Here is a 56,847-nt window from a genome sequence, read left to right as displayed (position 1 = left end):
GTCGAGTTCCTTGACCTTCTTGTAGGTTTCCTCGGGCGTCATGCGGTCACTGATCTTGTTGTAGGTGATAAGCGACGTGCCGGTATATTCCCAGTAGACATCGACCTGACCGTTTTCCTGCGCCTGACGCAGCACGGCGCTGCCCATGCCGTCTTTCTTCGTCACGGTGAAGCCTTTCGCTTCGAGATAACGCGCCGTCATCTCGGCCATCAACTGCTGCTCGGTGAAGTTCTTGCCGCCGACGACCACCGACGCCGCACTCGCCGAAACGCTGGCGAACATCGAAATAAGGATGCCGAACGATACTGCGAATAACTTTCTCATGGTCTCTCTCAAGGTGGAGTGTTCAAGTTTGCGGATTCACGCCGCGCGACACGAGCAGGCGCTGCATTTGGCCGACGAAGGCATCGGTCAGGATCGCGAGCAATGCGGTGGGAACGGCGCCCGCGAGCAGCATGCCGAAATCGTTCAGGTCGATGCCCGTGAAGATCAGCTCGCCGAGCCCGCCGCCGCCGATCAGGAACGCGAGCGGCGCCGTGCCGACCGTGATCGCCAGTGCCGTGCGGATGCCCGCGAAGATCACGTAGAGCGCGTTGGGAAGCTCGACGCGCCAGAGAATCTGCCACGGCGTCATGCCCATGCCCGTCGCGGCTTCGATCAACGCGGGGGGCACCGCGCGCAGCCCTTCATACGTGTTCAGCGCGATGGGCAGCAATGTCGCGACCCACAAGCCGAAGATCGCAGGCACCGCGCCGATGCCCATCACGCTCATCGCGAGGGCGAGCAGCGCAAGCTTCGGCACGGCTTGCCCCGCATTGAGCGATTGCATCACGATGGCCGCGCCGCGTTTTTGCGACGGACGGCTCAGATAGACGCCCGCCGGAATCGCGACGATGATCGCGAGCACGCCCGCCACCGCGACCATCATCATCATGTGCATGCCTTGATAGACGATGTCGCTGCGATACTGGACGATGCTTTCCCACCAGCTATCCGCATGCGCCTGCGTGCTCAGCGCAGCGAAGAGCGCGAAGAACAGACCGCGTTTCATGCGTGCTCTCCCGCGGGCAGCTTCAACATGTCGACGATGCGCGCCTGGCTCACATAGCCGACGAAGCGGCCGTCGTCATCGACAGCGGGCATCCACGATGCGCCGCTTGCGAACATCGTCGAGACGACGGTGCGAAGGTCGTCTTTCTGGCTCGCGGTGGCCTGCACCGGCAGTGCGTGCGCCGCCGTGACCGGGCCTTCGACCTTCAGCAGGCGATCGATCGTGAGATAGCCGTGCGGCTTGTCCGCGGCATCGACGAGCACGATCTGTTCGACGCCGTGTCGCTCCATCATCGCCCGGGCGCGCGTGCTGTCTTCTCCGACGCGCACGAGGCAATCGCAAGCGGAAAGCGCATCGCGGGCGCGCAGCAGGCGCAGCCGCTTCAACGCGCGATCCGTGCCGACGAAGCCCGCGATGAAAGGCGTGGCGGGGCGCGCGAGAATGTTGTCGGGCGAATCGAACTGTTCGAGATGACCGTTTCGGAAGATGGCGATCTTGTCGGCCATCTTCACTGCTTCGTCGATGTCGTGGCTCACGAACATGATCGTCTTCTTGACCTGCTTCTGAATGCGCAGAAACTCGTCCTGGATCAGTTCGCGGTTGATCGGATCGATTGCACCGAAGGGCTCGTCCATCAGCATGACGGGCGGATCGGTGGCGAGCGCGCGCGCCACGCCGACACGCTGCGCCTGGCCGCCGGAAAGATCCTTCGGATAGCGCGTGAGATACGTGGCGGGATCGAGCGCGACGATTTCGAGCAGTTCGGCTGCGCGCCGGCGCGCCTTCGTCTTGTCCCAGCCGAGCAGCGTCGGCACTACGCAGATGTTCTCCTCGACCGTCATGTTCGGAAAGAGCCCGATCTGTTGAATGACATAGCCGATGCGGCGGCGCAGTTCGACGACTTCGAACTCGTCGGTATCGCGTCCTTCGAGAAAGATCTTGCCGGACGTGGGGCGCACGAGACGGTTGATCATCTTGAGCGTCGTGGTCTTGCCGCATCCCGACGGTCCGAGCAGCACGCAGATCTCGCCCGCGCCCACTTCCATGTTGATGCCGTCGACGACCGGGCTCGCCGCGCCGTCATATCGCTTGGTAAGGTTGGAAAGCTCGATCATGATTTATTGCGCGTGTCCGGTTTGTTTGCGAAAGCCCGTCATGGCGGAGAGGCGCAGCGCGAGGCTGGCCGCGCGGGAAGGTGTGCGAAGACCCTTGGGCGTGAGGAAGCGTTGAACCCATGAAAGACCGATGTCGGCGGCAATCGCGAGCACGGAGACAAGGATCGCGCCCGCGATCAACTGACGCGGATCCGACTGCGAAATGCCGCGGCTGATCAGCTTGCCGAGCCCGCCCGCGCCGATATACGCCGCGATCGCCGCGATGCCGACGTTGATCACCACCGCCATGCGCACGCCGGCCATGATGATCGGCAGCGCAATCGGAATCTCGACCTTGCGCAGGCGCTCGCCGGTGGTCATGCCCATGCCGCGCGCCGCTTCGCGCAATGCGGGATCGATGTTGGTGATCGCCGTGTACGTGTTGCGCACGATCGGCAACTGCGAATAGAGAAAGAGCGCGATGACCGTCGGCAGAAAGCCGATGCCCTGACCGATGACCGAGAGAATGGGGATCATCAGCCCGAAGAGCGCGACCGATGGAATCGTCATGATGATCGCCGCGACATACAGCACGATCTTCGCGAAGCGTTCGTTGATGGTGATCGCGATGCCGAGCGGCACGCCCGTGACGATCGCCAGTCCGACGCCGACTCCGACGATCTCGATGTGCTCGCCGGTCATCCTGGCGATGCTCGCCAGGTTGTCCCAGATGAAGGCAAGGGTTTCCACTATGTCTCCTGAGCTCTTCGTGGAGAGCCGTGTTTGTGTTTGAACTGCTATGGGCTCAACGATAAAGCGGAGCGGGGATAGAGGGCTACCATCGAGCCGACATTGTTTGTCACAAAAACGGCATGGCGTGTGGTGGATGGGGGATTTGTGTTTTAAATCAAGGGCTTGATGTCTGGTGGGGAATGTACTGACTGGTCAGCGGGATGGTGCGGTGCGGTAGCGAGAATGCTGCGCTTGCGAGCATGAGCGTGGCGGCAATCGCGCTATCACGCGCTTGCGGTCAAAGCTGTCGGTGAGTTGAGCGGGCGGCCATTGCCGCGATTAATGCGATGCAGCGCAAAGCCGCGCAGCAGGCTCGCGATGGACGACACGAGAGGCCGGGGTGGGTTTTGGGCAACCGTATGCAGCGTACGGAATCGCCGGCATTTGAGGGATGCTCGAATTTTGACAAATCTCACAGTCGAAATTCTAACAATCGATTCATACTATTCGGACATAATCTGCATAGCTAAAAATTAATTTAACGAAGTAAAAAAGCACTAATCCCCGCACGGCCTCGACCGTGACTTCAATCAAAATAACCAGGGAGCCGTACCCGATGTTCAATCCGCTGCAAGATCGCACGCTCAAGGTCGTGTGCAAGGCGCTGCCCTTGTGGGGTGGTGAGGACGTGCTGATCCCTGAACGCTTGAGCGGTACCGAAGCGCTGGGCGAACTGTTTAAATATCAGGTCGAATTCGCCACGCTCGATATTCCGAGTTTCCGCGTCTATCAGGCGCGTGAAGCGATCAAACCGGATGACCTCATCGGTAGGTTAATCGAAATTTCGGTCGAATTCGAAGGTAAAGGAACCTTCGTTCCGGGGCTCCCTGGCGATCTGGGCGCGGGCAATATCGGCGCGGGCGTGCGCATCATCAACGGCATCATCACCGAAGTCGAGCAGACGGGCAGCGATGAGCGGCGCGCGTATTACCGCTTCACGGTGCGGCCATGGCTCTGGATGACGACGCAGAGCATCGACAATCGCGTGTTCCAGAATTTAAATGTTATTGAGATAACCGAAGCGGTCTTCAAGAGCCGCAATTTCAAATTCCCGTGGAACTGGCGCGTGGCCGCCGTGGCGCTCAAGAACAACGTGTTTCCGAAGCGCGACTATGTTCGACAGTTCTGGCAGACGGATTATGACTTCTTATGCCAGATCTGGAGCGAGTGGGGCATTTACTACCACTTCGACGGCATGACGCTGGTGCTATGCGATTCGCCGGGTTCGCACAAGAAGCACGGCAATACATACGACACGATCCGCTATCACGCGCCCGAGGACAAGCGCATCGACGAGGAGCACATCCACGCGCTCACCGTATCGCGCCAGATCACGCCGGGCGATGTGACGCTTGAGTCGCCAGCTAAGTGGTACAAGGCGGAGAACGTTCGGATAGCGCACTACGACACAAACAAGACGGCGGGCGCCTGGTTGATCTTTCTGCCTGACGACCGGGTGCGTTTGATGGTCGTGGATGGAAAGGAGGGCGGCAATGACCCAGACAAACGTCCGCCCGACGACGATCCGCTGATCGTGAAAGGCGTGGTGGACACGGAGTGGAACGAACGGTTTCCGAATGGCGTAGTGCGAGGACTACAACGATGAGCATCAAGTGGGCTGGATTGATTCCGGGAGGCGGCCGCCTTTCGGAAAGCAAAAGCGCGTCTCAACTCGGCAGGTTACTGGCATCCGATTTAAAGACACTGTGATTGGCGTTCGCACTGCGCTAACTCAAAGAAGAAAAACCGTATGAGATATTTACTCAAATTGTTTCACCGCTTTGCTGTGATGGCGCTGTTTGCGTCGCTTGCGGCGTGCAATGGCGCCAGGTCATGGTCCGACAAGGACTCTAGGGCGATGAATAGCGGCGACGTGAAGATGCTGAACTACACGCCGTGGTACATCCATACCGCCGAAATCCAGGGGCCTGAAGGTTCGGGCGTACATGGTGGCGGGCCTAACGTGATGCCAATTCAAGAAGACGGACATCCATCAGGTGGAGGCAAAGCAACCTGTTGCCTGACCTATCCCGCCGTGTGGCGGCCCGATCTCAGGTTGACGGTGCGCTGGCTGGCCGACAAGAAGCAGGACGGCAAGACACCCGGTTACTGGTACAAAGCCGAGAACGTTCGGATAGCACACTACGACACAAACAAGACGGCGGGCGCCTGGTTGATCTTTCTGCCTGACGATCGGGTGCGTTTGATGGTGGTGGATGGAAATCATGACGGCGGCAACAACCCGAACAATCGTCCGGCCGACGACGATCCGCTGATTGTTAAAGGCTCGTTGGATGAAGAATGGAATCGGTTATACCGCAAGGGAGAAAATGCACGATGAGCATAAAGTGGCCTGATGTAATGCCGGAAGGCGGCCGCCTTTCGGAAAGTCAAAGCGCGTCCCAACTCGGCAGGTTGCTGGTGGTCGATCCGAAGATGTCTTGCCCGCAGACGCTGCACGTCACATTGTTTTTTGACGGCACGAACAACAACGATGCGAAGGAGAATGACGTTTGGCGAGATTCGAAAGCGCAGACCCATACCAACGTGGCGCGGTTGTTCAATGCAGCAATCGATTCCCCGGAAAACGGAATGTTCGTATGGTACATCCCCGGCGTCGGTACGCCGTTCCCTAAAATCGGCGAAGATTTCTATTCCCAAGATGGCAAGGCGGTGGCGGCCGGGTTCGATAACCGCTGTGTATGGGCCTACACGCGCCTGCTGAATTCAGTGTATTTTGCGATTGCTTCCGATAAGACCTCGCAATTGATCGATGACGATTCGGCCAGAAAGCTATGCGACGCGCACACCACGGTGATAGAAAGCTTCAAGTCCTGTCTCCATCGCCTGAACGTGGCGCACACTCACGCAGTGGATGACGGGCGCTATCCGCAAACGGTCAGGCAGGTCTGGGTCAATGTCATCGGTTTTTCACGAGGCGCCGCCGAGGCCCGCGCGTTCGTGCACAAACTCATCAAGGAATGGGCACCGGGCGGCAAACTCGGAGAGGGCGAAGGCAAGTATGCGCTGCCCTACAAGGTCAACTTCATGGGGCTGTTCGATACCGTGGCGGCGGTTGGTTTGCCCGACTCGGTGCGCAGCATGTTCAATTTTGCCTCCTTTGCTGGCCATTCGTCGCTTTCGTGGGCGTTCAAACACGGGGGCATGGCGTTTGCCGATAATGGAGCCATGAATGTTCCGGAAGAGGTCCAGTATTGCCATCATGCGTTTTCCATCCATGAACAACGCATGAGTTTTGCACTCGATTCGATTCGTATGGGAGCGCACTACTCAGATGATGACCGTCGCGTAGAGGTGGCCTATCCCGGCGTGCATTCCGATGTGGGCGGGGGCTACGGCCCGGGTGAACAGGGCAAGGGCTGCGGTAGAAACGGAAAGGGACTGGATTCATGCAAGCTCAGTCAGATACCGTTGCATGACATGTATATTGCGGCGCTCAAACGTGGGGTGCCGCTAATGACCGGGGATGCACTCCTCAAGAACACTGACCTAGCCGCCGACTTCGAAATCGATCCCGCCACGATCGAGAAGTTCAACGCATGGCGCGCGGCCACTCCTCCGATCAGTACGCTGGAAGACGCGATGCGTTTCGGCATGAGTCAACTGCTCGCGTGGCGCACGCTGCGTGCGCAGATCGGAACGGGTTACTACGTCACCGAGCGGGACTTCTATCAGCGCGCGCAAGAGGATCCCAAGTCGCCGGTGCAGGTTAGCAACGCGGTCGATCAAGCCTGCAAGACCGATCCTCAATACCAGGATTTGACCCGGCAGCTTAGCGAGGCCAAGAACAAAAACCAGTCCAGTAGCGGCGTTAACGGTACCTATTCGCTCTCCGAGATGCGCGAGTTGCGCGACGAGATCAAAGACCTCGAAGCGAAGCAGCAGCAGCGGATTCGAGAACTGGCGGGTGAGATTGCACATCCCAACGCGCCATCCGGCCTGCGACCCAACACGAGTCGGCCCGGTGAATCGCCGGCGGACATTGCCACGAACGACAAACGTGATCTTCTCTACGGCGCAGAGGAAATGCGGTTGTTGCTGGGCTATCTCAACCCCGAACAACGCCCGCGTTGGGAAATCGATCGAAGCTTGCCGGTGGATTCTCCGCGCGTGAAACACGCGGCGCCTTCCGATTCGCCAGAGGTGTCGATGGTTCAGCGGGGCATGCTCAGCCGCGTCAACAGTGGGCATACGCTGATGATCGGATTCAGTCCCACCGATGACTTCGTTCTCCAGCCGCTTCAGGAGGTTCTGCCGTTCATGCGGGAAAGCACCTCGGACACTGCTGTCGCCAAACTTCTGTCGCAACATGACGTGGTTGCTCTGTACGACGATTTCATCCACGACAGCCGATGCTGGTTCAAGGTGCCCTGGTTCCGTGAGTATGCGCCGGGCGGCTATTTCTGGCCGCGCGTTGTGTTCATTGGCAACGACGAGCGCTGCCAGTGGCTGGGTTTCGATCCGGTGAAGGTCGCGCTGGATCTGAACCTTCACCGTGGCGTCGACGCCGATGTCGATGCCAACCGCGTGGAGATTGCGTGATGAGCGAAGTGTTAACCGCCAGCCGGAATCGGCCATCGGATGCCCGTCTGTTCGGTCTCGTGGATGCGGCCGCTCGGCCGGAACGGATTCATGGGTTGCTAAAAGACTCGGGTGCTGCGTTTCGCTCCCTATATGCCGGACTTCCTGAAGAGGAAGCCGGCCCTGCTTCGCTATACATCGTTCGGATCAAGGACAGGAAGGCGGATTGGGCGGAGGCACTCAGTCAGGTCGATCTGCACACGCCCTGCCTGTCGCTGATCTGGAGCCGCGTCGATCTGGATTCGTTGGTCACGCATCTGCAAGCCTTTTTGTTTGCCGACATTGGCGACAACATGACGGCCATGGTGCGCTACTTCGATCCGCGCAATATCGAAGCGGTGCTTGGCGCATGGGGGAAGGAGGTAAGCGGCATGTTCATGTCGCCGATCGAGCAATGGCTCTATCGCGGGCGATATCCGGACTGGCAACGCATCCGCAACGAGTCGCACGCTGATTCGCGCATCTGTCGTTCGATCGTGACTCGTCTTGAAGAGACGGAGATAGATGCGTTGATGGCGCATACCGAACCAGACGAGCTTCTGGCGACACTGGTCGAATCCGGTGTGGTTGACTGTGAGCGTCCTTATGTCGAGCGGTTTGCGGATTTTATTCCCAGGTATCGTCAGGCGGTGCAGTGGGGGATCAGTGAACCGGCTGATCGCCTGATTTTCTGCCAATACAGCTATTTGTACGGGGAAGCGTTCGACCAGCACTTTTTTATCAACGACCTGCTGGTGCTGGCGAAGCATACGGGCGAGTCGTTCAGAGAGGCAGTGTTACGCGTTCCCGCGGGAGCCTGGGCGCAGATTGAACATGCTCGCAAACATCAGTTGGCGGTTTCTTGATTATCAAACACCCTCCGGGAGCTTCGAATGGCATTACAGATTATCGTGGTGGGTGACACCACATCGCACGGCGGCAAGGTCATCACTGGATCGGAGACGCATTCCATCGGCGACAAGGCAATCGCTCGTTTGGGCGATCTGGTTGACTGCCCTCAGACCTATCCGGATGGCCGCCCTCATGGCATCAACAAAATTGTCGAAGCCCATCCGAGCTTTACGATCGGGGACGAACGGGTCGCTTTGCACGGACATCACACTGAGTGCGGATGCACGCTGATCGGTAGCACGAGCGCGAGCATCGGCGATTAGGCCTGAAGTGCCACTCATCATCGGACGACGCAATTCGACGGGAACTCAACGACCCCATCCCGGTGTATATTGATCCGATGCCCGCGCGGAATTGCTCCGCAGCGGGACAGCCCGGCTCACGACCATGCCCCCGAGCGCAAAAGAACGCCACGTGCTCGCCTTAATCGCCACCGACGCCGCCGCCCTGCACGTCGCGCCGCCACGCGTGCGCTTCGTGGAATCCTGCGGCGGCCCGTGCTACGAAGCGCTCTTCAACCGCATCGAAATCGATCGCGAAACGCTGGCGCTGCCCGAATCGCTACTGCGCATCGTCGTGGCGCACGAAGTCGGTCACGCCACGCAACGCGCAACGATGCTCTTCGATTTCGCATGCACGCTCATGGCGACAACAGCGCTTCTGACGATACCGTGCATCGCGTTCGCAACCGCGGCGGACGTCGATCTCTGGCACGTCGGCGTGCCCGGCCTCGGGTTCATGGCCGCGTTCATCGCATGCTCGAAGATCTGGCGCGCGCATGGCGCCAAGCGCTCGGCCGCCCTCGAACTCGATGCCGATGCCAAAGCCGCGGCGATCTGCGGCGCCGCACCGGCCTTGGCCGCGCTGGAAGCCATGGCGACGCGCGCGCCCATCAGCGCGGCGCGGCTGCATGCCATGCGCGCTCGCAACGAGGCGCATCGACGCAACCCGGCGCCGCGCGTGTCAAGGCGCTAAAAAAGCACGCGCGTCCTGCGTGCGAATGAAGCCTGAATGAAGCCCGAATGAGGCCTTATTGCGGCTGCGACTGAGACTGCGAAGCAGGCGGGGGCGTCGTCGTCGACTTCTTGCTCTTGTGCTTATGTCCCTTCTTGTACGCGGGGCGCGCCTTGTTATCCGGATAATCCGCAGCCGCAAACGACAGTGTCGGCGCCGCAAATGCCGCGAGCACGAAAAGCACGAGGGTTTTCTTCAGGGACGTTTTCATCGGAGACTCGCTTGAAGGAGATGGCCTTACGGAAAACCGGCACGAGGGCGCCGATACGCCTCAAAGCCGGGCCGCCTAAGGCAACAGTATATTGCACAAAAAACGGCAATTCGTCAGTGGCGGCGCATAAGGCATTGAAGCAACGGGATTTTGTCGTTTCGCAGTGCTTCGATCGGCACATCCGGCTTGCCGGCCGTCAGCGACAGATGTCACACACTGCGTCTACTATCTTGCCTGTCCCAACGTCAGGAGCGATGCAGTGAAAGAAGACGACATCCGCCGGCATGCGTTCGCCATGCCCGTTCACAATCCCGCTTATCCGCGTCCGCCGTTCCGCTTCCTCAATCGCGAGTACTTCATCATCACCTATGAGACCGACCCCGACGCACTGCGCGCCGTGGTGCCTGAGCCGCTCAAGGTGGATAGCAATCTCGTCCATTATGAATTCATTCGCATGCCCGATTCCTCCGGCTTCGGCGACTACACCGAAAGCGGCCAGGTCATTTCCGTGATCGATCCGGACGGCAACAAGGGCAGCTACACGCACGCGATGTATCTCGACGACGAAGGCCCGATCGCGGGCGGCCGCGAGATCTGGGGCTTCCCGAAGAAGCTCGCGCGCCCGCATCTCGCCGTCGATGGCAAGGACACGCTGCTCGGCTCGCTCGATTACGGCTCGCAGCGCATCGCCACAGGCACGATGGGCTACAAGTATCGTCCGCTCGATCTCGAAGCGGAGCGCAGGAAGCTCGCCGAAACGCCGAATTATCTGCTGAAGGTGCTGCCGCACGTCGATGGCACCGCGCGCGTGTGCGAACTCGTGCGCTTCTTCCTGCGCGACGTGACCGTGACCGGCGCGTGGGAAGGCCCGGCCGCCTTGGAACTGCACGCGCACGCGCTCGCGCCCGTCGCGGATCTGCCCGTGCGCAAGGTGATCGGCGCGCGGCACGTGGTTGCGAATCTCACGCTCGATATCGGCGAAGTCGCCTACGACTATCTCGCCTCCGGCGACGGGCTCAGGCTCGCCGTCAATCAATGACTCCAACAAGGGAAACACACATGGCATTGCAAGGAAAAGTCGCGCTCGTGACGGGCGCAGCAAGCGGCATCGGCGAACAGACGGCGCGCAAGCTCGCAGCCGATGGCGCGGCGGTCGTCATCGCCGATCTGAACATCGCGAATGCGCAGAAAGTGGCGGACAGCATCGTCGAAGCGGGCGGCAAGGCGATCGCCGTGGCGATGGACGTCACCAGCGAAGACGCGGTGAACGCCGGCATCGAAGACGCGGTCGCGAAGCTGGGCGGCATCGACGTGCTGGTGTCGAACGCGGGCATTCAGATCGTCGCGCCGATCGAAGAGTACGCGTACGCGGACTGGAAGAAGATGCTCGCGATCCATCTCGACGGCGCGTTCCTCACGACGAAAGCCGCGATCAAGCACATGTCCGCATCGGGCAAGGGCGGCTCGATCATCTATATGGGATCGGTGCACTCGCATGAAGCCTCGAAGCTGAAGTCGGCGTACGTGACCGCGAAGCACGGCCTGCTCGGACTCGCGCGCGTCGTCGCGAAGGAAGGCGGCCCGCGCGGCGTGCGCGCCAACGTGGTGTGCCCCGGTTTCGTGCGCACGCCGCTCGTCGAGAAGCAGATTCCCGAACAGGCGCAGGCGCTCGGCATCTCCGAAGCCGACGTCGTGAAGAACGTGATGCTGAAGGAAACCGTGGACGGCGAATTCACGACCGTCGCCGATGTGGCGAACACGGTCGCGTTTCTCGCGGGCTTCGAATCGAATGCGCTGACCGGCCAGTCGATCGTCGTGAGCCACGGCTGGTTCATGCAATAAACGATAAGGAGAATCCATGCGCCGCAGTCGACGCAACACACTCACGCAGGCGAATCACGTCGCGCTCCCGGACTACGACGAGGTCTGCCTCGTGCTGCAAGGCGGCGGCGCGCTGGGTTCGTATCAGGCCGGCGTGTTCGAAGGGCTCGCCGAAAGCGGCGTCGAGCCCACCTGGACATCGGGCATTTCGATCGGCGCGCTGAATACCGCGATCATCGCGGGCAATGCGCCGGAAGACCGCGTGGCCGCGCTGCACGGTTTCTGGAGCACGGTCTGCCAGCCCGCGGATCTGATCGGCAACGTGGGCGCGTTCGTGCCCGCGGCCTTCGGCTTTGCGAATCTCGGCCGCAAGTTCTCGAGCATGTGGGCGGCGGCACGCGCGCTGACCGAAGGGCAGAAGGGCTTCTACTCGCCGCGCGTGGAGCTGCCGAATTTCGGGGGGCGCCCGCACAGGAAGCGTCCGAACGAGGTGAGCTATTACGACACGTCCGCCTTGCGATCGACACTGCTGCAATACGCCGACTTCGACCGCATCAATCATGGCGATATGCGCGTGTCGGTGGGCGCGGTGAACGTGCGCAACGGCAATCTCGTCTACTTCGACAACCGGAACATACGTCTCGCGCCCGAGCATTTCATGGCGTCGGGCGCGTTGCCGCCGGGCTTTCCGGCGGTCGAGATCGATGGCGAGTTCTACTGGGACGGCGGGCTCGTGTCGAACACGCCGTTGACGGAGATCGTCCGCGACTGTCAGCGCAAGGACACGCTCGTGTTTCAGGTGGATCTATGGAGCGCGCGCGGCACGCTGCCGGGCGATTTTCTGGACGTGAGCGAGCGCACGAAGGACATTCAATTTTCGAGCAGGACGCGCGCGATCACCGATTTCGTGTCGCATAACCGCAAGCACTCGCGGCTTATCAAGGAACTGCTCGAACATATTCCGGAGAAAGCACGGCGCGCGCATCCGCTCTTGCGCGAAGCACAGAAAATCGCCGATGGCGGCGCGATGAACGTCGTGCATCTCATCTACAAGAACAAGTTCTTCGAGGGGCATTACAAGGACTACGAGTTCAGCATCGACACGATGGACGAGCACTGGGCGAGCGGGCTGGAAGATATCCGGCGGTCGTTCGCGCATCCGGAGTGGTTCGAGGTGCCGAGTCACGATCTCGGTTTCGTCACGCACGACGTGCACCGGTACGAACCCGCGCCGGAGCCCGCGCCCGAGATGCCGAAAGCCGCGTCGAACACGCTCGACGATGAGAATGTCGTGGAAGGGGTTTGATGCTGTCGCGGCAATGATTTACGCTGGCTGATCCTGTTTTCACGATTCGGAGATGTCATGAGCGAATGGAAGCCCGCGAACTATCCCTCCGTCAGCCCTTATCTCGTCTGCGAAGACGCCGACGCGATCATCGCGTTTCTCGAGCGCGTTTTCGATGCCGCTTTGGTGCGCCGCTTCGATCGTCCCGATGGCTCGCTGATGCATGCCGAAGTGCGCATCGACGACAGCATCGTGATGATCGGTGGCGGTGCGACCGATCATCATTCGTCGGGGCCGCATATCCATGTGTATGTGCGCGATGCGCAGGCCGTCTACGATCGCGCGCTCGCGAACGGCGCGCACAGCGTGCAGGCGCCCGCCCGCAAACGCGACGACGACGACTTCCGCGGCGGCTTTCGCGATGCCGCCGGCACGACGTGGTGGGTCGCCACGCAGTGACGCGCTAGCGTTGCTTCTTGCGGGCGCGCGTGCCGGGCTTGCCGAGACTGTCGCGCAGCGCATTCGACAGCGACTTCAGGAACTGATCGACGGCGGGCGGCAGGCGGCGTTCGCGCATCACCGTGACCTGCAATAGACGCTCGTTGAGCAAAGGCTCGTCGATAGGCGTGGCGACGAGCGTCGGCGGGCCGGGATCGCCTTCGAGCGCGACGGCGCTGCCGAGCGTGATCGCGCCGGTGAGCGCCGCGAAGTGATGCATTGCGCTGGAGTTGTTGCTCGTCAGCACCGGCTCTAGATGCACGCCGCGCGCCGAACAGCACCAGTCGATGAGCTGACGCACCGTGGTGCCGCGATCGAGCACGGCGGTGGGGTACTGCAAGATGTCGTCGAGCGTGAGGCTCGCCTTGCCCGCGAGCGGATGCGTCGGCGGCAGCAGCGCGCAGACCGGCGCTTTCACGCTGTATTCGACGCTCAATGCCGTCGAAGTCGACGTCGAGAACGCGAGGCCCACATCGACTTCGCCGCTCGCGACCCAATGCTCGACCTGTCCCGGCGTACCGGAACGCATCACGAAGCGCGTGCGCGGATACGCGCGGTAATGCGCCGCCATCACGCTTGGCAGAAAGCAGCGCGTGAAACCCTCCGTGCAGCCAATGCGCACGATGCCGCGCCCGAGCGCGTGCATCTCCGAGATTTCATCGAGCACGGCGTCGCCGTCCATCAACGCGCGGCGCGCGTGCTGCACGAGCAGTTCGCCCGCTTCGGTCAGGATCATGCCGCGCGGCATGCGCTCGAAAAGCGGCGTGCCCGCCTGTTCCTCCAGCTTCGCGATCTGCCGGCTGATGGCCGACACCGCGACGTGCAGGTGTTCCGACGCCGCCGCGAGGGAGCCCGAGCGCGCGACCTCCACGAAGTATTTGAGTGCGATGCCGTGCAGCACGATGCCTTTCCGAGCGTTGCCTTTTTGGCAATGCTATCCGCAAAATTTGAAATTGTCGCGAATTTTTGATGTTTCTAGACTGGCCGCAATCGTCAAGACAAACCAGCCGGAGACGTCGTGAAAGAACCCCAGAACACTCGCGAAACCGCTATCGCCATCGCGTGCAAGGCCTTCGATTCGGGCGCGTTTTTCGCGGATTTGCAGCGCCGCGTCGCGTTTCGCACGGAAAGCCAGAACGGCGCGAATCCCGCGTTGCACGCCTATCTGACCGACGAAGTCAGCGACACGCTCGCGCGACTCGGCTTTACCGCGCGCATCGTGGAGAACCCTGTCGCGGGCGGGCCGCCGTTTCTGATCGCCGCGCGTCACGAGTCCGATGACGTGCCGACCGTGCTCACCTATGGTCACGGCGATGTCGTGCGCGGCTACGACGAGCAATGGCGCGCGGGCCTGAAGCCGTGGGACATCGTCGTCGATGAAGACCGCTGGTACGGACGCGGCACCGCCGACAACAAGGGGCAGCATTCGGTCAACATCGCCGCGCTCGCGGCGGCGCTGGAGGCGCGCCAGGGGCGGCTCGGCTACAACGTGAAGGTGATCTTCGAGACCGGCGAGGAGATTGGCTCGCCGGGTCTGAATGAGGTGTGCGCCGCGCACAAGGATGCACTCGCGGCGGACGTGTTCATCGCCTCCGACGGACCGCGCGTCTCCGCCGAGCGCCCGACGCTCTTTCTCGGCTCTCGCGGCGGCGTGCCGTTCGAACTGACCGTGAACCTGCGCGAAGGCGGACATCACTCGGGCAACTGGGGCGGCGTGCTGCGCAATCCGGCGGTCGTGCTGTCGCATGCGCTCGCGAGTCTCGTCGACCGGAACGGACGCATCGCGGTGGAAGGATTGCGCCCGCCGCCGATCTCACAGGCCGTGCGCGAGGCACTCGCCGATATCGAACTCGGCCGCGACGACAGCTCGCCCGAAATCGATCCATCGTGGGGCGAGCCGGGTCTCACGCCGACCGAACGCGTGATCGGATGGAACGCGCTCGAAGTGCTCGCGATGAAATCCGGCAACGCCGATGCGCCCGTCAACGCCATTCCGCCTTTCGCGAAAGCGGTGTGCCAGTTGCGCTTCGTGGTCGGCACGGACTGGGAGAACCTCCAGACGCATCTGGAACGTCACTTCGCTGAACATGGCTTCGCTGAAGTGAAGGTCGAGGCGACGCGCGGCACGCCCGCCACGCGTCTCGATCTCGGCGATCCGTGGGTGCGCTGGGCGCTCGATTCGATGCGCGCGACGACCGGCAAGAAGCCCGCGCTGCTGCCGAATCTGGGCGGAACCGTGCCCAACGATGTCTTCGCGAAAACGCTCGGCCTGCCGACGCTTTGGCTGCCGCATTCGTATCCCGCGTGCAATCAGCACGCGCCGAACGAACACGTGCTGGGTTCCGTGATGCGCGAATCCCTCGGCGTGATGGCGGGCCTCTGGTGGGATCTCGGCGACACGGGCGCCGCGATCGCCGCCACGCGCAACGCGTATTGATCAACCGTCACTCATGACACGCTGACATCATGAACAAAAAGCCTCTGAGCCTGACGCAAATCGTGCTCGCGACTTCGGTCGGCAACGCGCTCGAATGGTTCGATATCGCGATTTATGCGTTTTTCGCGGTGTATATCGCGAAGAACTTCTTTCCGGCCGCGAACGAGACGGCCTCGATGCTGCTCACGTTCGGCTCGTTCGGCGCGTCCTATCTCGTGCGCCCGATCGGCGGCATGGTGCTCGGCGCGTATGCGGACAAGCGCGGGCGCAAGGCGGCGCTGATGATGTCGGTGGGCCTGATGATGATCGGCACGGCGATCATCGCGGTGATTCCGCCTTATGCGTCGATCGGGCTGCTCGCGCCGGCGGGCGTGTTCATCGCGCGCCTGATCCAGGGTTTCTCCGCGGGCGGCGAATTCGGCCCTTCGACGGCGATGCTGATCGAGCACGCACCCGAGCGCCGCGGCTTGCTCGCGAGCTGGCAGTTCGCGACGCAAGGGCTTGCGACCTTGCTCGCGTCGCTTTTCGGCTTCGCCCTCGCCAAGCTGATGCCCGCCGCGGAGCTTGCCGCATGGGGCTGGCGCATTCCGTTCTTCTTCGGCTTGCTGATCGGGCCGGCGGGTCTGTTGCTGCGCCGCTATCTCGAAGACGCGGCCGATTACACCGAAGCCGAGCACACGGACACGCCGGTGCGCGACGTCTTCGCGCGGCAAAAGACCTTGCTGCTGATTTCGATCGGCGCGCTGACGGTCTCGACGGCGGTGAACTATCTGCTGCAGTACGTGCCGACCTTCGCGATCCGCGAGCTGCATCTCGATGCGTCGACCGGTTTCGCGGCGAGCACCGTCGCCGGGATCATGCTGACCTTCGTCACGCCGTTCGCGGGCCATCTCTCCGACAAGATCGGCCGCGTGAAGCAGATGTCGACGGCGGCGCTGCTGCTGTTCGTGACGGGCTATCCGGCGTTCTCGTATGTCGTGTCGCATGTGTCGGTGGCGGCGCTGTTCGGACTCGTCGCGTGGCTCGCGCTGTTGAAGGCGATCTACTTCGGCGCGCTGCCGGCGCTGATGTCGGAGATCTTTCCGGTATCGACACGCGCGACGGGCATGTCGATTGGCTACAACATCGGCGTGACGGTGTTCGGCGGCTTCACGCCCGCGATCATCATCTGGCTCCTGAGCGCGACCGGCAGCAAGGCGGCGCCGAGCTTCTACATGATGTTCACCGCGGTGATCAGCCTCACGGCGCTCGCGGCGGTGAGCCGGGGGAAGACGGCCGGGCGGGTTGTGCAGGTGGCGGCGTGATGCGCGGCTAGATCGTTGCCTCCTACGGGCGGGGCCGCGTGCCGGTCATGCGCCGGCACGTAGAGAAAGCAAAGGGCGCCGCAGCGCCCTTTGTTTTGTGATCGCGATGAAATTCAGATATGCGCGCGCTCGACCTTGGGTGCCCCTTTGGATCGTGCTTGCCACAGATCGTACGCCGCTTGCCGGGCCAGCCAGAGGTCCGCACGTCCACCATTCTCCACGCCGAGCCAGCCTTCGATCCGAAGCGCCATTTCCGGCGAAATGCCGGCGCGCTCGTTCAGTACGCGCGACAGGGCGACGCGCGTCACGCCGAGCTGTTGGGCCGCTTGCGTCACCGTCAAGCCGAGTTCCGGAAGAACGTCTTCCCGAAGGCTTTCCCCCGGGTGAGGGGGATTGAACATTTGAGACATGTGTTGAACCTCAGTGATAGTCCTGGTAGTCCACCAGGACAGCATCAATGCCTTCGAATCTGAACGTCATCCGCCAGTTTCCATTCACGCTTACAGCGTAATGGCCGTGAAGCGAGCCTTCCAATGCGTGAAGTCGCCAGCCTGGAATGTTCATATCCTGCGGCGACTGTGCAGCGTCGAGTTGGGCCAGCTGACGCCTCAGTCTGGAAGCGTGGTCGGGCCTGATGCCAGCCTTACTTCCCCTGACGAAGAATTCCTCTAGACCCTTGTGTCGCCATGACTTGATCATGGTCCTCCCGGTACGTGAAACGATTAGCCATTGGGGTGCTCCGGTGGGTAGGTTGGCGAAGTCGTACCATTGCAGGCCGACAAGTTTCGCATTGTGTATAGCTACACTATACATTTTTCGCTACTTACCGGTCAACGTGCCGCAGCTGCGGACGGTCTTCCATGCTGTGAGGTTTTCGCCCGGCTATCGCGGCAGGGGCCATAGAATCAGTTGACTTTCCCGCCTCACCCTGTGAGAAAAAATCGACAGAATTCCACGTTTCCCCCTATGTCTTGCCTCCGTCGCGCGGTGGTCTACTCATCCCACAAGTTGACCACACCCGTGCGCACCGTCTGGAGGAGACATGAACGTTGCAGATACGCAGTCCGTCGAGCGATCGGCGATCAGGAAGGTGTCGTGGCGGCTCGTGCCGTTCGTCGCGCTGATGTTCTTCATCAACTTTCTCGACCGGACCGCGATCTCCTTCGCCGGGCCCAACGGGATGACCAAGGATCTCGGTCTCACCGCCGCACAATTCGGCCTCGCGGCGGGCGTGTTCTTCATCGGCTATATCGTGCTGGAGATTCCCAGCAATCTCGCGCTGCACAAGTTCGGCGCGCGCCGCTGGCTCGCGCGCATCATGGTGACGTGGGGCGTCGTCGCGCTGCTCTTCACGTGGGTCAGCAGCATCGGCGGGCTTTATACGCTGCGCTTTCTGCTCGGCGTCGCTGAAGCGGGCTTCTTTCCCGGCGCGATTCTCTTTCTCAGCATGTGGGTGCCGGCGAAGCATCGCAGCCATATCCTCGCGCTGTTCTATCTCGCGCAGCCGCTCACCATCGTCATCGGCGCGCCACTCGCCGCGCTCCTCATCGAAGCGCATGGCCTCTTCGGTCTCGCGGGCTGGCGCATCATGTTCTTCGGCGTCGCGATTCCGGCGATTCTGGTCGGCGTGATCGCGTGGTTCTATCTGACCGACAAACCCGCCGACGCCAAATGGCTCACGCCCGCCGAACGCGACTGGCTGACCACGCGCCTCGAAGAAGAGGACCGCGCGAAAGGCGCATCGGGCGCGCGCGGCCACGGCAATCCCATGGCTGCGCTGACGAGCGGCCGCGTCTGGCTCTTCGCGCTGATGTACTTCGGCCTGATCTACGGCCTCTATGCGCTCGCGTTCTTCCTGCCGACGATCATCGGCGGCTTCGAGACGCGCTTCGGCACGCACTTCAACGTGTTCCAGAAGGGCTTGATCACGGCGGTTCCGTATCTGCCCGCTGCCTTCGCGCTGTTCCTCTGGAGCCGCGATGCGACCAAGCGCGGCGTGCGCTCGTGGCATATCGCGGTGCCCGCGCTCGTCGGCGCGGTGAGCGTGCCGCTCGCGCTGCAGATGGGCTCGCCCGCCGCGACCATCGCGGTGATCACCGTGACGGCCTGCGCGATCTTCTCCGCGCTGCCGAACTTCTGGGCGCTGCCGGCGCGTTTTCTGTCGGGTGCGGCAGCCGCCGCGGGCATCGCGCTCATCAACACGGTCGGCAATCTCGCGGGTTTCGTCGCGCCGTATATCACCGGCATGGCGAAGGACATGACCGGCTCGTATCAACTGCCGATGCTGATCGTCGGCGCGATGATGCTGATGTCGGCCGCGCTCGCCTTCGCGATCGGACGCACGAGCCAGGAACGCGCGCCCGACGCCGTCGCGGCGAACGCACATTGAACGTCAACCTCACACTGGAGTTATCGACATGAAGGAAAAGATCGCGTTGTTCGGCGCAGGCGGCAAGATGGGCGTGCGCCTGTCGAGCAATCTGCTGAAATCGGATTATCGCGTCGCGCATGTGGAGCCGGGCGCGGCCGGGCAGAAGCGCCTGAAGGACGAACTCGGCATCGATGTCGTATCCGCCGATGCCGCCATCGACGGCGCCGACGTCGTCATTCTCGCCGTGCCCGATACGCTCATCGGCAAGCTTTCGCACGAGATCGCGCCGAAGCTCAGGCCCGGCACGATGGTCATGACGCTCGACGCCGCCGCGCCGTTCGCGGGCCATCTTCCGGACCGCAAGGATCTGACCTACTTCGTCGCGCATCCGTGCCATCCGGTCATCTTCAACTACGACCTCGACGAAAAATCGCTGCACGATCACTTCGGCGGCGCGCATGCGAAGCAGTCGATCGTCAGCGCGTTAATGCAAGGCCCGGAGGACGCGTTCGATCTCGGCGAGGCCGTCGCGAAAGTGATCTACGCGCCGATTCTGCGTTCGTATCGCCTGACGGTCGATCAGATGGCGATTCTGGAGCCGGGCCTCTCGGAGACGATCTGCGCCACGCTGCTCTACGTGATGCGCGAAGCGATGGACGAGACCATCAAGCGCGGCGTGCCCGAACAGGCCGCGCGCGACTTCCTGCTCGGCCACATGAACATTCTCGGCGCGGTGATTTTCAACGAGATTCCCGGCGCGTTCTCCGATGCCTGCAACAAGGCGATCGAGTTCGGCAAGCCGCGTCTCATGCGCGACGACTGGAAGAACGTGTTCGACCGCGAAGAGATCGCGGAAAGCATTCGCCGGATCACGTGAGCGCCAACCGATTTTGAGGACATGACCGTGACAGAACGCATCCACGCCACTTACTGGCTCGAAACCGGCGTCGACCCGCGCACTGCCGCCGAGACGATCGCGGGCGAGCAGTCGAGCGGCACCTTTATCGCGCTGCCCAACGAAACGCCGGAACTCAAGGCGCGCTCGGGCGCGCGCGTCGAGCGGCTCGACGTGCTGGACCATAGCGAAACGCCGAGTCTCGCGGGCGGCGCCGAGTCGAAGTGCTATACGCAATGCACGCTCGAACTGTCGTGGCCGATCGAAAACTTCGGGCCGTCGCTGCCGAATCTCATGTCGACGATCGCGGGCAATCTGTTCGAGTTGCGCCAGGTTTCGGGCCTGCGGCTCACGGGCCTGCGTCTGCCCGATTCGTTCGCGAAGGCGTATCCGGGCCCCGCGTTCGGCATCGAGGGCACGCGCAAGCTCTCGGGCGTGACGCACGGGCCGCTCATCGGCACGATCATCAAGCCGAGCGTCGGTTTGTCGCCACAGGAGACCGCCGAGCAGGTGAAGGCGCTGGTCGCGGGCGGCATCGATTTCATCAAGGACGACGAATTGCAGGCCGACGGCTCGCATTGCCCGTTCGACGAACGCGTGCGCGCGGTGATGCGCGTCGTCAACGATCACGCCGAGCGCACCGGCAAGAAGGTGATGGTCGCGTTCAACGTGACGGGCGATCTCGATCAGATGAAGCGCCGCCACGATCTCGTGCTCGAACAGGGCGGCACCTGCGTGATGGCGGTGCTCAATTCGATCGGGCTCGTCGGCATGCACGAATTGCGCAAGCACAGCCAGATGCCGATTCACGCGCATCGCGCGGGCTGGGGTTATCTGACGCGCAGCGAGGCGCTCGGCTGGGACTACGCGCCGTGGCAGATGCTGTGGCGTCTCGCGGGCGCGGATCATCTGCATGTGAACGGCCTGCGCAACAAGTTCAGCGAATCGGATGAAAGCGTGATCGCGGCGGCGCGCGCTGTGCTTTCGCCGGTGATGGAATCGGCGCCGCTCACCGCGATGCCCGTCTTCAGCTCCGGCCAGACCGGCTTGCAGGCGGCGGACACGTATGCGGCGATCGGCTGCGCGGACTTGATCCACACGGCGGGCGGTGGCATCTTCGGGCATCCGGGCGGCGTCGCGGCGGGCGTCGAGGCGCTGCGCGAGGCCTGGGTCGCGGCCATGGAAGGCGTGCCGCTCGCGCGTCATGCCGAGCGCAATCCCGCGCTCAAGGCCGCGCTGGAGTTCTGGAAATGACCGACGACGGTTTGCTTCTGGCGTACTACGGCGACGACTTCACCGGCTCCACCGACGCGATGGAAGCGATGACCGCCGCCGGCGTGCCGACGCTGCTCTGCCTGCAAACGCCCACGCCCGAACTGCTCGCGCGCTTTCCCGGCGTGCGCTGCGTGGGCCTCGCGGGATCGTCGCGCGGGCGCAGTCCGCAATGGATGGACGACGAATTGCCGCGCGCCTTCGCGAGCCTTGCCGCGCTGGGCGCGCCGATTCTGCAATACAAGGTCTGCTCGACCTTCGATTCATCGCCGCAGACCGGATCGATCGGGCGCGCGATCGATATCGGTGTCACACACATGCGCGGCGCGTGGTCGCCGATGATCGTCGGCGCGCCGCGTCTGAAGCGTTATCAGGCGTTCGGCAATCTGTTCGCGGCGGTCGATGGCGCGGGCTATCGGCTGGACCGTCATCCGACCATGTCGCGCCATCCCGTCACGCCGATGCACGAAGCGGATCTGCGCGTGCATCTGGGCCGGCAGACGCAACGGCGCATCGGCCTGATCGATTTCGTGCAGTTGCGTTCGGGCGATGTGCGCGAACGCCTCGATTCGCTCTTGAACGACGACACGCCCGTCGTCCTGATCGACGTGCTCGACGAAGAAACGCTCGCCGCCGCCGGCAAGCTGGTGTGGGAAGCGCGCGGCGAGGGCGTGTTCACGGCGTCGTCGTCGGGATTGCAATATGCGCTCGCGGCGCACTGGCGCGCGTGCGGTCTCGTGCCGCCGACGCCGGGCCTCGCCGCGGCGCGCGCCGTCGATGTGATCGCGGCTGTCAGCGGAAGCTGTTCGCCGGTGACGGCGCAGCAGATTCGCTGGGCGCGCGAGAACGGTTTTTGCGTCGAGCGCCTTGACTTGCGCCGCGCGCTCGATGCGCAGTCGCGCGAAGAAGAGATCGAGCGCGTCGCCGGCATTGCGGCAGAGGCCGTGCACGCGGGCCGAAGCCCGCTGATATTCAGCGCGGAAGGCCCCGACGATCCCGATGTGCTCGCCTTCGACGACATCGCCGCCAGCGCACAGCTCTCGCGCGCCGAAGCCGCGCGCCGCGTCGGCGAAACGCTCGCCGACGTCATGCGCCGGCTGCTCGATCGCACGCCTGTGCGGCGCGTGGTCGTCGCGGGCGGCGACAGTTCGGGCGAAGTCGCGAGCAGGCTCGGCATCGCCGCGCTGAGCGTCGCGGCGGGCATGGCGCCGGGCGCGCCGCTGTGCCGCGCATGGTCGGACGATCCCGCGCGCGACGGACTCGAAATCGTGCTCAAAGGCGGGCAGATCGGCGGCGTATCGTTCTTCGGGACGGTGCGCGACGGCGCTTCGTGATCCGGCTCACGCGTTCAGAAACGCCGTCATCTCTTGCAGGCTTTCGCTCATCTGTTCGATGAGCCAGCGTTCGAGTTGCGCGACATCGGCATGCGCGCGCAGATGCGGCGCGACCCACAGCACGAGCTCGCGCGGCCCCGGCGCGAAACCGAACGGCGCGACGAGCTTGCCGGACACGAGATCGTTCATGACGAGCATTTGCGGCACGAGCGCGACGCCGAGCCCGCACACCGCCGCCTGGATCAGCAGATAAAAGTGGTCGTAGACATCCGCGCTTGCGCCCGCGACGGGCTCGAGGTTCGTCGCGCGATACCAGTCGTCCCACGCTTCGGGACGCGTGCGCGTGGACAGCAGCTTTGCGCGCGAAAGATCGGCGGGCGCGGCGAGGCGGATGGACTGCGCATATTCCGGCGAGCAGACCGGCCCGATCCATTCGTCGATGAGCTTGCGCGTGATCGCGTCCTTCGGCGGCTCGATCGTGCTCGCGCGAATCGCGACGCTGATCTTGTCGCGCACGAAATCGATCTGGTCGTAATTCATGTTGAACTTCAACTCGGTCTGCGGATGACGCCGATGAAACCCCGCGATGCGCGGTATGAGCCAGTTCATCATGATGGTCGCGGAGCACGACAGCGTGAGCGGCTCGGGCTTGAGTTGCTCGATGCTCGCGTCGATGAGATTGAACGCGGTCGTGAGGCCTTCGGCGAGGCGCTTGCCTTCGGGCGTCGGGTCGGACGACTGCGCCGAGCGCACCAGCAGCGTAAGGCCAAGCGTGTCTTCCAGCGCCTTCACCTGACGGCTGATCGCACCGTGCGTGACGCAGAGTTCCTGCGCGGCGAGCGTCATGCTGCGCAGGCGCGCCACGGCTTCGAACGCGCGCAGGGCGTTCAGCGAGGGGCGCGGGGTCTGCATGGGTCTTCTCCCTTGTTCGTTTCGCCGCGCGATACGGCCCGGGCGATTGTAGACCGCGCGCGGCGGGGCGGGCGGGCTTTGTATCGCACTGTATCGGCGTTATGTGCCGACACACGCCGATTCATAACCGAAATAAGCCAGATACGTCCCGTGGTTCTAATACCTCCAGGCCCGAACGATTACACGCGGGTTTCCATCACACACTCTGGAGGTCAATCATGAAAGTCATCCAATCGCTGATCGTCGCTGCCGCTGTCGCGCTTCCGGCTTTCTCGTTCGCGCAGTCGAACCAGCCGATCACCCGCGCGGACGTGCGCGCGCAACTCGTCGAACTGGAAAAGGCGGGCTACAACCCCGCGAGCGACCAGACGCAGTATCCGCAAAACATCCAGGCCGCGCAGGCGCGCGTGGACGCCGCGAAGGGCCTGACGGCCTACGGCGCGCCGGTGGACGGCGCTTCGGCCTCGGGCGCGCGTTCGGCAGAGACGGCCGTGATCGGCCTCGGCCCGATCTACGCGAAGCCGTAAGCGCCCGGTTCGGCGCGTTTTCGAGCCCGGACGGTTCTTCCGTCCGGGCTCGTTGCGTTGTTCCGAAGCCTCGAATCATGGCGATGCGCGCGACGCGCTTTCCGCTGCGAGCGGCCCCATTTTGGCGGCATATCGTCTGACATCCGGCATGGAAGCGGGGAAAATCGGTATCATTCCTTTCCGCCCCGCGCGGTTCCGCCGAATGTAACAACGTATCGCAGTTCTATTGAGTGCGACGCCACTGATTTTCGAGGCGCTTATGCCCACAGACGCAAATAACATCACTGACGAACAGATCGCGTCGATCGCCGATCGCCTGTCCGAAGAAGGCCGCAAGGTATCCCCCATGACCGTTCAGGCGGAAGCGCAGGGCGGCTCGGTCGTCGCCATCGCGGCCGGGCTGCAGCGCTGGCGCGATGCGCGTCACCCCGACGTGCCGCAGCAGCCGGCGCAGAGCGGCCTTCCCGACGACCTCGCCGAGACGCTCGTAAACGTCGCGCGCCGGCTCTGGACCGTGTCGCACGACGAGACCGAGCGGCTCTCGAGCCAGCGCCTTTCCGTCGTGAGCCAGCGGCTTTCGATCGCGCTCGCCGAACGCGACGAGGCGCTCGCCGAATTCGAGAAGACCAGCGACGAGTCCACGAGAAACCGTCAGCAGATGACGGAGTTGCTGAGCGCGCTGCGCGCGTCGGAAGACTCGGTCGCGCGTCTGCGGGAAGAGCTCGCGGCGGCGGCGGGGCGCGTCCAGAACGCCGAGGCGCGCGTCGAGCAGGCTGCGCAGCGCGCGTCGGCGGAGCAGGCGCAACTGGAAGCGTTGAAGGCGTCGATCGAGGAAGAACGGCGCGCGAAGGAAGCGCTGAATACGGCGCTTTCGGGCAAGGACGAAGAACTTGCACGTATCGGCGGCGAGCGCGATCAGGCGTTGCAGCAGCACGAGGAATTGCGCGCGTCGCTGGCGGGCAAAGACGAAGAACTCGCGCGTATCGGCGGCGAGCGTGATCAGGCGTTGCAGCGGCACGAGGAATTGCGCGCGTCGCTCGCGGGCAAAGACGAAGAACTCGCGCGTATCGGCGGCGAGCGCGATCAGGCATTGCAGCTGCACGAGGAATTGCGCGCGTCGCTTTCGGGCAAAGACGAAGAACTCGCGCGTATCGGCGGCGAGCGCGATCAGGCGTTGCAGCAGCACGAGCAACTGCACGCGTCGCTCGCGGGCAAGGACGGCGCCCTTGCGCAGCTCGCCGAAGAGCGCGACCGGGCGCGTCAGGACCATGCGGAACTGCATGCGTTGATGGCGGGCAAGGACGAAGCGCTCGCGCAGATTACCGGTGAACGCGACCGCGTGCGTCAGGAACATGACGCGCTGAGCCTCGTGTCGCAGGAAAAATCGGCCGAACTCGAGCGCTGGTCGCAGGATGCGAGCGCCGCGCAATCGCGCGCGCAGGCCATCGAGGCGCAGTTGAGCGACAGTCTCGCGCGCGCGTCGGCACTCGAAGCCGAGTTGAACGAGGCGCGCGGCGCGCTCGCCACGGAGCGCGAGAGCACGACCGCGCGCAACACGGAACTCGCGGCGCAGCGCGATCAGTTGAACCGCGTGGGCGTCGAGCTGGATGACGCCCGCAAGCGCATCGGCTTGCTGATGGAAGAGAAGGCCGAGCAGGGCGCCGAACTCGCGCGCGTATCGAACGAAGTCAACGCGTTGCGCGAACGCGCCGAGTCCGCGGAGAAGAACGCGACCGATCTTGCGAAGCGCCTCGTCGAAAAGGAGCAGGGCGACGAATCGGAACGCGCTTCGCTGGAGCGTCAGATTGCGGCGCAGGCCAAGGCGCATTCGAAGGCCTACGACGACCTTCGCGCCAACGCCGAGCAATGGGTGACGTACGCGAAGGACTTGCGCCAGCGCCTCGACGTGGCCAACGAAAAGGTCCTGTTCATCGATGCCCGCAGCACCGGCGAAGTCGCGCTGATGCGCCGTCTCGCGGTCGAACTGGAGCGTCTGAAGCCCGATCACGAACTCGTGCTTCGCGAGGCGCAGCAGAAGCTCATCGGCGACAAGATGACGCAACAGCTCGCGCAAAAGGGCTATCGCTACGATCCGGCCACGGCGGTGATGTCGAAGATCGAAACGTGACACCCGTGTGACGATGCAGACCCAGACCCTCACCGTGACGATCGAGCGCGACTGGCGCGCGCTCTACGAGGCCATCTGGCGTCCGGAGGTCTTTCCGGCGTGGGCGTCGGGACTCGCGCACTCGACGCTCGAAGGCCGGGGCGATCACTGGGTGGCCCGCGGTCCGGGCGGCGAGGTGGCCATCCGCTTCACCGCGCACAACGCGTTCGGGATCATGGATCATCGCGTCACGTTGCCAAACGGCGACGAGGTCTACGTTCCGCTGCGCGTCTATCAGAACGGCGCGGGCGCGGAAGTGGCGCTCACGCTGTTCCGTCAACCCGGCATGTCCGACGAACAATTCGCCGCCGACGCCGACTGGGTCCGCTGCGACCTCGCCACGCTCGCCGCACGTTACGGGAAACCCTGACTTCACCGCTGCCGGCCAGCTTGAAAGCGCGTCGCGGCGCGTCTAGGCTTGTCGTGGGTCCGTCATTTGCGTTCGGGCCGTTTTCACGCGCGAGGCCGACATGATCGCGAACGCTGCGCCATTCGACACCGAACTGACCCGCGTGCTCGGTTGCCGTTATCCGATTCTCTCCGCGGGCATGGGCGGGCCGGCGCGCGCCGAGCTCGCGTCGGCGGTGTGCAATGCGGGCGGCTTCGGCCTGCTCGGCATGGTGCGCGAGTCGCCGGAAACGATCGCGAGCGAAGTCGCCGCCATGCGGGCCGCGACCGACCGGCCATTCGGCGTCAATCTGATTCCCGCGGGCACGAAGCCCGATTTGCTCGCCGCCGAACTCGACGCGTGCCTCGCCCTGCGCGTGCCCGCCCTGTGCTTTTTCTGGGACGTGTACCCCGAGATCGTCGCGCGCGCGAAGGACAGCGGGGCGCTCGTGCTGTATCAGGTCGGCTCGCTCGAAGACGCGCTGCGCGCGGAAAAAGCAGGCGCGGACGTGATCATCGCGCAGGGCGTGGAAGCGGGCGGGCACGTGCGCGGCTCGACCGGCATCATGACGCTCCTGCCCGAGATCGCGGCACACCTTCGCGTGCCGGTGGCGGCGTCGGGCGGGATCGCGACGGGCGCGGGCCTCGTCGCCGCGCTCGCGCTGGGTGCGAGCGGCATCCACTGCGGCACGGTCTTCCTGACGACGCACGAATGCTATGCGCACGACTATCACAAGCAACGCGTGATCGACGCGCGCGCGGGCGACACCGTCCACACCGATCTCTACGCGATCAACTGGCCCGCGGGCTCGCCGGTGCGCGTGCTCGCGAACAGCGTCACCGATGCGTCGCGCGATCATCGCTTCGGCAACGATCCGTATGCGCTGCCGCGCGAGATCGTCGCGCACGACGAAGCGGGCCCAGTCGAGCTGTACAGCACGAACTCTCCACTGCGCTCGACGACCGGCGATCTGGAGAAGATGGCGCTGTTCGCGGGGGAATCGTCGGCGCTCGTGAACGAACGGATGGCGGCGGGCGAAGTCGTCGAACGTCTGATGCGCGAGGCGAACGACACGCTCGACGAACTGCTGGCGCACCGCGTGAAGCAGGCGGAGAGCGACGGCGAGCCATGATCCGCGCATTCGCTTCGCGCGAACGCCGACACGCTATCATGTGCGCATCCCAATCAAGCCGTACGGCTGGAGAATCATATGGCTGGACCTCAGGAAAGCGTCAGCATGGCGGTGTTCTGCGACTTCGAGAACGTCGCGCTCGGCGTTCGCGATGCGAAGTACGAGAAGTTCGATATCAAACCCGTGCTCGAACGCCTGCTGCTGAAGGGAAGCATCGTCGTCAAGAAAGCCTATTGCGACTGGGACCGCTATAAGGGCTTCAAGGCCGCGATGCACGAGGCCAGCTTCGAGATGATCGAGATTCCGCACGTGCGCCAGTCGGGCAAGAATTCGGCGGATATCCGTCTCGTCGTCGATGCGCTCGATCTCTGTTACACCAAATCGCATGTCGATACCTTCGTCATCATCAGCGGCGATTCCGACTTCTCGCCGCTCGTGTCGAAGCTGCGCGAGAACGCGAAGAAAGTGATCGGCGTGGGCGTGAAGCAGTCCACGTCCGATCTGCTCGTCGCGAACTGCGACGAATTCATCTTCTACGACGACCTCGTGCGCGAGCAGCAACGCGCGCAGGCCAAACGCGATGCGCGCGAGACCCGGCGCGCGCCGGAAGAAGAGCGCCAGCCGAAGCAGGAGATGGACTCGCGCAAGTCGCAGGCGATCGCGATCGCGGTCGAGACCTTCGAGGCGTTGGCATCGGAGCGCGGCGAGAGCGGCAAGATCTGGGCGTCGGTATTGAAGAGCGCAATCAAGCGGCGCAAGCCGGGCTTCAGCGAATCGCAGTACGGTTTCCGGGCATTCGGCAATCTGCTCGACGAAGCGCAGTCGCGCGGCCTGCTGGAAGTCGGCCGCGACGATAAATCCGGCGCGTTCGTGTTTCGCTCCGCGCAGGTCGCGGCGGTCGATGTGAGGCCCGCCGACGTCCCGCCGGCCGCAACGAGGGACAAGGAAGCGGGCGGGAACGGCAAGCGCAGGGAGAAGCCCGGCAAAAGAAAGCCGGTGGTGCAGGACGCACAGGACGTGTTTGCGCTGGAGGAGCCGGAAGTGCATGCGCCCGTGCCTGAGCCTGTCTTCGCACCCGAGTCCGAGCCCGAGGTCGAGCTTGAGCCCACGCCCGCGCCCGCACCCGCGCCCGCACCGAAAAAACCGGCCGCGCCGCGCCGCGCGCGCAAGACCGCAGCGAAGCGAAGCGCGGACGTCGTGCCGGAAGGCGCATCCGAACCCGCCGAAACCGAAGCGCGCAAGCCGCCGCGCAAGTCGTCGCGCGCGAGCCGTCCCCGCAAGGCGGCCGAGAAATCAACTGAGCAGTAAATAGCGGCCGTTCAGCCCGGCCGCCGTTCCGCCGTCACCGCTTCCGTCTCCCGCGCTCGCGCCGCCGCATGCTCTTCGGCGCGCCAGCGCTGCCGCGAGCGGTACATCGTCGCCACCGCGATGCGCGCCATCTTCACCCAGCCCGAGTGACGCGGGTCCGCGAGCATGCTGAGCGCGCGCGCGTAGTCGAGCGTGAGGCCCGGCGTCCAGGCCATCGTCGCGGCGCGTTTTCTCACCTGCGCCGCGACCCATAGCTCGGGCGTCGTCATGATGCGCACGAGCGGTTTCCAGCCGCCGCCCTTGCCCCACGCGCGCGCCGATGCGCCTTCGATCGCCGCCTCCAGCGCCCGCGCGACGGAGCTCGAACAATTGCGATACGTGAGGTTGTACGTCGCATCGCGACGGTATTCCTCCCAGAAGCGCTTGAGCCGCGCGGGATCGTAGTTGCGGATGCGCACCTGCTGCGTCGATGGGCACCATGCCTGCGATTCCGTCGCATAGTCGGGCTGAAAGAGGCCGGGCACGTCGTTGTCGCGGGTGGCGCGCAGCGTGCGGGCGAACTCGTTGGGCGAACGGTCGATCTCCACCGCCGGATACAGGCTGATATACACGCCTTCGGGCGTCTCCAGCGCCGCGTGGCCGGTCGAGATGGTGCCGTTCCTGTCGATGGCGGCAATGTAACGATCGACGATCAACTGCCGCCGCGGCTGCGATTTCGCCGTGCCGAGCGGCGTCCAGACATGCACCGTCAACGCGGCTTCGTCGGGCGCGGGCGGGCCGTCCCATATCGCGCCGGCGAAGGGCGATTCCGCGTGCTTCGTCTCTTCCTGCACCGCCGCATCCGGCACGCCCTCGACGGCCGGATTCGCCGCCATGCGCCGCACGCGCGCGGCGAGCAGGATCATGTTCCAGCCGCCGAAGAAAAGCCCGAACGCGACGCAGTACGCGACCGTGCCCGCGTAATGATCCGGATACGGCTGATAGAAGAAGATCGCGATGGCGATTTCGAGGATGCCGCCCGCGGTCGCGAGCCGCCATTTGCGATAGCGCACCACGCGCGCCGCGACGATCTGCAACGCGCCATCGACCAGAAACAGCGTGCCGAAGATGAGCGACAGCACGAAGTTGCCGTGCTCGCCGCCAAACAGCACGAGCAGCGCGGACAGACAGAACGTCGCGCCTTTCACGTAGCGCAGCTTGCGCTGTCCGCCCATGCCGGTCCACGCGACGGCCAGCGTGGCGAGCCCTTCGAGCAGCATCATCAGCGCGAAGGGAATGATCGGGAAGTAGAGCGAGCCGTCGAGCGCGTCGATGAAGATGACCGCGCCAAGCGCGATGCTGAGCAGCCCGAGCGTCATCACCGCGCGCCAGCGGGTGCGCAGATAGTCGACGCCCAGGAGAATCATCACGAGACGAACCATCGTTTCCTCCGTTTCATCGTTCGATGCCTTGTGCGGGACACGGGCGGTCACACACTATATAAGGCTTTCGACGACGAAGCGGCAAGCTCCACGGTTCGTTCGCAACCCATTGCACAGACGAATGCGCACGGCGGCCCGATGCGACGGCCGCCGCGCTTACTGCGCGTGCTGCGCTTACTGCACCGCGTGCTTCGCGGCGTCTTCGATCACGGCCGCGACCTGCTTCGGCTGCGATTCATACACGGAATGGCTCGCGCCGGGGATGACCGTCGTGTGACTGTGCGCGCGCTCGTAGTACCAGCGTTCCAGATCGGGATTGATGATCTTGTCGCCGCCCGCGACGATGCCCCAGCTCGGCTTCGAGGTCCATGCCGCGGCCGTCAGCGGCGTCGTGAAGACTTGCGCCGCCGTCAGGATTTGCGAATGCGACTCGAACTGCGCCTGCCTGAGCGGCAGATCGGCGGCGAAGTCCTTCGGGAACACTGCCGGATTCAGATACGTATAACCATCGGCGGTTTTTTCCACGGCGTTCGTCTGCTTCGCGAGAAAGCTGGGCGTTTTCTTGCCGAGCGCGCCTTCGTCTTCGCCCACGTTCGGCGCATGCGCCGCGACATAGACGAGCCCCGCGACCTTCGGATGAACCCCGGCTTGCGTGATGACCGAGCCGCCGTAACTGTGACCGACCAGAATCGTCGGGCCGTTTTGCAGGTCGAGCACGCGCGTCGTCGCGGCGACATCGCCTTCGAACGAGGTCAGCGGTTCCTGAACCATCGTCACGTGATAGCCGTCTTTCGTGAGGATGTCGTAGACCGGTTTCCATCCCGAGCCATCGACCCACGCGCCGTGAACGAGCACGATGTTCCTGACGGGCGCATGCGTGGCGGCGGCGGGGGCGGCGTCCTGGGCCATCGCGACGTTCGATCCGAATACACCGGCCGACAGCGCCAGCACCGAGGCTGCTTGCAAGATTCGCTTCATGAAAAACTCCGCTTTGGCGAATGAGGGATCAGCTGCCGAAATACGGCTGGCAGAAGTCGATCGGACCGACGCACGCGTTCTTCATCGCGGCCTGCTTCGATCCGCCCGACTTGCCCGATGCGCTCGTGCCCGCCAGCGTGCCGCCGTAGCCTTGCGCGGCATCGGCATGTTGCGCGGCGACCTTGGCTTCCGCTTTCTGGATGTCGGCGGGATAGTACGGATCGCTCGCGACGGCCGGGTTATAGCCCGCTTTTTCGACAGCGACGAGATCGGCGCGAACCTGTGCGCGGGTGACGGGGCCGTTCGATTGCGCGAAAGCGAGTGCGGGTGCAGCGAGCGAAGCGGCGACGAGGGTGAGGCTGACGAGGTACTTTTTCATGATCGAACTCCTGGGTGGATGGTGGACGCCAATTAATCAGGGATGCGAATAAAGCGATGCTATTCGATATCCCTCTCAAGGCCGTTGGTCTCTGCTTGTGTCTCGACCTTGACGACACTTTATCGGCCGCAACGCGCTTCGACTACACCTACGAAGGAGCGGAATTTCACCAACCAACGGCGCATCGGATAAACGTTCGCATGGCTTTGCGCAGATGGCCTGATCGCGCGGATGCATCGCATGCTGCGCGCGGATGAGCGCGCTCACCCGCGTGGCTTAGGCACTCATACGAAGGTGTTATACGCGTGACCAGGCCCGTTTCCCCGCCGCCGCGCGCGCCGGCTTCGCGCCCCGCTGGATGCGCCCCGCGAATCAAACCTTGATATAGGTTGACTCAACCTTTAGGCGGTGTCGTCAACCGTATGTACGGCTAGGCGTGCGTTTTACGTTTGATTAACTTGGAGTCGTCGCGATGCCGGTCTCCGATCGGCCGCAAAAGCTTCTGTTATCGAACGGACCACTCCATGACGCTCACTTTGCTTTCGCCTCCGCAGACGCCGGCGCGTTCGCCATTGATCCAGCTCGAAGACCGATGGCGTCATCCGGGCTTGTCCTCGCATTCGCCCACCACCACCGACGCCGGCAAGATCGCCTTGACGCGCTGGCTGCACCACGGTGAAGCACCGCTCGAAGCATCCAATGATGGCTGCGGCACGTTTCATTGCATCAGCCTGAATCTGAAGTGCGCGTCGCTGATGTTTCATCATGCGGGCCGCAAGCTGGTTCATGGCCGCGTGCCCGCCGGCGTCGTACAGATCACCGCGCCCGGAACGCGTGTGAGCGCGCGCTTCGAATCGGCGATGGACGTGCTGCATCTGTTCGTGCCGCAGCAGGTCTTGGCCGAATGTCATGACGATCTCTTTCACCGACGCCATGCGGGCGATATCGTCCTCGACGATCCGAAGCTGATTCGCGATCCCGCGCTCGAACGTCTCGGTCAGGCGCTTGCCGTGTGCAAGACCGAAGGCGCGGCGCTCGGCAGCCTGTTCATCGACAGCATGAGTCTCGCGATCGTGTCGCGGCTCGTCGCGCGGCATTTCTCGACGCCGGTGGCCCGCGGGCGCGAACCCTCCGCGCTGCCGCAATGGCGTATCAACCGCGTATCCGAATTCGTCGATGCGCATCTCGCCGAGAACATCAGCCTCGCGGATATCGCGGCCAGCACGGGACTCACGCGCATGCATTTCGCCGCGCAATTCCGCCGCGCAACGGGCATGCGGCCGCACGAATACTTGCTGCAAAAGCGCATCGAGCGCGCGCAGGAACTGCTGCGCACATCGAAGCACAGCATGCTCGACGTCGCGCTTGGCTGCGGATTTCGCTCGCAGGCGCACTTCACGACTGTTTTCAAGCGCCTCGTCGGCGCCACGCCCAAGCACTGGCAGACGATCACGCTCGACGCCGCGTGAGCGGACCCCTCCACGCAACTCTTCGATAAGGAGCCGAACATGGCTGACGCTGCAATCGCCCTCGATCCGTGGGCGCAAACGATCTTCCGGTTGACGTCGCTGAACGATGGCGTGAATGTCGAAGCCCCGTCGCGCAGGCGTCCTTTCGCGCAAGCGCATGACAGCCGCGTCGCGGTGAAGCTGATCGAGCGTCCTTCGACGACGACGGTGACGATCGAATGGCGCGACTCGACGCGCTGCTGTTATGGCGATCAGGTGTGGCGCGCGATGCGGGCGCGCACGGCCGGCGTCTGCGCGATGAGCGGCGGCGCGATCGCACCCGGCGATCACGTGTATGCGCCGAATCCGCGGCCGGTGCCGGGCAACATGGGTGCGATGATTCTGGCCTCGGTGCTCGATCAGACGCCGCTATGAGACGCGTGCGCCGCCGCGAACGAAAAAAACCGCCTGCGTGAGGCGGTTTTTTTGCGTCGCCGGGTTCGATCAGTCGCCCGCATGCGCGCTGCCGGTGAGCTTGCCGCGGAAGATGTGGTACTGATACAGGTTGTAGCCGATCATCACAGGAAACACGAGACCGATGCCGATGAGCATGAACGCGAGCGTCGGCGCATCGGAGGCGGCTTCGAGAATGCCGAGCTTGCCCGGAATGAAATCGGGGAAGAGGCTGATCGCGAGCCCCGCGAACGACAGCACGAAGAGCGCCACCGAGGCGCGAAACGGCCCGTTCGCGCTGCCGAGATAGAGCGACGCCATGATGCACGCGAACGCTACGACGGATGCGAACCCGAGCACGAAGAGCACATGCATGACGGCCGGATGCGTCCAGCGCCCGTGGCCGATATCGCTGGCGAACCAGGTTGCGAGCGTGAGCAGCGCGGCGGCGGCGACGGTGAAGAGCGCGCTCAGCAACGCGATGCGCCGCGCCCACTGCTCGACCGTGCCCGACGTCTTCTTGACGAGATAAGTCGAGCCGAGCAGGCAATATCCCGCGACGACGCCGATCGCCGTCACCGCAATGAAGATCGATGCGGCCATGCCCGGCGCGAGTCCGGTGAGCACCTTGCCGAGCACGACGCCTTGCGCGAGCGCCGCGATCAGGCTGCCGATGCCGAACACCTTGTCCCACAGCGGCCCGTGCTCCACGCTATGGCGGAATTCGATCGCCGCACCGCGCATGATCAATCCCGCGATGAGCGCCATGACGGGCAAGTACAAATGCTCCATCAGAAGCGCATAGGCGGTGGGAAACGCGCCGAACAGCGCGCCGCCGAGCACGACGAGCCACGTTTCGTTCGCGTCCCATACATGACCGATCGACTGGGCCATCACGTCGCGGTCCGACGACTTGCGGCGAAAAAGCGTGAGAATGCCGACGCCGAGATCGAAGCCGTCGGTGACGACATAGAACACCAGCATCAGGCCGATCAGGCCGAACCAGGTGTCGGCGAGCATCGTATGAACAGCGCTATCCATGAGTTGAGCTCCAGAGTTCAGTAACCGGCGATGGTGTTCGCCGTCTTGGTCCGGCCGGCGGCAGTGTCGGGCGGCGCGATGGTCAGGTCCGGCCCGTTGCGCAGCCAGCGCCGCGCGAGCACGAAGAAGGTGACGAGCAGCACGGCATAGAACCCGACGAACATCGCCATGCTGAGCGAGACGGACGAGGCGGGGATGGTCGAGACCGCATCGCGCGTGCGCAGCAGACCGTAGACGACCCACGGCTGACGTCCCACTTCACGCACGATCCAGCCCGCTTCGACGGCGACATACGGCAAGGGAATGCAGAGCACCCATGCGAGCAGCAGCTTGCGTTGCGCGAGCAGCGCCGAGAGACTGCCGCGCGTTCTCTTGAGCGCATAAGCGGTCCAGAATGCGAGCAGCATGAATGCGAAGCCGATGCCCGCCATCACGCGGAATGCGTAATAGAGCAGCGGTATCGCGGGCGGCTGATCGTCGCGGCTGAAGTCCGCGAGGCCTTTGACCTGTCCATGCAGCGTATGCGTGCCGAGCACGCTCAGCATGCCGGGCACTTCGATGGACCAGTCGTTGCGTTGCGCGGTCTGATTAGGCCACGCCAGCAGCGACCACGACGCGCCCGTCCCCGGCGCGTTCGTCGTCCAGTGTCCTTCGATCGCGGCGCCTTTCGCGGGTTGCGTTTCGAACACGCTCACGCCGCTCGAATCGCCGAGCCAGACTTGCAAGGGCGCGACGAACACGAGCGCCAGCAGCGCGAGGCGGAACGAACGCACGAAGAACTCGGGATGACGCCGCCGATACAGATTCCATGCGGAGATGCCGGCGATGACGAACATGCCGGTTTCGATCGCCGCGACCCACATGTGCGAAACGCCCCACACCATGTCGGGATTGAAGATGGCCGCGACGTAGTCCGTCACGACGATCTTGCCGTCGACGACGGCATAACCCGCCGGCGTCTGCATCCACGAGTTCGCGACCATGATCCAGAATGCGGAAATGCTGGAGCCGAGCGCGACCATCGACGTGGCGAACAGATGCACGCCGCGCGACACGCGCCCCCATCCGAGCAGCATCACGCCGATGAAGCCCGCTTCGAGCATGAAGGCCATCGCGCCCTCGAAGCCGAGAATATTGCCGATGAACTGGCCGCTGTACTGCGAAAAGCCCGCCCAGTTGGTGCCGAACTGAAACTCCATCGGAATGCCGCTCACGACGCCGACCGCGAAGTTCAGGACCAGCAGCTTGCTCCAGAAGCGCGCATGCCGGTAGTACGCGACATCGCCGGTGCGAAGCCACAGCACTTCGACGAGCACGAGAAACGCGGACAGACTGATCGTCAGAATGGGCCAGAGGATGTGAAAGATCGCGGTCATCGCAAACTGCGCGCGCGACAGGTCGAGTACGTGCTCAAGCATGATGTTCGGCTCCGTATTGATGTTCGACGGCTGCGGACACGATACGCACCGGCACGGACTTGTACGACGGCGTGCGGCTTTGCGGATCGAACGCGAAGAGCGGCACGAGCGGATTCACTTCCGGGTAGTACGCGCCGCAGCAGCCATCGGGCAACGCATATTCGACCGCCTTGAAGCTGCGGATCACGCGCTCGATGCCGTCATCGGCGATCGCGAAGATATCGACGCGATCGCCCGCATGCAGATTGCGCTTCTTCAACTCGCGCGCATTCATGAACACGACGTCGCGCTGGCCGAACACGCCGCGATAGCGGTCCGAATGCGAATAGAGCGTGGTGTTGTACTGGTCGTGGCTGCGCATCGTCGTGAGCGCGAGCGCGTCCGGATCGTCGCTGGCGGGGTTCGCGTCGAGGCCGTCGAACACGAGGAAGTTGGCGCGGCCCGTGGCTGTGTCCCACACGCGCTCGCGCGCCGGCGAGGTGAGATGAAAGCCACCCGGCACGCGAATGCGCGCGTTGTACGCCTGAAAGATCGGGAACACGATTTCGATTGCTTCGCGAATGCGGTCGTAGCTCGCAACGAGATCCTCCCAGGGCACGCGCGACGCGTCGCCGAGCGTGGCGCGCGCAATGCCCGCGACGATGGCCGGTTCGCTCAGCAGATGCGGCGACGCGGGCTCGTTGCGGCCGGCGGACGCATGCACGATCGACATGGAATCCTCGACCGTGATCGATTGCGGCCCGTTCGCCTGAATGTCGATCTCGGTGCGGCCAAGGCACGGCAGAATGAGCGCGTGCTTGCCGTGCACGAGATGACTGCGGTTGAGCTTCGTCGCGATATGCACGGTGAGATCCAGTTCGCGTATCGCGTCCTGCATGCGCGCCCAGTCGGGAATCGCGGCCGCGAAATTGCCACCGAGCGCAATGAACACTTTCGCTTCGCCGCGCATCATCGATTCGAGCGTGGCGACGACATCGTTGCCGTGCTTCGCGGGCGGCGTGAAACCGAACGCGCGTTCGATGCCCGCGATCAGTTGCGCATTCGGCTTCTCCGTGATGCCCACGGTGCGATTGCCCTGCACGTTCGAGTGTCCGCGCACCGGGCAGATACCCGCGCCGGGCCGCCCGACGTTGCCGCGCATGAGCGCGAGATTCGCGATCTGCTGCACGGTCTGCGTGCCGCGCCGATGCTGCGTGATGCCCATGCCGTAGACGAGAATCGCATTGCGCGCCTGCATGTAGATGTTCGCGGCATTCGTGATCTCGTCGCGCGTGAGGCCGGCATGCCGTTCGATGTCGTTCCAGCGCGTCGCGCGAAGATCGGCGATGACTACATCGATGCCCTGCGTATGGCCTTCGATGAACTCGGTATCGAGCACGCGCGGCCGGTCCTGGGCGATGGCGGCATCGTCCGCTTCGACGAGCGCTTTCATCATGCCCTTGAGCACGGCTGCGTCGCCGCCCACGCGCACCTGATAGAGAAACGAACTGATGTTGGTGAAGCCGAGCGTCGCCATTTCCACGGGGTTTTGCGGCGAGGCGAAGCGTTCCAGCGCGCGCTCGCGAAACGGATTGAACGACACGATCTTCGCGCCGCGCCGTGCCGCCGAATGCAGATCGCTCATCATGCGCGGGCTGTTCGTGCCGGGGTTCTGGCCGAAGATGAAGATCGCGTCCGCGTGCTCGAAGTCTTCGAGCAAGACCGTGCCCTTGCCGACGCCGATCGATTGCGGCAAGCCCACGCTCGTCGCTTCGTGACACATGTTCGAGCAGTCGGGAAAGTTGTTGGTGCCGAATTCGCGCACGAAGAGCTGATACAGAAAAGCCGCTTCGTTCGATGCGCGCCCGGACGTGTAGAAATCCGCCTGATCGGGATGATCGAGCGCATTCAGGTGACGCCCGACGAGCGCGAACGCATCGTCCCATTCGATCGGTACGTAGCGGTCGGACGCCGCCTCGTAGACCATGGGATGCGTGAGGCGGCCCGCCATTTCGAGGTCGTAGTCGTTCCACGACGCGAGTTCGGAAACGCTGTGCTGCGCGAAGAAATCGGGCGTGCAGCGCATCGCCGTGGCTTCCCATGCAACGGCCTTCGCGCCGTTCTCGCAGAATTCGAAGGACGACGTGTGCTTCGGATCGGGCCATGCGCAACCGGGACAATCGAAGCCCTGCGGCTGATTCATGCGCAACAGCGTTTGCGCGCCGGTTAGCGGGATGCCCTGAATCTTCAGCGCTTCGCCGGTGGCCTTCAGCGCGCCCCAGCCGCCGGCGGGCTCGCTATAAATCTGTATGACTTTCTTTTCGCTCATGTCCTTCGCCTCGCAAACAATGCCATTCGTTGATTGAGTTGATCGTGATGTTCGCCGTTCGGCGCAAAACGGGTTTGCTCAAATGCGCGCCGTTTTTGCGATGCGCACGACGATGTGTGCTCGATGCACGCGGCGCATGGCGAATCGTGCAGATGCGAAAACACCGGTTGCATCGAAAAAGCCGCGATGCGATCGCCGTGAATACTCCTTCCATGCGCGACGGATTCGCCGCGTTAAGCGCCGCGCCGTCGTGAATACGCATGAACGACGCCGGCCGATTCAGCATCTCGAAGGAGTCAGCACAATGGCCACATTCACACTGAAAGACGGAACCGAACTGTTCTACAAGGACTGGGGCTCGGGCCAGCCCGTCGTTTTCTCGCACGGCTGGCCGCTCAACGCGGACGCGTGGGATTCGCAACTGATGTATCTCGCGCAACGCGGCTTTCGTGTGATCGCGCATGACCGGCGCGGCCACGGCCGCTCGAGCCAGCCGTGGACCGGCAACGACATGAGCCGCTATGCGGACGATCTCGCCGAGCTCGTCGACCATCTCGACGTGAAGGACGCGGTGTTCGTCGGTCATTCCACGGGCGGCGGCGAAGTGGCGCGTTATATCGGCCGTCACGGCACGAAGCGCGTGAAGAAGGCAGTGCTGATTTCGGCGGTGCCGCCGATCATGCTGAAGACCGAAGCGAATCCGGGCGGCTTGCCGCTTTCCGTATTCGACGAGATCCGCAAGGGCGTGATCGACAACCGCTCGCAGTTCTTCAGGGATCTCGCGACGCCGTTCTTCGGCTTCAATCGCGAAGGCGCGAAAGTCTCGCAGGGCACCATCGATTCGTTCTGGTACGCGGGCATGCAATGCTCGATCAAGAGCGCCTACGACTGCGTGAAGGCGTTTTCCGAAACCGACTTCACCGAAGATCTCAAGCAGATGACAGTCCCGACGCTCGTGCTGCAAGGCGACGCCGATCAGATCGTGCCCCTCGACGATTCCGGCAGGCTCTCCGCGAAGATCGTTCCTGACGGTACGCTCACCGTGATTCCCGGCGCGCCGCACGGCATGTGCACGACGCATGCGGATACGGTCAACGAAAACCTGCTTGCGTTCATCGAGAAGTAAAGGGGCGAGGGCGCGATGACGATCAAGCGAGTCTGGAGCGTCGTCGCGACGATGACGCTCTTCCTGATTGCCGTGTTCATCGGCAAGACCCTGTGGGACCGCTATATGTACGCGCCGTGGACTCGCGACGGCCGCGTGCATGCGGATGTCGTCACGATCGCGCCCGATGTATCGGGCATCATCGTCGGCGTGCCGGTCCATGACAATCAGTGGGTCAGGAAGGGCGATGTGCTGATGCAGATCGATCCTTCGCACTACCGGATCGCCGTTGAAGAAGCCGAGGCGAAGGTCGCCGCCAGCGCGGCCGAGCTCGCGCTGCGCCGCGACGATGCGAAGCGTCGCGCCGAACTCGATAACGAAGTCGTTTCCGAAGAAGTGAAGCAGAACTCGGGCTTTCAGGCGAATGCCGCGAAAGCCGCCTATAACGAGGCGCTCGCCGCGCTCGATGCGGCGAAACTGAATCTCGAACGCACGCGCGTGGTCTCGCCCGTGGACGGCTATGTGACGAACCTGAATACGTGGCAGGGCGATTATGCAACCGTCTCGACGCCGAAGCTCGCGGTCGTCGATCGCAATTCGTTCTGGGTCTATGGATACTTCGAGGAAACGAAGCTGCCGGAAGTGAAGGTGGGCCGCGAAGTGAATATCCGCCTGATGAGCGGCGCGCAGTTGCGCGGGCATGTGGAAAGCATCGCGCGCGGCATCTATGACCGGGACAATCCGGAGGGCATGAATCTGACCGCCAACGTCGATCCCGTGTTCAACTGGGTGCGGCTCGCGCAGCGCGTGCCGGTGCGCATCGGTATCGACAGCGTGCCGCAAGGCGTCGAGCTCACGGCGGGAACGACCTGCACGGTCGTGGTCGAAAGCGGCGAAGCGCCCGGTCAGCCGATGCTTCGCGCGAGCGATCTCGTGGCCCGCATACGGCGTGCGTTGTAGGCCATGGCATCGATCGAGGCAAGCCAATCGCAGCGAAGTCACGCATGGTCCGCTCATCTGCGCATGCATCTTGCGCACTGGGCGGCGACGGATGGCCTCGTGTGGCTGCATCTCGCGAAGACATTGACGGCGGCGTTTCTCGCGATGGGCATCGCCATGAAGCTCGAGATTTCCACGCCGCGCACGGCGATGGCGACGGTCTTCATCCTCATGCAGCCGCAGAGCGGCATGGTGCTGTCGAAAAGTTTCTACCGGATGGTCGGCACGATCGTCGGAACCATCGTCGCGGTGCTGCTGGGCGCGCTCTTTCCGCAACAGCCGCCGCTCTATATCGGCGCGATGACGCTTTGGGTCGCGCTTTGCACGGCGGCCGCGCTGCGCTACCGGAACTTCCGCTGGTATGCGTTCGTGCTGGCGGGCTATACCGCGGCGCTCATCGGCATACCGAGCGTCACGGACCCGAACGGTCTTTTCCTCGCCGCGTTGAACCGGTCCGCGGCCGTGCTGCTCGCCATCGTCTGTTGCGGCGTGGTCAGCGCCATCGTGCTGCCGCAATGGTCGTCGACACGGCTCAGGCATCTGCGTCGCGAACGCTTCGTGTCCTTTTCCTGCTTCGCGGCGCAGGCGTTGCGCGGCGAGATCGACGCGGACCGTTTCCGCCTGAAGTATGGCGAATTCATCGATAGCGTCATCGGCTTCGAAGCCACGCGCGCGTTCGCTTCGTTCGAAGATCCGGAAGTGCGGTCACGCTCGCGCCGCCTCGCACGGCTCAACGACGCGTTCATGGAACTGTGCACGAGTCTGCATGCGTTGTATCGCTTCTCGAAGATCGGCGAAAACGAATGCGTCGACGCGTATTCCCGCGAGTTCGCGGACCTGTTGTCCATTGATCGCGATGCCGGCTTCGTGGACGATGCGACCATCGAACGCAGAGCCGCGCTCGTCTCGGCATTTCGCGTGCGGCTCGCGGGACGCGTCGAGGCGGATCGAAAGGCGCTCGAACGCACGGAAGACGCGCAGGCGCTGCTCGATTTCGACACCGCCGTGCAACTGCTGTTCGGCTTCATCGCGGCCTGTGCGAACTACGCGCAGACCTATGTGTCGCTTGCGTCGCGGAAGCACGTATTCGAAGAGACGGATATGAAGCGCGTCTTCGTCACGAACAAGAGCGTGATCGGCATGACGTTCCTGACGACGTGCGCGGTGCTCGGCGTCATCGGCGCGTCGTGGCTGTCGAGCGACTGGCCGAGCGGCGGCTATGCGATCATCGGCGCGGCGGTCGTCTCCGCGCTGGGGTCGAATTCGCCCGCGCCCATCAAGTTCTCGTTGCAGATGGCCTCGGGCGCGGCTGTCGCGACGTTGGCCGGCTATCTCGTGCTGGGCTATGTCTATCCCGCGATCGAAGGCTTTCCGCTCTTGTGTTTCATATTGACGCCTTTGCTCGGGCTCGGCGCTTTTCTCGCCACGCGGCCACGATTCACCGGATTCGGCCTGAGCTTCTGCATCTTCTTTTGCATACTCGGCGGCCCCGATCGCATGATTCACTATGCGCCGGAAGCGCTGCTGAACGACGGCATCGCGTTGACGCTCTCGATGCTCGCCTGCGCGGCGGCGTATGTATTCGTGTTTCCCGCCGAGAAGTCATGGCGCGTAGCGGCCTTGCTACGCGATTTGCGCGCTCAGATGAAGCTTGCGTGCGCCGCGCCCCTCGACGACCTGACGCAGATGTTTCAATCGGGCACGCACGATCTCATTTCGCAGATACGCGCGCTTCTGCCGCAGCCGACGCAGCAATACGGCGAAGCGCTGTCATGGATACTCGCCGTGCTCGAACTGGGGCATGCGTCGATCGAATTCAGAAGCGCAAGCCGCGATGCCGAAGCGCTTCACATCGTGCCTGCGGACTGGCATGCATCGACCGAAACAACGATGATACGTTTGATGAAGCTGTTCGATGCGCCATCGCCAGCCAGTCGCGATGAAAGCCTTCGCGCGATCGACACGCAATCGGCGCTGGCCGTTCGGATCATGGCTACGATGCGCGGCTCGCCCCATGAGATCGTGCCGATGCGCCGCATGCTCGCGCGCCTTCACTTCATGCGCAGCGTGCTTCTCGATAGCGACGCGATGCTTCAGCCGCCATCCGCTTCCCGATGATCGATGCCGAGGAGCCGCGCATCGAGCCGCTTCGCGAGCGCTTCGCCGCCTTGCTGCATCACGTAATCGTGATTCCATTCGAAGAGCGGACGCGCGATGGGGGCGAGCAGGTTCATCCATCCGCGTCCGGTGTGCACGCGCCATTCATATCGCACGATGGCGACGCCCCCGCTCGACGCAAACCGCCAGCGCCCGAAGCCCTCGACATCGCCGCTTGCAGTGCCTTCGAGCAATGCGAGCGGTTCAACGCGCGTCACGCGCATGTCGAAGCGCACGCGATACGGCAAGCGGCCTTTCCACGTATAACGATGCAGCGCGCCGACGCCATCCGGCGCGCCGCTTTCCACTTCGGTCACGCGCTCGACGCAGGTCCACCATTGCGGCCACGCGGCCGGGTCGTGAATGGCGTTCCATACCTGTTGAAGCGGCGCTTCGATCTTCCAGACGGTGACGAATAGATATTCGCTCGCGCGCACGATCGCCTCCCCGGGCGCTTATTTTTCTTTCGCGTTCTGCGCGAGGGCTTCGTCGGTTTCCCAACCGCCGCCGAGCGCGCGGAACAGGTTCACCTGATCGACCGCAACCTGTCCTTCCGCCGCCGCGACTTGCGCCGCGACGCCCGTGAGCGTGCGCGTCGCGTCGAGATCGTTGAGGAAAGATTCGCGGCCCGCGCGATACAGCCGGTTCGTTTCATCGGCCGACTGGATCGCGGATTTATACGCGGTGCGCAGCGCATCGGCGCGCGTCGTGTCGGACGCATAGGTCGCGAGACTGCTCTGCGTTTCCTGCAGCGCTTTCAACACGACGCCGTCGAAATGGGCCAGTGCGCCGCTCGTTGCCGCTTCGGCCTGCGCCACGCGCGCGCGCTGACCGTTGATCGGGAAATTCCAACTGATGAGCGGGCCGAACGCCCAGCGGTTCGTGTTCGCGCCGAACAGATCTTCCACGACGCCGACCGTTCCCACCGATGCGCCAAAGCTCACCGAAGGATAGAGCGCCGCCGTCGCAACGCCGATGCGCGCCGTCGATGACGCCAGTTGCCGCTCGGCCTGACGCACGTCGGGACGGCGCTTGAGCAAGGCCGCGCCGTTGCCGACGGGAATCGGCGCGCGCAGCTTCGGCAGCTTCCTGCATGCAAGCGCGGCCTTGGGCAGATCCGCCGGCGCGCGCGCGAGCAGCATCGCGAGCCGATATTGCGCAACGCGGCGGCGCGCGACGAAGCGTGGGATATCGGCGGCGAGCGTATCGGCTTGCGTCTGTCCGCGCGTGACTTCCGATTGATTGCCGCGGCCCGCGTCGCGCAGACGCTGCGTGAGTTGTACGCGCTGCTTCTGCAACGCGAGCGACTTTCGCGCGATCTCCAGTTCTTCCGCCGCCGAGCACGATTCGACATACGCGCGCACGACATCCGCGACCACCGTGACGCGCGCGAGATCCTGTGCCGCTTCGACCGCTTCGTCTTCCGCGTTCGCCGCTTCGACGCCGCGCCTGAGCTTGCCGAACAGATCGATTTCGTAGGATATCGAAAGATCGAGCGCGCCTTCGTTGACCACTGGAATCTTCTCCGTCAGCAAATACTGCTCCGCCGATTCCTGCGCGCGCTGAAACGCCGCCGAGGTCTTGCCGGAGAATCCCCCTTGCTTGCTGGCGAATTCCACTTCGGCGCGCGAGCGTGCGAGATTCGCCGCGGCGACGCGCAAATCCGTGTTCGATGCGAGCGCCTGGGTCACGAGTTGATCCACGACGGGATCGTCATAGAGCCGCCACCACTTCGCGGGCACTTCGCCTTGCGTGACGGGCGCCTGATCCGCGCCGTCGATGGCCGCGTTGGCATAGGGCGCGTTGACGGCGGCCTGATCGGGCAGTTTGTAGTCCGGGCCGACTGTCGTGCAGCCGAACAGCACGCATGCGGACGAAGCAACGAAGACGAACGCTTTCATTGCGACGCACCCGATGTGCCCGATGTGCTCGACGTCGGCGCGGGCGCGGACGCGGGCGATGTTTCCGACGCCGCGCGCCGGCCGATGGTCGGGCCGATGCCGCGCACCGAGACGGTCGCCGTGCGGCCCGCGATCATGCGGAAGTCGGCGGGAATTTCATCGAGCGTGACGCGCACGGGAATGCGTTGCGCGAGACGCACCCAGCTGAACGCGGGATTCACGTTCGGCAGAAGACTCGGGCTTTGCTGGCGGTCGCGATCCTCGATCGCCGCGACGATGCTCTGCACATGGCCGCGCAGGATGTTCGGTTCGCCCATGACCTTGATATCGACCGGCTGGCCGATGTCGATGCCGTGCAGCTTCGTTTCCTCGAAATAGCCATCGACGCGGAACGAATGCATGTCCACCACCGACAACACCGCGCGGCCTGCCGCGATGTATTCGCCGACACGCGGCGCGCGATCGTTCAGATAGCCATCGACGGGACTCACGATCTGTGTGCGTTGCAGATTGAGCCGCGCGGTGTCGATCGCGACGTCGGCATCCGCGAGGGCGGCGGCGGCCTGCTCGACGCGCGACTGCGTTTCCTCGACCACTTCGCGCGCGACGAGATTGCCGAGCTTGCGATTGCGCGCATCTTCGCGGCGCGCCTGATCCAGCGTCGCGCGGCGTTGCTGCGCGGTGGCCTGTGCGTTGCGCAAGGCGAGCGCATAGCGCGCCTGATCGATCACGAACAGCACATCGCCTTTTTTGACCTGCTGGTTGTCGATCACCTTCACATCCGTGATGAGACCCGACACGTCGGGCGCGACCTGAATGACATCGGCGCGCACGTGCCCGTCGCGCGTCCACGGCGCGAACATGTAGTAGTCGACGAGCTTCCACAACACGACCGCCGCAATCGCGACGACGATGAGCGTAAGCAGAATCTGCCCGAGAGAGAACCAGGTTTTTTTCACGAGATGAGCCGCTGCGAAACGATGACGACAACTCCCAGCACCAGAACATAGATGCCGAGATCGAAAATGGAGCGATGCCAGACGAAGCGATAAAAGCCGATGCGCGCCAGCACATTGCGGATCGCCATGTTCACGAGATAGGCGATGAACATCAGCATCAATATGGCGGGAATGAACACGCCGAGAACGTCGATTTCGCCGATCATGTGCTGCCTGCCGATGAAGGATGATTCACGAAGATCATGCCGGCTCCTCGCGCGGCGGCTGCGCCGGCGGATGCAGCGACAGACGCATGCCGACGAGCGCGTGCAGCGTGTCGCGCAGCCATTTCTCCGCGACCACGTCCTGCGACTGAACGATCGCGCGGGACGCGACCTGCGCGCTCGATTCGTCGATGCTGCGGATCAGCGCGGGCGGCACCGGCTGACGTGCCCGCCGCGCGATGCAGAGTTCGAAGTAGCGGCGCAAGGCGTCGAGCACGTCGTCGACGGAACGCTGCAATTCTTCCGGCAGCTTGCGGCGCGTGCGACGCAGATCGAGCGCATTCAACGCGACGCGAAAATCGCGAAAGCTCTCGATCGAAGGATGACGGTGCGAGTCCGTCGCGGCATGGCGCGGCAGCAGTTGCATCAGCCGGTCGAGCATGCGCGCGTAGAGATTGCGCTGATCGTCGATGACTTCCGCCGACGATGCGCTCAGCACGATATCGGCCCAGGCCGAGCGCGTGAGCCGCTCGGCGGCCAGCTCCGCGCCGAAGGGCCGCGTGGCGCGCGTCCACAGAAAAGCGAACAGCAGGCCCGCGACGCCCGCGAGATTGCTGTTGACGAACACGAAGAAGTTCGCTTCGTAGGCGCTCTGAATGCTGATGAAGGTCGCCGTGTTGACCGCGACGAGCATCGTGACGAGACTGAAGCGCGGGTTCGTCGTCAACGTGCCGATGACGAGAAACGGTCCTGCGAAGATCAGCACGAGCATGGGGAAATCATGCACGTTCGGCAGCACGACGAAGACATACAGACCGGCGAGCACCACGCTCATGCAGGTGGCCACGAAGAACTTGAAGAGCTGCGGCGCGGGCTCGTCGAGCGCGGCGAAGAAGCAGCACGACACGGCGGCGAGCGTCACGGCGCCCGCGCCGTCGTTCCAGCCCGACTGAATCCACAGCACGCATGCGACGATGATCGCGCTCACCGCGACGCTCGTCGAAAACAGCATCATGCCGCGATCGAAGTAGCGCGCGGTGCCGCCGAGGCGCCAGTGCCGGAAATGCGGCCGCCATTCGCTCGTTTCGTTGAGGATGGCCGCGCGCAAGGCGCGTATGTCCTGCCATACGTCGATGACCTGACCGAGACGCCACAGCGCATTCGACAATAGCGCGCCGTCCGCGCTCGCAAGCGCTTCGACGGAGGGTCGCATCGTCTGGATGCGCTCGCGCAATGCATCGGGCTCGCGTTCGTTCGCGACGTCCGTTTGCGGGCTCGGCATCGGCGCGCCGACCCAGGCGGCGACATCCTTGAGCAGCGTGTCGAGTCCTTCCGGATGCTGGCCGTGTTTGGCGACGAGTTCGATCAATGGATCGGCCATTGACGAAATCAGCGGCAGGAATATCTGCATGCGGCCCTGCAACGCCCGCGCGCGGCGAATGATGTCGGGCCGCGTGTGATCGTAGGTCAACTGGCTCAGCAGCAGTTCGAGACCGTTGACCGTCGCCGCGAGCCGCTGGCGCGCCGCCGAAATCGATGCGCCCGCGATATGCCCGGACAGCGTTTCGCAGGCGTAGAAGGCGGCGTCGCGAAACCATGCGTCCGTTCGTACGATGAGCGTCGGCGCGAGCCGGCTCGGAAACACCGCGCTGCCGACGATGCTCGCCACCGCGATGCCGAGCAGAATCTCCTGCGTGCGCGTGATCGCGAGATCGAACACGGCCGCGGGATTCGTCACGGCGGGCAGCGCGATCAAGGGCAGCGTGTAGCCCGCGAGCAGAAATACATAGCTGCGCGCGCTGCGGTCGAACATCGACAGATAGAGCAGGGTGCCCGTCCATAACGCGACGATCACGCTGAAGAGAAACGGCGATTCGACGAACGGCGGCACGATGAGCACCGCGCCCGCCGCGCCGATCATCGTGCCGAGCGCGCGATAGAGCGCTTTCGAGCGCGTCGCGCCCACGAACGGATTCGAGACGATATAGACGGTGGCCATCGCCCAGTACGGCCGCGGCAATTCGAGCGCGAGGCCGATATACAGCGCGATCATCGCGGCGGCGAAGGTCTTCGCGGAAAAGAGCCACTCGCGCGCGGAAGGGAAAGGCATGGCGCTATGCTCCGCGCTTTCCGGCGGGCCGGGCCGGTTTCGAGATGTCGCCGACGGCTTCGAGGGCGGCAAGCAGTTTCGCATCCGGCGACGTGCTGAACGCGTTGAGCACGCGCAGCGTCGTCTCGAGATCTTCGCGGGTCACGCCCCGCAAAAGCCGCGCGCGCAGCGTGACGAGGCGTTCTTCCATGCGCGCGGTGACGGCGCGGCCTTCGTCGGTGAGCGTGATGGTCTTCGCGCGCTTGTCCTCGGGATCTTCGTCGCGGCGCACGAGACCGGCCGCGCACAACTGATCGAGCAGCCGCACGAGCGACGGCCCTTCGATGCCGACATGTTCCGCGAGCGTCACCTGACGCACCGCCTCGCCGAGCCGGTTGGCCGTGAGCAAAGGCACGGCGCACGCTTCCGAGACGCCGTAGGACGCGAGCACGCCGTGACTCGTGCGGCGCCAGCGGCGCGCGGCCAGCACGAGCGTGCTGCTCACGGAGCGGCGCAGAGTATCGAGTTGGGTCATGCGGCGGAATTATAGACACAAGGTTATTCGTTAGCATGCTATCGAATGAGAAACTTTTCTTTCAGTTCGTAGGCGAGGGCGGGCGCGGCGTTTGCTAATGCGCCCATTTGTCGTGATATCTTTTCGGCTCGACCCCTCCCGCGCGCGCCGCCATGCCGATCACCTATCTCCGGGGCCTGACCTCGCCCAGCCGCACCGATACCTCGAACCGGCGGCTCGGCTGCGCGCTCGCCTTTGTCGCGGGCGCGGCGAACGCGGGCGGCTTTCTCGCCGTGGGGCAATACACGTCGCACATGTCGGGGCTCGTGTCCTCGATCGCCGATAACCTCGTGCTCGGCCAGGCGGCGTTCGTCTTCTCCGCGATCGGCGCGGTCGGCGCGTTTCTCGGCGGCGCGGCGACATCGGCGGTGCTCATCAACTGGGGACGGCAGCGGCGCGCGCATAGCGTGTTCGCCACGCCGCTCCTGCTCGAAGCCGCGCTGCTGCTCGTGTTCGGCGTGCTCGGCGCGAATCTGGAGACGCACCGCGTGTGGGACGTGCCGCTGACCGTCGCGCTGCTGTGCTTCGTCATGGGCCTGCAAAACGCCATGATCACGAAGATTTCGAAGGCCGAGATTCGTACGACACACGTGACGGGGCTCGTCACGGACATCGGCATCGAGATCGGCAAGAGTCTTTACTGGAACCGCGGCATCGCGCGCAGCGACGCCGGCTATGTGCGCGCGAATCACGCGCGGCTCGCGCTCCTGAGTTCGCTGTTCGGGATGTTCATGCTCGGCGGTTTCGCGGGCGCGACCGGTTTCGCGCATTTCGGTTTCGCGACGACGGTGCCGCTCGCCGCGATGCTGCTCTTGCTCGCCTTAGTCCCGCTCGCCGATGATTTCGCCGCGGGCAGGCGCCGGGGGCGGGGTTAGACGCTTTGCGCCGCCTCCGCGACGATCCAGTCGCGAAAGAGCTGCATGCCCGGAGAAAGCCGCCGCGACTTGAGCCACGTGAGCCAGTAGCCGCCGGTATGCACTTCGATATCGAACGCGCGCACCAGCAGGCCCGCCTGCAATTCCCGCACGAACATGCGCGGCGGCGCGAGCGCGACGCCCGCGCCTTGCACCGCGGCTTCCACCATCAGACGCGACGAATCGAACACGGGGCCGTTCATCGTCCACGGATCGAGACCCGCGGCTTCGAACCAGCCGCGCCAGTCGTCGGCGCGATACGAGCGCAGCAGCACTTCATTGGCGAGATCGGACGGCGCGCTCAAACGCCGCGCGATATCGGGCGCGCATAGCACGGCAAGCGGCGCATCGAGCAGCGGCGCGTTATGCGTCGCGGGCCAGGCGCCGGCGCCGAAGCGGATCGCGAAGTCCAGCCCTTCCGACGCCGGATCGACGAGATTGTTATGTGTGAGCAGCCGCAATTCGACGAACGGATGCGTCTCGCGAAACGCCCTCAGCCGCGGCATCAGCCAGCCGACCGCGAACGTGCCGACCACGCCCACCGTCAGCACTTCATGAAAATGCCCGCCTTCGAACTGCTTCAGCACCGCTTCGATGCGGCCGAACGCATCGCTCAGCACGGGCAACAGCGCGCGGCCTTCATCGGTCACATTCAACCCGCGCGGCAGGCGCCTGAAAAGCGGCGTGCCGAGCCGCTCTTCGAGCGCGCGCACTTGCTGGCTGACGGCCGCCTGCGTGACGTTCAGTTCCTGCGCGGCGCGCGTGAAGCTCAGATGCCGCGCCGAGGCTTCGAAAGCGCGCAACGCATTCAGGGGTAGATGAGGGCGCATGGCTCGCATAAGATTTTCTATTGCCTGCGGTAAATTATCCTCGATTGTCGACGACGCCAAAAGAGCGGATATTTCGCTTCGTTTCAATCATGCAAACCAGAACGAAGGATCAAGACCATGAAGTGTCGTGCGCTGAGTGTGTTGGCGGCAGCCATTTTTTCTTTTGGCGCGATGTCGGGCGCTGCGTTTTCACACGATGCGGCGAGCATCCGATCGACGGTCGATGAAACCATCAGGCCGTTGATGGCCTTGCACGGCATTGCGGGCATGGCGGTAGGCGTCGTCGTGGATGGCCAGCCCTATGTGTTCGACTACGGCGTGGCGTCGAAGGCGACGCATGCGCCCGTCACGCGCGATACGCTCTTCGAGATCGGCTCGGTCAGCAAGACGTTCACCGCGACGCTCGCGTCGTATGCGCAAACGCAGGGCGATCTCTCGCTGACCGATCCCGTGAGCAAGTATCTGCCGGCGCTCGGCGGCAGCGCGTTCGGCAAGGTCACGCTGCTGAATCTCGGCACGCACACGCCGGGCGGTCTGCCGCTGCAAGTGCCCGACGACATTCACGACAACAATCAGTTGATGCGGTACTTCAGCGCATGGCGTCCCATGCAGCCGCCCGGCACGATCCGCACGTACGCGAATCCGGGCATCGGCACGCTCGGGCTGATCACCGCGAAGAGCATGCGGCAGGATTTCGATGCGCTGATGCAAACGCGGCTCTTTCCGGCGCTCGGCCTGAAGCACAGTTATATGCAGGTGCCCGCATCGAAGCAGCGCGACTATGCGCAAGGCTATGCGAAGAACGACACGCCGATTCGCATGAAGGGCGGCGTGCTGTCGTCCGAAGCCTACGGCGTGAGAACGACGGCAGTGGACATGACGCGCTTCTTGCAGATCAACATGAACATGGTGCACATCGATCCGGCGTTCCAGCGCGCCGTCGACGCGACGCATACCGGCTATTTCCAGGCGGGACCGATGACGCAGGATCTCATCTGGGAGCAGTATCCGTATCCGGTCGCGCTGCAAGCGCTGCTCGACGGCAACGCGCAGGCGATGATCATGAACGCGACGCCCGTCACGCGCATCGATCCGCCGCAGCCGCCGCGCGACGATGTGTGGATCAACAAGACCGGCTCGACCAACGGCTTCGGCACGTATATCGCGTTCGTGCCGAAGGCGCGCGTGGGCATCGTGATGCTGGCCAATCGCAACATCCCGAACGAGGAGCGCGTGAAGGCGGCGTATGCGATCATCACGTCGCTAACGGGCAGCCGATAACGAACTCACGCGATGCGCATCGATCCCTATAGTCTCGAACTCTTCATCTCGGTCGTCGAAGAAGGATCGATCGCGCGCGCCGCGAGCCGCAGTCATATCGCGCCTTCGGCGTTGAGCCGGCGTATCGCGGATCTCGAAGCGGCCATCGGCGTGGCGCTTTTGATCCGCTCGCCTTCCGGCGTGCAGCCGACCGAAGCGGGAAGGCACGCCTATGCGAGCGCGCGGTCCATACACGGCCAGCTCGACAGCATGGCGCGCGAAGTCCAGTCGATGAGCGGGCAGATCGCGGGCGTCGTGCGCCTGCACGCGAATGCGTCGGCGATCGTGGGCTTCCTGCCCGAGCGGCTGACGGGCTTCAAGGCGCGTTATCCGCTCGTCGAGATCGCGTTGACCGAGCAGATCAGCGATGAAGTCATTCGCGCGTGTCTGGATGATCGCGCGGATGTCGGCATATCGGCGAGCGGCAAGACGCCTCCGGGCATCGAATCATGGCGCTTCGCCGACGATCCGCTCATGGTCGTGCTGCCGCCCGGTCACGACCTCGCGCAAGCGGAGACATTGAGCTTCGCCGAAGTCACGCGCTTTGCGCTCGTCGCGCTGCAGGCGGGCGGATCGCTCGATCAGACCTTGAAGGAACATGCCGATGCCGCGCGCCTGCCGCTCAACGTGGCCGTCACCGTGAACAGCTTCGACGCGCAATGCCGCATGGTCGAAGCGGGCCTCGGCATCGGCATCGTGCCGACGAGCGCGGCCTCCGCCTTCGCGGGTTCGCGCAATTTCGTGCGCGTGCCGTTGCGCGAAAGCTGGGGCAGCGGCCGCCGCCTCCATGTGCATGCGCCGCGCAAGTCGTCGCGGCTCAAGGCGGTGCAGGCGCTGATCGATGCGCTCATCGAAGGCAAGGGTTAACGCGGACATCGTCTCCCGCGATGGCCCATGTGCCGAACGAACACTGTTGCACGCGGGCCCGAACGTCTAGATTGGCAGCCAGGGAGAATTGCAATGGCCAATCTGGAAATAAGCGGGCGAATCCTGTTTCTGTGCGCGGACCCGTCGAAAGTCGAGCGCCAGCTTTCGGGCATCGACCTCAGACCCGATGAAGCGGGCGCATTGCGCGACGATGTCTCCACCGACGAGATCACGCCGATCGGCGTGCTTACGCGCTTCGACGAACGCCTCGGTCAGTGTCCGTATGTCGGCTTTCATGCGGGCGGGCGCAATCCTGTCGGCACCGATGCCGTGCGCGCGGGCCGCTTTCAGGTGACGGTCGCGGGCAATCGCTATGGCAAAGGCTCCTCGCGCGAACATAGCCCGCTCGCGGAATATCACGCGGGCATTCGCCTCGTCATCGCACGCAGCTTCGAGCGGATCTACCGGCAAAACGCGGACAATCTCGGCCTCTTCACCTCGACGGATTTCGGCCTGATCGAACGTATCCGGCGCGGCGAATCGATCGACGTGGAAGAACTCGTCGCGGGCCGCGATCCGCTTGCCGCCACGATCCTGAAGAGCGGTGGCCTGCTGCGATACGGGCAGTTGCATATGCAGCGCGTCAGCATCGAGCCGGTATCGGGCGATGACGCGCCGCGCACGCTCGTCGAAAAGATTCTCGCGCGCCATGCATTGACGACCGGTGTGACGAACGCGGCGCTCGAACCGGGTAACGGCATCTTCGTGCGCGCGGACTGGCGTTTCATCCACGAGTACTACACGGGCATGGCCGCGCACATGCTGCACGCAACGTTCGGCCGTCCTCTGACGCTCTACGAACCGCATGGCGTGCTCGCGTTCGAGGATCATCTTTCGTATTCGCATCGCAGCGAACTGCATGTGAAGCATGGCCTGCTGCCGAACGTGCGTGAACTGTCGGCGGCGCATCGCGCCTTCGCGCATGACTATGGCGTGCGCAATCACGGCTATCTGAGCGAGACGGAAAGCGAGCTCGACGAAGGTTCGGAAGGCATCTCGCACGCGATGATGGCCGAGCGTTACGCACGGCCGGGGCAGGTTGTCGTCGGCACGGATTCGCATACGCCGCATAGCGGTGCGCTCGGTTGCGTCGCGTTCGGCGTCGGCACGACCGACATGGCCAATGCGTTCGTGACGGGCGCGGTGCGCATGACGGTGCCGCAATCGTTGCGCATCGAATTGCATGGGCCGGTTCCGGCGGGCGTGACGGCGAAGGACATCGTGCTGCATCTGCTCGCCGATGCGCGCATCCGCGCGGGCGCGGGTGTCGGCAAGGTGTTCGAGTTCGCGGGCTCGGCCATCGCGAGCCTTTCCACCGACGAGCGCACGACGCTCACCAACATGACCGCCGAGCTTGGCGGCTTCACCGGCATCGTCGCGCCCGACGAAGAAACCGTGCGCTTTCTGAAGGAACGGCGCGGCATCGACTTCACGATCGAGCCGTGGATGAAGAGCGACGAAGGCGCGCGTTACGCCGATGTGATCGCGATCGATTGCGCGCAACTTACGCCGATGCTCGCCGCGCCCGGCGATCCGGGCAACGGCATTGCGCTTCACGCGCTGGATGAGAGGCCGCGCATCGATATCGCCTACGGCGGCTCGTGCACGGCGGGCAAGCGCGAAGACTTCGATCACTATCACGACGTGCTGGCATGGGCCGCCGAACGCGGATTGCGCGTGCCGGATCACGTCAAGCTGTATCTGCAGTTCGGCACGCAGGACGTGCGCGACTATTGCATCGCGCAAGGCTATGTCGATGCATTCGAGCGCGTCGGCGCGATTCTGCTTCAGCCTTCGTGCGGCGCGTGCGCGAACTGCGGGCCGGGTTCATCGACGGACACGCGGCAGGTCACGATCAGCGCGATCAATCGAAATTTTCCGGGCCGCTCGGGTCCGGGCAAAGTGTGGCTCGCGAGCCCGCCGACGGTCGCGGCAAGCGCACTGCTCGGCAGCGTCGGATCGTTCGCGGAGTTGCGGGCGCGCTTCACGAAGTAAGCACGACCGGGCCGCCTTCGATGCGGCATCGGCATAACTAAAGGAGACAGCAATGGCTATCATGCAGGGCACTTCGAGTCTGCACGACGCCGCCGGCCGCACGCTAACGGACGCTCCGGCGATCGCGAACACAGAGGACACGGCGGGCATCTCGGCGCGCCTCGACCGGCTTCCCGCGACGCGCGCGGTATGGAAGCTCATCTTTCTCCTGAGCCTCGGCTTTTTCTTCGAGCTTTACGATCTGCTCTTCACGGGCTATATCGCGCCGGGGCTCGTGAAAAGCGGCATTCTCACGTCGACGACAGCGGGCCTGTTCGGCACGACAGGCATCGCGAGTTTCATCGCCGCACTGTTCTGCGGGCTTTTCATCGGCACGATCGCGTGCGGCTTTCTCGCGGACCGTTACGGACGCCGCGCGATCTTCACCTACTCGCTGCTGTGGTACGTCGCCGCCAATACGGTGATGGCGTTTCAGGACACCGCGCTATGGCTCAACTTCTGGCGCTTCGTGTCGGGACTCGGCATCGGCGTGGAACTCGTGACGATCGGTACGTACATGTCGGAGCTTGCCCCGAAACATCTGCGTGGCAGAGCCTTCGCGGTGTGTCAGGCGATCGGCTTTTCCGCCGTGCCCGTGGTCGCATTTCTTTCGTATCTGCTCGTGCCGCACGCGCCGTTCGGTTTCGACGGCTGGCGCTGGGTCGCGCTGGCCGGCGGCGTCAGTGCGCTTTTCGTCTGGTACTTTCGCCGCAATCTGCCGGAAAGCCCGCGCTGGCTCGCAAGCAAAGGCCGCGTCGATGAAGCCGATGCCGTCCTGCGCCGTCTCGAAGATCAGGTCTCGCGGCAATACGGCAAGCCGCTGCCCGCGCCGGGTCCGTCCGATCCGATCGCGAAGAAGGCCGGTTTCGCCGATATGTGGAAGCCGCCATATCGCAAGCGCACGCTGATGCTGATCGTCTTTCATATCTTCCAGACGGTCGGCTTTTATGGCTTCGCGAACTGGGTGCCGACCTTGCTCGTGAAACAGGGCGTGACGGTTACGTCGAGCCTGCTTTATACGACCGTGATCGGATTGGCCGCGCCCATCGGTCCGCTGCTCGGCTACTGGATCGCGGACCGGTTCGAGCGCAAGCATGTGATCGTCTTCATGGCGGGTGTGAATATCGTCGCGGGCCTGCTGTTCAGCCAGGCGGGCGGTCCCATGACGATCGTCGCGCTCGGCGTCATGCTCACGCTCGCGGGCAATATCATCTCGTTCACGTATCACACGTATCAGCAGGAGCTTTATCCGACGACGATCCGCGCGCGCGCCGTCGGCTTTGTCTATTCGTGGAGCCGGCTCTCGGCCGTGTTCAGTTCGTTCGCGATCGCGTTCGTGCTGAAAGAGGCGGGCGTGACGGGCGTATTCGGCTTCATCGCGGGCGCGATGCTGCTCGTGATGTTATCGATCGGCTTGATGGGCCCGCGCACGCTCGGCAAATCGCTCGAAAGCATTTCGCATTGACTCGGCTAACCGCCGCACGCGTGAATCAGGAACTGCTGCACGGCGGTCGCGGGGGCGTCCAGCACGGCGCCCTTGCGCCAGATCATGCCCGCTTCCATATGAGGAATGGCGTCGTTCACGGGCCGCGCTTCGATGCGCTTGCCTTCGAGCGACCAGGGCCTAAACACCATGTCCGATAGCACGGTGACGCCGAAGCCATGCGCCACCAGTCCACGCAGCGCCTCCATCGAACTCGTGCGAAACGCGATGTTCGGTGCGAGGCGCTTCTTATGCCAGTAGCGCATCGTCGATTGCTCGCCTTCATCGACGGTAATCAGGATGTACGGATGCGCGGCGATATCTTTCAGCGACACGGCGTGCTGCTGCGCGAGCGGATGCGTCGGCGCGACCCACAACTGGCGTCGCGAGCGCATCAATACCTGACTGTCGAAACGCTCCGGACGCTGCAGATTCGATAAGAGCACGACGCCTATATCGACCTCGCCGTTTGCAACAGCCGTTTCGATATCGGCGCGCTCCATGTCGCGCAAGTCGAAATCGATGAACGGATACGTCGCACGAAAGCGCGCGAGCAACTCCGGCAAAAAATACCCGAGCACCGTATATGACGCGGCAATG

General features: G+C 63.8%; 54 protein-coding genes (2 of these 54 cut by a window edge). 31 read left to right on the top strand and 23 right to left on the bottom strand.

The genetic code is table 11. From position 1 onward, the window contains the following. The 4 genes in view from LY284_RS32955 to LY284_RS32940 are tightly spaced (at most 22 nt apart) and all read right to left on the bottom strand, a layout consistent with a single transcriptional unit that may run on beyond the window. Positions 1-324, bottom strand: the 5' end (the start) of a protein-coding gene (locus tag LY284_RS32955) for a glycine betaine ABC transporter substrate-binding protein (RefSeq protein WP_233390791.1). 561 nt of this gene lie to the left of the window's left edge; 324 of the gene's 885 nt are visible here — the first part of the coding sequence; the start codon lies at positions 322-324; its stop codon lies off the left edge, out of view. Positions 325-346: 22 nt separating this feature from the next. After that, positions 347-1,051, bottom strand: a complete 705-nt coding sequence (locus tag LY284_RS32950; protein ID WP_014252115.1) for an ABC transporter permease — start codon at positions 1,049-1,051, stop codon at positions 347-349. Continuing rightward, positions 1,048-2,166, bottom strand: coding sequence for an ABC transporter ATP-binding protein (locus tag LY284_RS32945; protein WP_045460208.1), 1,119 nt, complete (start codon positions 2,164-2,166; stop codon positions 1,048-1,050). The genes LY284_RS32950 and LY284_RS32945 overlap by 4 nt, the downstream gene beginning before the upstream one ends. Positions 2,167-2,169: 3 nt before the next feature. Beyond that, positions 2,170-2,895, bottom strand: coding sequence for an ABC transporter permease (locus tag LY284_RS32940; RefSeq protein ID WP_233390789.1), 726 nt, complete (start codon positions 2,893-2,895; stop codon positions 2,170-2,172). Between the two features lie 634 nt (positions 2,896-3,529). Between LY284_RS32940 and LY284_RS32935 the strand changes: the two genes are divergently transcribed. The 6 genes from LY284_RS32935 to LY284_RS32910 all read left to right on the top strand — a co-directional run bounded on the left by LY284_RS32935 (position 3,530) and on the right by LY284_RS32910 (position 9,405). Next, positions 3,530-4,543 (top strand): contractile injection system protein, VgrG/Pvc8 family, encoded by a 1,014-nt coding sequence (locus LY284_RS32935; protein ID WP_233390780.1) that lies wholly within the window; start codon positions 3,530-3,532, stop codon positions 4,541-4,543. A 144-nt stretch (positions 4,544-4,687) separates the two neighbouring features. Continuing rightward, the gene (locus LY284_RS32930; protein ID WP_233390778.1) at positions 4,688-5,278 is read left to right on the top strand and encodes a DUF3304 domain-containing protein; all 591 of its coding nucleotides are present in this window, start codon (positions 4,688-4,690) and stop codon (positions 5,276-5,278) included. Continuing rightward, positions 5,275-7,500 carry a DUF2235 domain-containing protein gene (locus tag LY284_RS32925; protein ID WP_233390776.1) on the top strand — a complete coding sequence of 742 codons (2,226 nt, stop codon included), beginning with the start codon at positions 5,275-5,277 and terminating at the stop codon, positions 7,498-7,500. The genes LY284_RS32930 and LY284_RS32925 overlap by 4 nt, the downstream gene beginning before the upstream one ends. Then, positions 7,500-8,384, top strand: a complete 885-nt coding sequence (locus tag LY284_RS32920; protein WP_233390774.1) for a DUF4123 domain-containing protein — start codon at positions 7,500-7,502, stop codon at positions 8,382-8,384. The genes LY284_RS32925 and LY284_RS32920 overlap by 1 nt, the downstream gene beginning before the upstream one ends. Positions 8,385-8,411: 27 nt before the next feature. After that, positions 8,412-8,693 carry a PAAR domain-containing protein gene (locus LY284_RS32915; protein ID WP_233390770.1) on the top strand — a complete coding sequence of 94 codons (282 nt, stop codon included), beginning with the start codon at positions 8,412-8,414 and terminating at the stop codon, positions 8,691-8,693. A gap of 151 nt (positions 8,694-8,844) precedes the next feature. Further along, the gene (locus LY284_RS32910; RefSeq protein ID WP_233390768.1) at positions 8,845-9,405 is read left to right on the top strand and encodes a hypothetical protein; all 561 of its coding nucleotides are present in this window, start codon (positions 8,845-8,847) and stop codon (positions 9,403-9,405) included. A gap of 55 nt (positions 9,406-9,460) precedes the next feature. On the opposite strand, the gene LY284_RS32905 is transcribed toward LY284_RS32910, so the two are convergent. Beyond that, the gene (locus LY284_RS32905; protein WP_041733317.1) at positions 9,461-9,655 is read right to left on the bottom strand and encodes a hypothetical protein; all 195 of its coding nucleotides are present in this window, start codon (positions 9,653-9,655) and stop codon (positions 9,461-9,463) included. 259 nt (positions 9,656-9,914) lie between these two features. On the opposite strand from LY284_RS32905, the gene LY284_RS32900 reads away from it, so the two are divergent. From LY284_RS32900 to LY284_RS32885, 4 genes are read left to right on the top strand one after another with little or no spacing between them, the layout of a single operon-like run. Beyond that, positions 9,915-10,694, top strand: coding sequence for an acetoacetate decarboxylase (locus LY284_RS32900; RefSeq protein WP_233390760.1), 780 nt, complete (start codon positions 9,915-9,917; stop codon positions 10,692-10,694). 20 nt (positions 10,695-10,714) lie between these two features. Then, a complete protein-coding gene (locus LY284_RS32895; protein WP_233390758.1) occupies positions 10,715-11,497 on the top strand; it encodes a 3-hydroxybutyrate dehydrogenase in 783 nt (260 codons plus the stop codon). Positions 11,498-11,513: 16 nt separating this feature from the next. Beyond that, the gene (locus tag LY284_RS32890; protein ID WP_233390756.1) at positions 11,514-12,782 is read left to right on the top strand and encodes a patatin-like phospholipase family protein; all 1,269 of its coding nucleotides are present in this window, start codon (positions 11,514-11,516) and stop codon (positions 12,780-12,782) included. Between the two features lie 57 nt (positions 12,783-12,839). Beyond that, positions 12,840-13,220, top strand: coding sequence for a VOC family protein (locus LY284_RS32885; RefSeq protein ID WP_233390747.1), 381 nt, complete (start codon positions 12,840-12,842; stop codon positions 13,218-13,220). Positions 13,221-13,224: 4 nt separating this feature from the next. Here the strand turns inward: LY284_RS32885 and LY284_RS32880 are convergent, their stop codons facing one another. Continuing rightward, the gene (locus tag LY284_RS32880; protein ID WP_233390745.1) at positions 13,225-14,160 is read right to left on the bottom strand and encodes a LysR family transcriptional regulator; all 936 of its coding nucleotides are present in this window, start codon (positions 14,158-14,160) and stop codon (positions 13,225-13,227) included. Between the two features lie 117 nt (positions 14,161-14,277). Between LY284_RS32880 and LY284_RS32875 the strand changes: the two genes are divergently transcribed. Both LY284_RS32875 and LY284_RS32870 read left to right on the top strand, forming a co-directional pair. Further along, on the top strand, positions 14,278-15,696 hold the full coding sequence (locus LY284_RS32875; protein WP_233390743.1) for a M20 family metallopeptidase: 1,419 nt from the start codon (positions 14,278-14,280) through the stop codon (positions 15,694-15,696). Between the two features lie 26 nt (positions 15,697-15,722). After that, positions 15,723-17,000: an MFS transporter gene (locus LY284_RS32870; RefSeq protein ID WP_233391101.1), complete on the top strand. Its 1,278-nt coding sequence runs from the start codon at positions 15,723-15,725 to the stop codon at positions 16,998-17,000. Between the two features lie 113 nt (positions 17,001-17,113). Here LY284_RS32870 and LY284_RS32865 read toward each other — a convergent pair whose 3' ends face one another. Both LY284_RS32865 and LY284_RS32860 read right to left on the bottom strand, forming a co-directional pair. Then, positions 17,114-17,410 carry a HigA family addiction module antitoxin gene (locus LY284_RS32865; protein ID WP_233390733.1) on the bottom strand — a complete coding sequence of 99 codons (297 nt, stop codon included), beginning with the start codon at positions 17,408-17,410 and terminating at the stop codon, positions 17,114-17,116. A 10-nt stretch (positions 17,411-17,420) separates the two neighbouring features. Beyond that, entirely contained in the window at positions 17,421-17,699 is a 279-nt protein-coding gene (locus LY284_RS32860; RefSeq protein WP_233390723.1) for a type II toxin-antitoxin system RelE/ParE family toxin, read from the bottom strand. A 343-nt stretch (positions 17,700-18,042) separates the two neighbouring features. Here LY284_RS32860 and LY284_RS32855 point away from each other — a divergent pair, with 343 nt between their 5' ends. From LY284_RS32855 to oiaK, 4 genes are read left to right on the top strand one after another with little or no spacing between them, the layout of a single operon-like run. Further along, the gene (locus LY284_RS32855) at positions 18,043-19,389 is read left to right on the top strand and encodes an MFS transporter (RefSeq protein WP_233390721.1); all 1,347 of its coding nucleotides are present in this window, start codon (positions 18,043-18,045) and stop codon (positions 19,387-19,389) included. Between the two features lie 28 nt (positions 19,390-19,417). Beyond that, positions 19,418-20,248, top strand: a complete 831-nt coding sequence (locus LY284_RS32850) for a phosphogluconate dehydrogenase C-terminal domain-containing protein (protein ID WP_014252144.1) — start codon at positions 19,418-19,420, stop codon at positions 20,246-20,248. Between the two features lie 21 nt (positions 20,249-20,269). Then, positions 20,270-21,520: a ribulose-bisphosphate carboxylase large subunit family protein gene (locus tag LY284_RS32845; protein ID WP_014252145.1), complete on the top strand. Its 1,251-nt coding sequence runs from the start codon at positions 20,270-20,272 to the stop codon at positions 21,518-21,520. Beyond that, positions 21,517-22,872, top strand: a complete 1,356-nt coding sequence (gene oiaK, locus LY284_RS32840; protein WP_233390712.1) for a 3-oxo-isoapionate kinase OiaK — start codon at positions 21,517-21,519, stop codon at positions 22,870-22,872. The genes LY284_RS32845 and oiaK overlap by 4 nt, the downstream gene beginning before the upstream one ends. A 6-nt stretch (positions 22,873-22,878) precedes the next feature. On the opposite strand, the gene LY284_RS32835 is transcribed toward oiaK, so the two are convergent. Next, complete coding sequence (locus tag LY284_RS32835) at positions 22,879-23,784, bottom strand: LysR substrate-binding domain-containing protein (RefSeq protein ID WP_233390710.1); 906 nt, start codon at positions 23,782-23,784, stop codon at positions 22,879-22,881. A 218-nt stretch (positions 23,785-24,002) separates the two neighbouring features. Here LY284_RS32835 and LY284_RS32830 point away from each other — a divergent pair, with 218 nt between their 5' ends. From LY284_RS32830 to LY284_RS32810, 5 genes are all read left to right on the top strand, one after another. Beyond that, the gene (locus LY284_RS32830) at positions 24,003-24,311 is read left to right on the top strand and encodes a DUF4148 domain-containing protein (protein ID WP_045460245.1); all 309 of its coding nucleotides are present in this window, start codon (positions 24,003-24,005) and stop codon (positions 24,309-24,311) included. Between the two features lie 259 nt (positions 24,312-24,570). Continuing rightward, a complete protein-coding gene (locus tag LY284_RS32825; RefSeq protein ID WP_233390704.1) occupies positions 24,571-26,439 on the top strand; it encodes a DNA-binding protein in 1,869 nt (622 codons plus the stop codon). Positions 26,440-26,452: 13 nt separating this feature from the next. Further along, complete coding sequence (locus tag LY284_RS32820; protein ID WP_233390677.1) at positions 26,453-26,848, top strand: polyketide cyclase; 396 nt, start codon at positions 26,453-26,455, stop codon at positions 26,846-26,848. Between the two features lie 100 nt (positions 26,849-26,948). Beyond that, positions 26,949-27,998, top strand: coding sequence for a nitronate monooxygenase family protein (locus LY284_RS32815; protein ID WP_233390672.1), 1,050 nt, complete (start codon positions 26,949-26,951; stop codon positions 27,996-27,998). Between the two features lie 78 nt (positions 27,999-28,076). After that, entirely contained in the window at positions 28,077-29,306 is a 1,230-nt protein-coding gene (locus LY284_RS32810; protein ID WP_233390670.1) for an NYN domain-containing protein, read from the top strand. Between the two features lie 11 nt (positions 29,307-29,317). On the opposite strand, the gene LY284_RS32805 is transcribed toward LY284_RS32810, so the two are convergent. From LY284_RS32805 to LY284_RS32795, 3 genes are all read right to left on the bottom strand, one after another. Beyond that, positions 29,318-30,727, bottom strand: a complete 1,410-nt coding sequence (locus tag LY284_RS32805; protein WP_233390643.1) for an HdeD family acid-resistance protein — start codon at positions 30,725-30,727, stop codon at positions 29,318-29,320. Positions 30,728-30,901: 174 nt separating this feature from the next. Continuing rightward, positions 30,902-31,705, bottom strand: a complete 804-nt coding sequence (locus LY284_RS32800) for an alpha/beta hydrolase (protein WP_014252154.1) — start codon at positions 31,703-31,705, stop codon at positions 30,902-30,904. A 28-nt stretch (positions 31,706-31,733) separates the two neighbouring features. After that, positions 31,734-32,084 carry a DUF4148 domain-containing protein gene (locus LY284_RS32795; RefSeq protein ID WP_233390637.1) on the bottom strand — a complete coding sequence of 117 codons (351 nt, stop codon included), beginning with the start codon at positions 32,082-32,084 and terminating at the stop codon, positions 31,734-31,736. Between the two features lie 524 nt (positions 32,085-32,608). Here LY284_RS32795 and LY284_RS32790 point away from each other — a divergent pair. Next, entirely contained in the window at positions 32,609-33,553 is a 945-nt protein-coding gene (locus tag LY284_RS32790; protein WP_014252156.1) for a helix-turn-helix domain-containing protein, read from the top strand. Positions 33,554-33,592: 39 nt separating this feature from the next. Then, positions 33,593-33,967, top strand: coding sequence for a DUF3331 domain-containing protein (locus LY284_RS32785; protein ID WP_233390635.1), 375 nt, complete (start codon positions 33,593-33,595; stop codon positions 33,965-33,967). 69 nt (positions 33,968-34,036) lie between these two features. Here LY284_RS32785 and LY284_RS32780 read toward each other — a convergent pair whose 3' ends face one another. Genes LY284_RS32780 through LY284_RS32770 form a run of 3 tightly spaced genes read right to left on the bottom strand, consistent with a single transcriptional unit; the run spans position 34,037 to position 38,752 of the window. After that, positions 34,037-35,026 (bottom strand): cytochrome d ubiquinol oxidase subunit II, encoded by a 990-nt coding sequence (locus LY284_RS32780; protein WP_233390628.1) that lies wholly within the window; start codon positions 35,024-35,026, stop codon positions 34,037-34,039. A gap of 17 nt (positions 35,027-35,043) precedes the next feature. After that, positions 35,044-36,444 (bottom strand): cytochrome ubiquinol oxidase subunit I, encoded by a 1,401-nt coding sequence (locus tag LY284_RS32775; protein ID WP_233390626.1) that lies wholly within the window; start codon positions 36,442-36,444, stop codon positions 35,044-35,046. Continuing rightward, a complete protein-coding gene (locus tag LY284_RS32770) occupies positions 36,437-38,752 on the bottom strand; it encodes an FdhF/YdeP family oxidoreductase (protein WP_233390625.1) in 2,316 nt (771 codons plus the stop codon). The genes LY284_RS32775 and LY284_RS32770 overlap by 8 nt, the downstream gene beginning before the upstream one ends. Positions 38,753-39,056: 304 nt before the next feature. On the opposite strand from LY284_RS32770, the gene LY284_RS32765 reads away from it, so the two are divergent. The 3 genes from LY284_RS32765 to LY284_RS32755 are packed head-to-tail and all read left to right on the top strand — an operon-like array spanning position 39,057 to position 42,974. Continuing rightward, a complete protein-coding gene (locus tag LY284_RS32765; protein ID WP_233390618.1) occupies positions 39,057-39,878 on the top strand; it encodes an alpha/beta fold hydrolase in 822 nt (273 codons plus the stop codon). 15 nt (positions 39,879-39,893) lie between these two features. After that, positions 39,894-40,817, top strand: coding sequence for an HlyD family secretion protein (locus LY284_RS32760; RefSeq protein ID WP_233390598.1), 924 nt, complete (start codon positions 39,894-39,896; stop codon positions 40,815-40,817). Between the two features lie 3 nt (positions 40,818-40,820). Beyond that, a complete protein-coding gene (locus tag LY284_RS32755) occupies positions 40,821-42,974 on the top strand; it encodes an FUSC family protein (protein WP_233390595.1) in 2,154 nt (717 codons plus the stop codon). On the opposite strand, the gene LY284_RS32750 is transcribed toward LY284_RS32755, so the two are convergent. From LY284_RS32750 to LY284_RS32725, 6 genes are read right to left on the bottom strand one after another with little or no spacing between them, the layout of a single operon-like run. Then, positions 42,950-43,450, bottom strand: a complete 501-nt coding sequence (locus LY284_RS32750) for an SRPBCC family protein (protein WP_233390593.1) — start codon at positions 43,448-43,450, stop codon at positions 42,950-42,952. The genes LY284_RS32755 and LY284_RS32750 overlap by 25 nt on opposite strands. An 18-nt stretch (positions 43,451-43,468) precedes the next feature. Further along, the gene (locus tag LY284_RS32745; RefSeq protein WP_233390591.1) at positions 43,469-44,914 is read right to left on the bottom strand and encodes an efflux transporter outer membrane subunit; all 1,446 of its coding nucleotides are present in this window, start codon (positions 44,912-44,914) and stop codon (positions 43,469-43,471) included. Further along, a complete protein-coding gene (locus LY284_RS32740) occupies positions 44,911-45,873 on the bottom strand; it encodes an HlyD family secretion protein (protein WP_233390589.1) in 963 nt (320 codons plus the stop codon). Before LY284_RS32740 ends, LY284_RS32745 begins: the two co-directional genes overlap by 4 nt. Further along, positions 45,870-46,079 carry a DUF1656 domain-containing protein gene (locus LY284_RS32735; RefSeq protein ID WP_014252168.1) on the bottom strand — a complete coding sequence of 70 codons (210 nt, stop codon included), beginning with the start codon at positions 46,077-46,079 and terminating at the stop codon, positions 45,870-45,872. Before LY284_RS32735 ends, LY284_RS32740 begins: the two co-directional genes overlap by 4 nt. Positions 46,080-46,113: 34 nt before the next feature. Beyond that, complete coding sequence (locus tag LY284_RS32730) at positions 46,114-48,186, bottom strand: FUSC family protein (RefSeq protein WP_233390587.1); 2,073 nt, start codon at positions 48,184-48,186, stop codon at positions 46,114-46,116. A 4-nt stretch (positions 48,187-48,190) separates the two neighbouring features. After that, positions 48,191-48,700: a MarR family winged helix-turn-helix transcriptional regulator gene (locus LY284_RS32725; protein WP_233390585.1), complete on the bottom strand. Its 510-nt coding sequence runs from the start codon at positions 48,698-48,700 to the stop codon at positions 48,191-48,193. A 152-nt stretch (positions 48,701-48,852) separates the two neighbouring features. Here LY284_RS32725 and LY284_RS32720 point away from each other — a divergent pair, with 152 nt between their 5' ends. Then, on the top strand, positions 48,853-49,614 hold the full coding sequence (locus tag LY284_RS32720; RefSeq protein ID WP_014252171.1) for a YoaK family protein: 762 nt from the start codon (positions 48,853-48,855) through the stop codon (positions 49,612-49,614). Here LY284_RS32720 and LY284_RS32715 read toward each other — a convergent pair. Further along, on the bottom strand, positions 49,611-50,492 hold the full coding sequence (locus LY284_RS32715) for a LysR family transcriptional regulator (protein WP_233390583.1): 882 nt from the start codon (positions 50,490-50,492) through the stop codon (positions 49,611-49,613). The genes LY284_RS32720 and LY284_RS32715 overlap by 4 nt on opposite strands. A 108-nt stretch (positions 50,493-50,600) precedes the next feature. Here LY284_RS32715 and ampC point away from each other — a divergent pair, with 108 nt between their 5' ends. From ampC to LY284_RS32695, 4 genes are all read left to right on the top strand, one after another. Continuing rightward, positions 50,601-51,764, top strand: a complete 1,164-nt coding sequence (gene ampC, locus LY284_RS32710) for a class C beta-lactamase (RefSeq protein WP_233390581.1) — start codon at positions 50,601-50,603, stop codon at positions 51,762-51,764. Between the two features lie 12 nt (positions 51,765-51,776). Continuing rightward, positions 51,777-52,670, top strand: coding sequence for a LysR family transcriptional regulator (locus LY284_RS32705; protein WP_014252174.1), 894 nt, complete (start codon positions 51,777-51,779; stop codon positions 52,668-52,670). Between the two features lie 93 nt (positions 52,671-52,763). Next, positions 52,764-54,725, top strand: coding sequence for an aconitase family protein (locus tag LY284_RS32700; RefSeq protein ID WP_233390579.1), 1,962 nt, complete (start codon positions 52,764-52,766; stop codon positions 54,723-54,725). Between the two features lie 52 nt (positions 54,726-54,777). Next, the gene (locus tag LY284_RS32695) at positions 54,778-56,229 is read left to right on the top strand and encodes an MFS transporter (RefSeq protein WP_233390577.1); all 1,452 of its coding nucleotides are present in this window, start codon (positions 54,778-54,780) and stop codon (positions 56,227-56,229) included. A gap of 5 nt (positions 56,230-56,234) precedes the next feature. Here the strand turns inward: LY284_RS32695 and LY284_RS32690 are convergent, their stop codons facing one another. Beyond that, positions 56,235-56,847 carry the 3' portion of a LysR family transcriptional regulator gene (locus tag LY284_RS32690; protein WP_045460305.1) on the bottom strand. 293 nt of this gene lie beyond the right edge of the window, so the window shows 613 of its 906 coding nt (coding positions 294-906); its start codon lies off the right edge, out of view; its stop codon occupies positions 56,235-56,237.

It is taken from the genome of Caballeronia sp. PC1 (assembly GCF_021353155.1).
Lineage (GTDB): Bacteria > Pseudomonadota > Gammaproteobacteria > Burkholderiales > Burkholderiaceae > Caballeronia > Caballeronia cordobensis.
Note: the sequence above shows the minus strand (reverse complement) of the source record. Positions and strands in the feature narration are given on the sequence as shown.

Bases quoted from the DNA above. Each gene is read 5' to 3' on its own strand.
- LY284_RS32855 (WP_233390721.1), top strand. From the start codon at position 18,043: ATGAACGTTGCAGATACGCAGTCCGTCGAGCGATCGGCGATCAGGAAG.
- LY284_RS32920 (WP_233390774.1), top strand. From the start codon at position 7,500: ATGAGCGAAGTGTTAACCGCCAGCCGGAATCGGCCATCGGATGCCCGT.
- LY284_RS32800 (WP_014252154.1), bottom strand. From the start codon at position 31,705: ATGAAGCGAATCTTGCAAGCAGCCTCGGTGCTGGCGCTGTCGGCCGGT.
- LY284_RS32820 (WP_233390677.1), top strand. From the start codon at position 26,453: ATGCAGACCCAGACCCTCACCGTGACGATCGAGCGCGACTGGCGCGCG.
- LY284_RS32930 (WP_233390778.1), top strand. From the start codon at position 4,688: ATGAGATATTTACTCAAATTGTTTCACCGCTTTGCTGTGATGGCGCTG.
- LY284_RS32850 (WP_014252144.1), top strand. From the start codon at position 19,418: ATGAAGGAAAAGATCGCGTTGTTCGGCGCAGGCGGCAAGATGGGCGTG.
- LY284_RS32950 (WP_014252115.1), bottom strand. From the start codon at position 1,051: ATGAAACGCGGTCTGTTCTTCGCGCTCTTCGCTGCGCTGAGCACGCAG.
- LY284_RS32925 (WP_233390776.1), top strand. From the start codon at position 5,275: ATGAGCATAAAGTGGCCTGATGTAATGCCGGAAGGCGGCCGCCTTTCG.
- LY284_RS32845 (WP_014252145.1), top strand. From the start codon at position 20,270: ATGACCGTGACAGAACGCATCCACGCCACTTACTGGCTCGAAACCGGC.
- LY284_RS32720 (WP_014252171.1), top strand. From the start codon at position 48,853: ATGCCGATCACCTATCTCCGGGGCCTGACCTCGCCCAGCCGCACCGAT.
- LY284_RS32775 (WP_233390626.1), bottom strand. From the start codon at position 36,444: ATGCTTGAGCACGTACTCGACCTGTCGCGCGCGCAGTTTGCGATGACC.
- LY284_RS32735 (WP_014252168.1), bottom strand. From the start codon at position 46,079: ATGATCGGCGAAATCGACGTTCTCGGCGTGTTCATTCCCGCCATATTG.
- LY284_RS32770 (WP_233390625.1), bottom strand. From the start codon at position 38,752: ATGAGCGAAAAGAAAGTCATACAGATTTATAGCGAGCCCGCCGGCGGC.
- LY284_RS32700 (WP_233390579.1), top strand. From the start codon at position 52,764: ATGGCCAATCTGGAAATAAGCGGGCGAATCCTGTTTCTGTGCGCGGAC.
- LY284_RS32715 (WP_233390583.1), bottom strand. From the start codon at position 50,492: ATGCGAGCCATGCGCCCTCATCTACCCCTGAATGCGTTGCGCGCTTTC.
- LY284_RS32915 (WP_233390770.1), top strand. From the start codon at position 8,412: ATGGCATTACAGATTATCGTGGTGGGTGACACCACATCGCACGGCGGC.
- ampC (WP_233390581.1), top strand. From the start codon at position 50,601: ATGAAGTGTCGTGCGCTGAGTGTGTTGGCGGCAGCCATTTTTTCTTTT.
- LY284_RS32795 (WP_233390637.1), bottom strand. From the start codon at position 32,084: ATGAAAAAGTACCTCGTCAGCCTCACCCTCGTCGCCGCTTCGCTCGCT.
- LY284_RS32860 (WP_233390723.1), bottom strand. From the start codon at position 17,699: ATGATCAAGTCATGGCGACACAAGGGTCTAGAGGAATTCTTCGTCAGG.
- LY284_RS32905 (WP_041733317.1), bottom strand. From the start codon at position 9,655: ATGAAAACGTCCCTGAAGAAAACCCTCGTGCTTTTCGTGCTCGCGGCA.
- LY284_RS32830 (WP_045460245.1), top strand. From the start codon at position 24,003: ATGAAAGTCATCCAATCGCTGATCGTCGCTGCCGCTGTCGCGCTTCCG.
- LY284_RS32765 (WP_233390618.1), top strand. From the start codon at position 39,057: ATGGCCACATTCACACTGAAAGACGGAACCGAACTGTTCTACAAGGAC.
- LY284_RS32825 (WP_233390704.1), top strand. From the start codon at position 24,571: ATGCCCACAGACGCAAATAACATCACTGACGAACAGATCGCGTCGATC.
- LY284_RS32895 (WP_233390758.1), top strand. From the start codon at position 10,715: ATGGCATTGCAAGGAAAAGTCGCGCTCGTGACGGGCGCAGCAAGCGGC.
- LY284_RS32725 (WP_233390585.1), bottom strand. From the start codon at position 48,700: ATGACCCAACTCGATACTCTGCGCCGCTCCGTGAGCAGCACGCTCGTG.
- LY284_RS32695 (WP_233390577.1), top strand. From the start codon at position 54,778: ATGGCTATCATGCAGGGCACTTCGAGTCTGCACGACGCCGCCGGCCGC.
- LY284_RS32815 (WP_233390672.1), top strand. From the start codon at position 26,949: ATGATCGCGAACGCTGCGCCATTCGACACCGAACTGACCCGCGTGCTC.
- LY284_RS32865 (WP_233390733.1), bottom strand. From the start codon at position 17,410: ATGTCTCAAATGTTCAATCCCCCTCACCCGGGGGAAAGCCTTCGGGAA.
- LY284_RS32780 (WP_233390628.1), bottom strand. From the start codon at position 35,026: ATGGATAGCGCTGTTCATACGATGCTCGCCGACACCTGGTTCGGCCTG.
- LY284_RS32885 (WP_233390747.1), top strand. From the start codon at position 12,840: ATGAGCGAATGGAAGCCCGCGAACTATCCCTCCGTCAGCCCTTATCTC.
- LY284_RS32810 (WP_233390670.1), top strand. From the start codon at position 28,077: ATGGCTGGACCTCAGGAAAGCGTCAGCATGGCGGTGTTCTGCGACTTC.
- LY284_RS32945 (WP_045460208.1), bottom strand. From the start codon at position 2,166: ATGATCGAGCTTTCCAACCTTACCAAGCGATATGACGGCGCGGCGAGC.
- LY284_RS32785 (WP_233390635.1), top strand. From the start codon at position 33,593: ATGGCTGACGCTGCAATCGCCCTCGATCCGTGGGCGCAAACGATCTTC.
- LY284_RS32730 (WP_233390587.1), bottom strand. From the start codon at position 48,186: ATGCCTTTCCCTTCCGCGCGCGAGTGGCTCTTTTCCGCGAAGACCTTC.
- LY284_RS32835 (WP_233390710.1), bottom strand. From the start codon at position 23,784: ATGCAGACCCCGCGCCCCTCGCTGAACGCCCTGCGCGCGTTCGAAGCC.
- oiaK (WP_233390712.1), top strand. From the start codon at position 21,517: ATGACCGACGACGGTTTGCTTCTGGCGTACTACGGCGACGACTTCACC.
- LY284_RS32760 (WP_233390598.1), top strand. From the start codon at position 39,894: ATGACGATCAAGCGAGTCTGGAGCGTCGTCGCGACGATGACGCTCTTC.
- LY284_RS32755 (WP_233390595.1), top strand. From the start codon at position 40,821: ATGGCATCGATCGAGGCAAGCCAATCGCAGCGAAGTCACGCATGGTCC.
- LY284_RS32790 (WP_014252156.1), top strand. From the start codon at position 32,609: ATGACGCTCACTTTGCTTTCGCCTCCGCAGACGCCGGCGCGTTCGCCA.
- LY284_RS32705 (WP_014252174.1), top strand. From the start codon at position 51,777: ATGCGCATCGATCCCTATAGTCTCGAACTCTTCATCTCGGTCGTCGAA.
- LY284_RS32890 (WP_233390756.1), top strand. From the start codon at position 11,514: ATGCGCCGCAGTCGACGCAACACACTCACGCAGGCGAATCACGTCGCG.
- LY284_RS32745 (WP_233390591.1), bottom strand. From the start codon at position 44,914: ATGAAAGCGTTCGTCTTCGTTGCTTCGTCCGCATGCGTGCTGTTCGGC.
- LY284_RS32805 (WP_233390643.1), bottom strand. From the start codon at position 30,727: ATGGTTCGTCTCGTGATGATTCTCCTGGGCGTCGACTATCTGCGCACC.